A 45,835-nucleotide genomic window follows, 5' to 3' on the forward strand; every position below is an offset into this window, starting at 1 on the left:
CCGGCGATCCAGCGGACCGCCACGACAGGCAAACCTCGGGCCCACGCAAGCGGCGCCCTCGCCCAACCGCGGTCACACGTCCAGGGCATAATCGCCGGCTTGTCATTCCCAACGCCCGGCCCGCCCATGTCCAAGCTGCGTTCCGCTTCCGTCCTCCTGGTTCCCGCACTGTTGACCGCCTGCGCCGCGGCGGCGCCGGTCAGCCGCGCCGATGCGCCGGCGGCCGGGGTCGTCGTCGATGTCCCGCAGATCAAGCACCCGCAGGGCGAAACCCCGGCGTGGTGGTATCGCGACGGCGCCGCCCAGGCCGCGCAACGCGGCGCGTCCTCGGCCAAGGCCAAGAACGTGATCCTGTTCGTCGGCGACGGCATGAGCCTGACCACGGTGGCCGCCGCGCGCATCCTGGCCGGCCAGCTCAAGGACGCGCCGGGCGAAGAAAACCGCCTGAGCTGGGAACGCTTCCCCGCCACCGCGCTCAGCAAGACCTACAACACCGATTCGCAGACCCCGGATTCGGCCGGCACCATGAGCGCGATGGCCACCGGGGTGAAGACCCGCGCCGGCGTGCTCAGCATCGGCCAGGCCGGCCTGCGCGGCGACTGCGCCGCGGCCTTGCAGGCGCCGATGCTGACCTTGTGGGAACTGGCCGCCAGCAACGGCCTGGCCACCGGCGTGGTCACCACCACCCGCGTCACCCACGCCACCCCGGGCGCGACCTTCAGCCATTCGGCCGATCGCAACTGGGAAAACGACATGGACCTGACCGACAAGGCCAAGGCCCAGGGCTGCCTCGACATCGCCCGGCAAATGATCGAATCGCCCTACGGCACCGGCCCGGATGTGCTGATGGGCGGCGGCCGCGGCAACTTCATGACCGTCGAACAGCGCGATCCCGAATACGACGACAAGGTCGGCCAGCGCCTGGACGGCCGCGACCTGATCGCGACCTGGAAGCAGCGCCACCCCGGCGGCGCCTACGTCTGGAACGCCAAGCAATTCGCCGCCGCGCCCAAGGACAAGCCGCTGTTCGCGCTGTTCGAACCCGACCACATGCAGTTCGAACACGACCGCCCGCAAGACGGCGCGGGCGAGCCGTCGCTGGCGGAAATGACGCTGGCTGCGATCGAGCGGCTGAAGAAGGTGAAGGGCGACAAGGGTTTCGTGTTGCTGGTCGAAGGCGGCCGCATCGATCACGCCCACCACATGGGCAACGCCTACCGCGCGCTGACCGACACCATCGCGCTGAGCGAAGCGGTCGACGCGGCGAACAAGGCGACTTCGGCCGAGGACACCTTGATCCTGGTCACCGCCGATCACTCGCACACCCTGAGCTTCGTCGGCTATCCGACCCGCGGCAACCCGATGCTGGGCAAGGTGCGCGGCACCAGCGGCGAGGACGGCGACGCCAACGACTACGCCCGCGACGCGCTCGGCAAGCCCTACACCACGCTCAACTACAGCAACGGCCCGGGTTATACCGGCGCGAGTTCGCAGCAGCCCGAAGGCCCGCACAAGTTCCCGCACACCGCCAGCGGCATGCAGGAAATCGAGAAGGGTCGGCCCGATCTGACCCACGTCGATACGCAAGCGCCGGATTACATGCAGGAAGCCTTGGTGCCGACCAGCAACGAAACCCACGGCGGCGACGACGTCGGCATCTGGGCGCGCGGCCCGGGCAGCAGCGCGGTGCGCGGCAGCGTGGAGCAGAACACGATCTATCACTTCCTGATGCAGTCGATGCCGACGCTGCGCGCGGCGTTGTGCGGGAAGGGGGATTGCGATGGCAATGGGGTGCCGGTGACGTTGCCTAAGGCGGATGAGTTCAAGGGGAAGTGAGGTTCGCTTGATTTGCGGAGCAAATCCCCCCTGCCCCCCTTTTTCAAAGGGGGGGAACGGCACGGGGTTAGGAGGATTCGGTACTCAGCTGGAAAACAAAAACGGCGACCTCGCGGTCGCCGTTTTTTGTTGCGTCAGGGGCGCGAACCTTCAAACCGCCCCGCAACCAGTCTCCCCCTTTGAAAAAGGGGGATTAAGGGGGATTCGCTGTTAGCCTCAAAACGGCTTAGCCAACACCAACCAAACGATCGCGATCAACGCCAGCAACGGCAGCTCATTGAACAACCGCAACGTCCGCGAAGACGGCAACGCCCGGCCCTTGTCGAGCCCCTTGAGCCAGCGTCCGGTAAAGATGAAATACACCAGCAACACCGCCACCAACGTCAGCTTGACGTGCAACCACCCGCCGACCGCGAACATCTGCGGCAACCCGTCGCCGAACACCCGATACCCCTGCCACATCAACAACCCGCACAAGAACGCGATACCGAACATGATGTGGCCGAAGCGATACAGCTTGCGCCCCATCAACACCAGCCGCGCGCGCACCGCCGGCTCATCGCCGGCCTCGGCGATGTTGACCAGGATCCGCGGCAGATAGAACACCGAGGCCATCCAGGCGATCACGAATACGAGATGGAAGGTCTTGGTCCACAAATAGGCGTTCATCGCGGGCTTCCTGGAGGCAGGCTGGCAGTGACGGGAAAAGATGGCGATGCGGCCCGGAGCCGCGCGTCGCGTTAGGATGCCACGCTCCACCGCGACCCACGGCCACGATGAGCAAACAGTACGACGCCGATTACTTCCAACGCTGGTACCGCGACCCGGCCCTGAAAGACCAGGCCATCGGCGGCGCCGCGCGGCTGGCGCGCAAGGTCGCGCTGGCCGTCGCCAGCGCCGAGTACCACCTGGAACGCCCGATCCGCAGCGTGCTCGACATCGGCTGCGGCGAAGGCCCGTGGCGCGCGCCGCTGCTGAAACTGCGTCCGCGCGTGCAGTATCTCGGATTCGACAGCAGCGAATATGCCACTGCGCGCTTCGGTCGCAGCCGCAACCTGCATCTGGCCCGGTTCGGCGATTTCGAATTCCTGCGCCCGTGCGCGCCGGCCGATCTGCTGATCTGCAGCGACGTGCTGCATTACCTGGACACGCGCGAACTCGACCGCGGCCTGCCCGGCCTGGCCGAGTTGTGCGGCGGGGTGGCGTTTCTGGAGACCTTCACCCGCGAGGACGGGATCGAAGGCGATACGGTCGGGTTCAAGCGTCGGCCGGCGAAGTTCTATCGCGAGCGCTTCGCGGCGCAGGGGTTTGAGGCATTGGGTTCGCATCTGTGGTTGAGCCCGGCCCTGAGCGGCGGCACCGCGGCCCTGGAGACGCAGGGCTAAGCCCCAGCGCCCTTGCTGTTCCCCCCTTTGAAAAAGGGGGGCTAGGGGGGATTTGCTCTTGCTCGAACCAATCCCCCGCGCGCCACCCCGTCCCCACTTCGTACCTCCCGGGCCGCTCGCCCCCTTTTTCAAAGGGGGCGCCTGTTGACGGGGCGCCTTCCGGCATCGCCATTCACGCGACCGCCATCCCAATCCGTTATGCTGCGCCGCAGCAAACGCCCGCGCCGGAACCCGCTACGCTCCGGCGCCAGTACGTCCGCCACTGAGAGTCCGACCCGATGCTGCTTTACCAAATGCACGAACTCGGCCGCGCCTGGATGGCCCCGATGACCTACTGGGCCGACGCCGGCGCGAAGATGTTCGCCGCGCCCGGCAGCTGGTTGTCCTCGGTGCCCGGCGCCTCGCGCCTGGCCGCCGGCTACGAGTTGCTCTACCGCATCGGCAAGGACTACGAGAAGCCCGAGTTCGGCATCCACTCGGTCCAGATCGACGGCAACGCCTATCCGGTGATCGAACGCGAGATGCAGCGCAAGCCGTTCTGCCGGCTGCTGCGCTTCAAGCGTTACGCCGACGACGCCGACAACATCGCCGAGCTCAAGGACGATCCGCCGGTGCTGGTGGTCGCGCCGCTGTCGGGCCACCACAGCACCCTGCTGCGCGATACGGTCAAGACGCTGCTGCGCGACCACAAGGTCTACATCACCGACTGGGTCGATGCGCGCATGGTCCCGAGCGAGGACGGCGCCTTCACCCTGGACGATTACGTCGGCTACATCCAGGACTTCATCCGCCTGATCGGCGCCGACAGCCTGCACGTGATCAGCGTCTGCCAGCCGACCGTGCCGGTGCTGGCGGCGGTGTCGCTGATGGCCGCGCGCGGCGAAACCACGCCGCGCTCGTTGGTGATGATGGGCGGGCCGATCGACACCCGCGAAAGCCCGACCAAGGTCAACGACCTGGCCGTGCACAAGCCGCTGTGGTGGTTCGAAAGCAATCTGATCCATCACGTCCCGGCCAATTTCCCCGGCCGCGGCCGCCGCGTGTATCCCGGCTTCCTGCAACACAGCGGCTTTATGGCGATGAACCCGGAGCGGCATTTCCAGTCGCACTGGGATTTCTATCAGGATCTGCTCAAGGGCGACCTGGAAGACGCCGAATCGCATCGCCGCTTCTACGACGAATACAACGCCGTGCTCGACATGCCGGCCGAGTATTACCTCGACACCATCCGCGTGGTGTTCCAGCAGCACCTGCTGCCGCGCGGCCTGTGGGACGTGGCCGGCGAGCGGGTCGACCCGGGCGCGATCAAGAACACCGCGCTGCTGACCATCGAAGGCGAACTCGACGATATCTCCGGCCAGGGCCAGACCCGCGCCGCGCACACGCTGTGCACCGGCGTGGCCAAGAAAGACCGCGAGCACATCACCGTCGACGGCGCCGGCCACTACGGCATCTTCAGCGGCCGCCGCTGGCGCGAGCAGGTCTACCCGCGGGTGCGCGACTTCATCGCCAAGAACGCGGCGAAGTAACCTCTCGGCTTCGCGCCGCAACCGCAATCGCGCCGGCCCGTCCGGCGCGATTGCGTTTGCGCGGCCGCAAAACGCCGCCTATGCCCGATCGTTCGCGCCGCCTACAGGAAGGTCTGCTGGAACGATTGATCCGCGCAAACGACGAAGCCGGCCTCGCGGCCGGCTTCGTCGTTGTTGCGCATGGGTGCGGCCTGATTCAATCGCGCTGCGCCCACTGCACCAGCAAGTGCTTGGCCAACTGCGCATGCGCATAACCGATCGCCCGCGCCACATGCAGCATCGCGAACAACAGCACGATGCCGATCAACGCGCACACCGGCATCGCCCACGGCTCCCAAGGGCCGAAGAAGGTAAGGCCGTCGACCCGCACCAGGCCGTCGATCAGGCCGAACAACTGCGCCAGCGGCAGCAGGATCAGCGACAACGACAGCGCCAGCCCGGTCACCGCGATGCTGAAGTACAGCGTGCCCAGCGGCATCATCAGCAGCATGTACAGCAAGGTGCCCCAGGTCAGCGGATCGGTGAACATGTCCTTGATCCGCTGCATCCACGGCCGTTCGCGGTTGCTGTAACGCGGCCGCCGCGGCATGCGTTCGCCGAGCATGACCTCGACCATGCGCCCTTCCACCAGCGCCAGCACCCGCACCGAGCCGATGAACAGAATCAGCAGCGGCACGCCGATGATCAGGATCAGCAGGCCCAGCGAGAGCGAAGCGCCGGTGGTGACCCAGGTGAAGTAGAACGTGCCGGTGGCCAGCGACAGCAGCATGTACAGCAGCGCGCCGTAAGTGCGCGGCTCCAGCGCGACGCCGAAGAACCGGCCGATCAGCGACTTGCGCGGCGCCGGCTTGGGCGCGCGCAGCGCGGTCTGCACCTTGACCTCGGTGTCGCGGTAGATCTCGGCGACCTCATCGGGCGCGCCGTAGCTGCCGGCGACCGCGGCGATCACCTGCGCCTCGCTCTGGCCCGGGTTTTCGGCCATTTCCGAACGCAGATATTCCTCGGCGTCGTACAGCGCGTCCTGGATCAGGGCCGGATCGGCGCCGCGCAAGGCCGCGCGCAGACGATCGAGGTATTCGGGAATCGAATGCGGCAACGAACCGCTCTCGACGCTGGCGCCCGCCTGCGCCGATGCGCTCTCGCTCGAGGGCGCGTCGGAGTTCGGGTAGTGGCCTGTGCCGGCTATGGCGTTCATGAGTTCAGCCCCTGGAGTACGGAATCGACGGAATCGCGGGTGGCGCGCCAGGCCTGCGTCCATTCGCGCAGCACGGCCTGGCCGGTTTCGGTGATGCGGTAATAGCGGCGCGGCGGCCCGGTCACCGACGGCTCGACATAGCTGTCCAGCAAACCCGCCGCGCCCAGATTGCGCAGCACCGGATACAGCGCGCTCTGCTTGCCGCTGAGCACGCCCTCGCCTTCGCGCTCCAGGCGTTTGGCGATCTGGTAGCCGTACATCGGCTCCTCGGCCGCGCCCAGCACCGCCAGCAAAGCCAGCGAAACGGTGCCGGCGCTCAGCTCTTTCTGGAACTTGCGCAATTGGCTGTCGAGCTCGGTCACGGCGGGCCTCGGGCGGCAGGACTATCTTGGAGCTGATGCTATTGCGAAGTTCGGTATAGCGAATGTGCCGGTAGTCATAAGGGCAGGAGTGAGCGGAGAGGAGTGAGGAGTGAGCAAAAGCCAGAGCCACCCTCCGGCTTCTACTCACTCCTCACTCCTCTCCGCTCACTCCTCGCTATACCCGTTACGCTTCGCCAACCCACCGCCACCACCGGAGTCGCCATGGAATTTCCGCGTCCCGATCCGATCCAGCTGGCCCTGCTGCACCGTTTCGCCGGCGACTGGTCCGGCCCCGAGCTGGCCTCGCCTTCGCCCTGGGGCCCGGGCGGCCCGGCGACCGGCCACGGCAGCTACCGCGTCGGGCTGGACGGCACCGCGCTGTTGCAGGACTACCGGCAGGAGAAAGACGGCCAGGTGGTGTTCCGCGGCCACGGCGTGTTTTTGATCGAACCCGACAGCGGCGACGTGCTGTGGTGGTGGTTCGACTCGATGGGCTTTCCGCCGCAACCCGCGCGCGGGCATTGGCAAGGCGACACCCTGCATTTCGAAAAAGTCACCCCGCGCGGCGAAGCGCGCTACCGCTACGACTTCGCCGGCGACCGCTACCGCTTCACGATCGAAAACCGCTTCCCCGGCCAAAGCGATTTCGCCGAATTCATCCGCGGCGACTACGCCCGCCAATCCTGATCTGGAGATCGCCCATGCACCGCAAGCGCACCACCGCCCTGCTCGCCCTGGCCCTGAGCGCGGCGCTCGCCGCCCCGCTGAGCGCGCAGCCCAACGCGTCCGCGCCGGCCAAGGCCCGCACCATGCAGCAGGTCCTCGACGCCAGCCAGCCCACCGATTGGCGCACGCTGGACCCGCGCAACACCCTGTATCTGGAATTGGCGCGCGGCCGGGTGGTGATCGAACTGGCGCCGCAGTTCGCGCCCGAGCACGTGGCCAACATCCGCGCGCTGGCGCATAACGGTTATTGGAACGGGCTCAGCATCAACCGCTCGCACGACAACTACGTGGTGCAGTGGGGCGATGCCGACAGCGAAGATCCGGCCAAGCGCAAGCCGTTCGGCGACAAGGTCAAAAGCAAACTGCCGGCCGAGTTTTCGCGCAAGAGCGCCGGGCTGACGATGACGGTGCTGCCCGATCCCGACGGCTGGGCGCCGCAGGCGGGCTTCATCGACGGTTTCCCCGCCGCGCGCAGTTCCGACAAGGGCGACAGTTGGCTGGCCCATTGCTACGGCACCGTCGGCGCCGGGCGCGATCTGGCCGCCGATTCCAGCAACGGCACCGAGTTGTATGTGGTCATCGGGCAATCGCCGCGCCATCTGGATCTCAACATCACCACGGTCGGCCGGGTGATCCAGGGCATGGAACTGCTGTCGGCGCTGCCGCGCGGCACCGGCCCGCTGGGGTTCTACGCGACCGCGGCCGAGCGTACCCCGATCCGCGCGATCCGTTTGGCGGCCGATGTGCCCGAGGCGGAGCGGGCGAAGATCGAGGTGTTGCGTACGGATACGCCGTTGTTCGCGGACTTGGTGGAATCGCGGCGCAATCGGCAGGACGATTTTTACAAGCGGCCGGCGGGGCACATCAATATTTGTAATGTGCCGTTGCCGGTGCGTGAGGCTGGAGCGGCGAAGCGGTGACTTGAGCCCCTCTCCCGCTTGCGGCGCCCGAAGGGTGTGCAAGGCTGAGAGGGGTTGGGGTGAGGGCAAGCCAACTCGCGTCGTTGCTCGATAGGTCGCGCGCCCTCATCCGCCCTGTCGGGCACCTTCTCCCGCGAGCGGGAGAAGGAAAAGCGGTGATTGAGCCCCTCTCCCGCTTGCGGGAGAGGGGTTGGGGTGAGGGCCACGAGACGACGATCGCTTTCGCGACCTGATCGCCCCTCATCCGCCCTTCGGGCACCTTCTCCCGCTAGCGGGAGAAGGGAAAGCGGTTAGCCCGCGTGCGTACCGACTCTTCCCAGCAACTGATGCTGGAACAAACACATCCGCACCACATCGTGATAACGCCCGTCGCTGAAGAACTCATCGACCAGCACGCCTTCGCGCTGAAACCCGGCGTCTTCGTAGATCTGAATCGCGCGGTGGTTATCGACGTCCACCAGCAAGTACAGCTTGTAAAGATTCAACACCCGAAACGCGTAGTTGATCGCCAACCGGGTCGCCGCGCGCGCATAGCCGCGACGCTGCTGCTCGGGCGAAATCATGATCAGAAACTCGGCGCGCCGATGCAGATGATCGATTTCCACCAACTCCACCAGCCCCACCCGCTCCTGACCGCCGTCCTGAACGATGAAACGGCGCTCGGACTGGTCGTGGATGTGCTTGCGGTACAACTCCTCCAGCTCCACGAACGACTCGTAAGGCTCTTCGAACCAATAACCCATCACGCTGCGGTTGTTGTTGAGCACGTGGACGAAATGCAGATCGCCGCGTTCCAGCGGGCGCAATGTGACGCCGTTGACGGGAGCCGGCGGCGAAACGGTTTCGGAGGTCGTATTCATGCCCACTAGCCTACTCGCACCCCATGCAGCCGGTGTGACGCTTTGTGACGCTTCACGCGCTCTTAGCCGGCGCCTGCCTAGCCTGCGGGCTCCCCTCGCTGTCAGGCCACCGCCATGCCCCTGCTTCGATTGCGCATCACCGGCAACGACGACGACGCCCGTGCGATCGGCAATCTGCTGTCCAGCCTGGACGGCATCGAGCACGTCGAGGAAGTCGCCGATCTGATGCCGCACATGGACGATTCCGATTCCAGTTCCGCCGGCTTGCCCGACGACGCCGGCCCCGGCGTGCACGAACTGGAAATCGACGCGCCCAATCCATCGACCGCCAACAAAGTCCGCGAAGCGGTCGAGGCGCTGGCCTTCGATCTGGACGTGCTGGTCGAGTTCGAGAGCGAAGAAGAACGCTGAGGCCGGGCGCGCCGCGCCCGGCCTCGACGAAAAGCCTTAGCCCGCCGCCGCCTTGCGCCGCTTGCGCGCGCGCCACAGCTTCAGCAGCAGCCACAAGCCGATGCCGCCGACGATGCTCACCGGCAGCAACACCGCGAAGGCGCGGATCAGGAACGCGATCACCGCCGCGACGATGCCGCCGAAGTCGCGCAAGGCCTCGCCGATCTCGCTGCGGCTTTCCTGGCTGCGGGTGGTCTGGAAATTCAAGGTGACCAGTTGGGTGGAGATGCGCCGCTGCTGTTGCGCGGCTTCCTGCTGCGCGCCCTGCAACTGCGATTCGATCTCGGCGATGCGGTTGGACAGGGTCAACACGTCGGCGATCTTCAGGTCCTTGCGGCCCTGGAATTCGAGCAGCCGCGCATGTTCCTTGCTCAGCCGGTCCTGCAGCATCGCGTTGTCGCGCACCGCGGTGGCCAGATCGTCGGCCTGGATGCTGCGCTCGGAGATTTCATCGCCCTTGCCGGCCACGCCGATCAGCGGCTCCACGCCGCTGGGCACGATCCGCACCTGCAGCATCGCCGAGGGATCGTCGCCGCCGCTCTGGGTCATGCCCAGCACCGCGCAGGCGCCGAACTTGCCGGAGCTGCAGGCGCTCTGCACCGCCGCAGCCTGAGCAGCGATGCGCTCGCCCGGCAGCCGGATCTGGACGCGGTGCTCGTAAGCCAGCAACACGCCCAGGTCGGGCTTGTCGGCGTCGCCGCCGCCGGACCCGGGCTTGGCCATGTTCGCCATCGGCACTGCCGGCGCGTATGCGGCGTCCTCGGCCTTCATCTCGCTGTGTTTCTGGCTGCAACCGGCCAGCATCGCCGCGCCCAGCAATGCGCCGCTCAGCAGCATCGCGCCGGTCCGTGCGGCGATCGATTTCGTATCCATCGTGCGTTCTCTCCCGCCATCAGTGGCAGACGGCACTATGCCATCACCGCGCGCCCGATCCAGCCCGGCCCGCGTCGCCCACCAGCGGATCAACGAACGCACGCGCGGTTCGGGGTCGATCCCGGAAACGAAACGGGCGACAGGCGAATCCGTCCGGATCCGCCCGCCGCCCGTTTCCAGGTCGTGCCTGCCGCGTTTAGAACTTGTGCTTGAAACCGACGGTCACGAACCGCCCCAGCGCGTCGTACTGGCTGATGTCGTACGGCAGCGCGCCGCCGGCCGGATCGAACGGCGGCGCCTTGTCGGCGAGGTTCTGCACCGACACATACAAGGTCGTATCGCGCAGGCCTTCATAGCCCAGGTACAGATCGAACTGATGGTAATCGTCGACCTTGGCGCTCAGGCCCGGATTGCTGCGCGCATCGACCACCTGCTGCTTGTAGCCGCCGATGTAGCGCCACGACAGCTGCGCGTTCCAGTCGCCGCGGGCGTACGCCAGCGAGCTGATGCCGCGCCACTTCGGCAACGCGCCGAAGCGGTTGCCGCCGGCGCCTTCCAGCGCGCTCTGCCCGGCGATCTGCGGCCGCTCGTAACTCAGCAGGCGGGTCCACGTGCCGTCCAGGGTCCACGAGGAATCGCCGGCATGCCACACCTTGCGGCCTTCGATATCGAAACCGGTGGTGGTCAGCGACCCCTGGTTGGTGTAACGGTTCTCGACCAGCTGCAAACGGCCCTGCGCGTCGCGGGTGATCCGGCCGGGGTTGCTTTGCGGGTTGGAGACGACGTACTGCACATCGTCCGACGCGATCAGGTCGTCCTGGCGGATGCGGTACAGATCGATGCCCACACTGGTGTCGGCGTCGGGCGCCCACAACACGCCCAGGTTGACGTTGCTGGAACGCTCGGCCTTCAGATCCGGATTGCCCGCGCGCAGGATGGTCACGCCGCGCGAAGCGCCCGGCTGGACCGGGTCGAACGGATCGATCACCGAGCCGTAGCTGATGGTGGTGCTCTGAGCGATTTCCGGCAGCGACGGCGCGCGGAAACCGCGCGAAGCGTTCAAGCGCAGCAGCCAATCGTCGCTGACCTGCCAGCGCACACCCAGCTTGGGCGAGAACGCGCTGCCGAAGTCGCTGTAGTGATCGCCGCGGCCGGCCAGCTGCACTTCCACCTGCTCCCACGGCTTGAGGCTGAATTCGGAGAACGCCGCGGCGACGCGGCGGTCGCCGTCGATCAGGTTGATCGCCGGGCGCAGTTCGGTGCCCGACAGCACTTGCGGGCTGGTGCGCGCGTCCTGGGCCTCATCGCGGAACTCGACGCCGGCGGCGACGCCGACATCGCCGGCGCGCCACTGCCAGGGGAAACCGGAAATCTTGCCGCTCAAGGTGCTCAAGCGGTACGTGCCCGGGCGACGGGTCGACAGACGCAGCGCGTCCAACACGCCCGGCGTGCGCGAGGGGTTGAGGAAATCGTAGCTGCCGTTGGCCAGTACTTGCTCGAACGCGTAGCGGTTGAGGAAGTTGCGCACGTACTCGTGCTGCTCGCTCTGCGAATGGCTGCCGGCGACTTCCCAATCCCACACCTCGCCCTTGCCGCGCACGCCGAACAGCACGCGCGAGAACTCGGACTTGTTGATCTTGTAGCGCGCGCCCAGGTCCAGGAACGAATACTCGAACGGGGTCGGCACCGCGTTGGGATTGTTGGGATGGCCGACCGGCAGCACCGCCGGAATATCGACCAGGCGCCCGGTGCTGCGGTCGTAAGCGCGCAGACCCGCGCCGACCGTCATCGGCGCGCTGAAATAAGTGCCGTTGTGGCTGGTGCTGTAGATGATTTCGCCGAAGCCCTGGACCTTGTCGTTGAACCACACATCGCCGGCGACCAAGGCCTGATAGCGCTCGACGTCGGGAATCAGGGTGCGGTAGGGCTGGGTGTTGAACGCGCAGGCGTTGCCCGGCAGCGGGCTGCCGAAATCGCTGTACGGACGCGACTGGGTGCCCGGCTGGCAAGCGAATGCCACCGGCGCGCGCGGATTGGTCAGGAACGCGCCGCCCTGGTTCGACCAACCGGCCAAGCGGCCGCCGGGCTGATCGCGGTAGTCGCCGTCGCGGGTGAGGTCGCGTTCGTCGGCGTTGAGCTGGCCGCGCTTGAACACGTCCAGGCTGAAACGCAGGCTGTAGCCGTCCGCGCTCGGATCGCCGTGGCCGGCGCGCAGGCCGATGCTGTGTTGATCGATGCCGCCTTCGGTCGCCGCACCGTACGCGGCGTCGAGTTCGATGCCTTCGATCTTGCGGCGCAGGATCAGATTGACCACACCGGCGATCGCATCGGAACCGTACAGCGCCGAGGCGCCGTCCTTGAGGATTTCCACCCGCTCGATCGCGCCCAGCGGCAGCGCGTTGAGATCGACGAAGTTGTCCTGGGTGTTGTGGGCGAAGCCGTACGACGCCACCCGATAGCCGTTGACCAGCACCAGGGTGTTCTTCTGGCTCAAACCGCGCAGCGACACGCCGGCCGAACCGTTGGCGAAGCTGCCGGTGTACTGCTCGTTGAAGCTGTTGCCGCTGTTGACGGTGAGGCTGCGCAGCAGGTCGGAGACGGTGACCTTGCCGCTCTTTTCGATCTGCGCGCGGTCGATCACCAACACCGGATTGACGCCGGCTTCGTCGCTGCGCTTGAGGTTGCTGCCGGTGACCTGGACCGCGTCCAGGGTCACGCCGGGTTCGGCGGCCGCATCGGCGGCTTGCGCCAGCGGCGCGGCCAGGGCCAAGGCCAGCGCCAACGACAAAGGTCGGTAACGCACTGCGGGATTGCGAACGGACTGGGACATCGGGATTCCTGCAAGACGTGGGAGAGGGAAACGGAAGAAAAAGCCGGCCCGCGACGGCGCGCGGCCGCCGCCGTTGCGCTCAGCGCAACGCGGTCGTTGGGAGGGGAGAGAGACGAATGCGGTCTTGACCGCAGGTCGCCCGCCGCGCGGGACGGTGGGAAAGGTTCGGCAGGTTTGGCCGGCGATCGCTCAGCGCGTCGGCGTCACCCGCCCGCTACACATGCACATCGCGCACATTCGCGCGAGCGATGGGCGGGTGCGCAAGCGCGAAACGGGCAATGCGGGCGATGCGGACGACATGAGCGGCAACCTGAAAACCGGGGAACGAATGCGAGGCGTGCGCGGAGCGCGGCAGTCTCAGCGCCGACACATCGTCATTCGACACCCGCCGACGACGCGGCGATTGGCGGATGAGATGCGGGTCGGACGGGGTGCGTTCACGGCGATGGTTTCGGTTGCGGAGGAAGGTCACGGCTCGGGCCGGCGACGGGCTTATGTTGCATCGCGATAAAGCGATGTCAATCAAGTCGCACAACCGGATTGGCTAAAAAATCGCCAGCCACGCCGTTCGAGCCGAGCCGCCACACACCGCCCTGTTCAGCCGCAACGCCCGCCACGCAAGGCGATCGAGGGTTTGGCCGGGGACGGCGCGAAGATCGGTCTGGGCGCCCGGCCGCATGAGGGCATGACGGATGGTTATGAAACCACCCCCGCCTAGCCCCTCGAAATAGGACCCCCGCCACAGCAAATGCGCAGCAATGGCGCCGCAGCCCCTGTAGGAGCGGCGCAAGCCGCGACCGCGCCAAGCAAACGCCGGCGCCCCCGGCAGTGGCCCCAAAGCGATCGCGTCGGTACGTACTGCGGTTCGAACCGGGATTGCGTTCAGACCTCGGGCTCACGCCGGCCATCCATTGCCGCGGTCGCGGCTTGCGCCGCTCCTACAGGGGCTGCGGCAGCGGCTTGGCCACGTGAGACGTGGCCCAGCGCGGCCAGCGAAACGTCGTAAATCGGCCCAGACCAATGACCCATGCGGCGGTCATGCGCATGCCCTATCCTGCGCGCCAAGCGGCCCCGGCCGTCCCCCGTCACCGAGAAATCCCATGCGTTCGCCGCATCGCACTTCGCCCGTCCTCGCCCTCCCCGCTGCCCTGCTCGCCCTGGCCATGACCGCCTGCACGCCGCAAGAAGCGCCCGCCCCAACCGCCGCCGCCGCGACCGCCCAGGCCGCCGCCACCGCCGCCGATCCGGCGGTCGACGCCGCCTTCGCCGCGCTGTCCAAGCGCTGGCTCGACGGGGTCATGGCGGTCAATCCGATCGCCGCGACCCAGATCGGCGATCACCGTTACGACGGCGAGATCGACGACCTCAGCGCGGCCGGCCGCCAGCGCCAGCTCGATTTCAACAACCAGATGCTGGCCGAACTGGACAAGATCGACGCCACCAAGCTCTCGCGCGAGAACCAGGTCGACGCGCTGATCCTGCGCAACCGCCTGCGCGCGGACGTGTGGTCGATCCAGACGTTGCAGAGTTGGGCCTGGGACCCGCTGGTCTACAGCGGCCTGGCCGGCGATGCGATCTACAACCTGATGGCGCGCGAGTTCGCGCCGATGCCGCAGCGCCTGCAGTCGGCGACCGCGCGCATGGAGAAGATCCCGCAGATCTTCGCCCAGGCCCGCGCCAACCTCGATCCGGCGCGGGTGCCGAAGATCCACGCCGAGACCGTGGCCAAGCAGAACGCCGGCGTGCTCAGCCTGATCGACACCTTCATCACTCCCAACGCCGGCCAGCTCAAGGGCGCCGAGCGCAAGCGCCTGGACGCGGCGGTCGCCGGCCTGCGCAAGGCGGTGGCCGAACAGCAGCAGTGGCTGGACGAGACCCTGGTGCCCAACGCCAAGGGCAACTTCCGCATCGGCCAGACCCTGTACGACGAAAAGCTGAAGTTCTCGCTGAACTCCTCGCTCTCGCGCGCCGAGATCCAGCAGCGCGCGCAGGCCGAACTGGCGCGCGTGCGCGGCGAGATGTACGCGATCGCCCAGCAGCAGCTCAAGGACAAGCCGGGCGCGCCCGCGCTGCCCGACAAGCCCACGCCGGAACAGCAGCAGGCGGCGATCGAAGCGGCGTTGGAGTTGGCCTACGCCGACAAGGCGCCGCCGGACAAGGTGGTCGAGTTCGCCAAGCAGACCCTGGCCGACGCGACCGCGTTCACCCGCGCCAAGAATCTGGTGACCGTGCCCGACGCGCCGGTCAAGGTGATCCTGATGCCGGAATTCCAGCGCGGCGTGGCGCTGGCCTACTGCGATTCGCCGGGCCCGCTCGACAAGGGCCTGGACACCTACTACGCGATCTCGCCGATCCCGAAAGAATGGGACAAAACCCAGGTCGACTCGTTCCTGCGCGAATACAACACGCGCATGATCCATCTGCTGTCGATCCACGAAGCCATGCCCGGCCACTACCTGGAAGGCGCGCATTCGGCCAAGGCGCCCTCGACCCTGCGCGCGGTGCTGCGCTCGGGCGTGTTCGCCGAAGGCTGGGCGGTCTATACCGAGGACATGATGGCCGACGCGGGTTATCTGGACAGCGACCCGTTGTTCCGTCTGGTCCAGCTCAAGTTCTATTTGCGCAGCCTGGGCAACGCCATCGTCGATCAGGGCGTGCAGGTGGACGACTGGACCCGCGAGCAGGCGATCGAGTTCATGACCAAGCAGACCTTCCAGCAGGAACGCGAAGCCGCCGGCAAGTGGGTGCGCGCGCAGCTGACCTCGGCGCAGTTGCCGACGTATTTCGTCGGCGCGCAGGAGCATTTCGATATGCGCAAGGCGGTCGAGGCGCGGCTGGGGCCGAAGTTCGACCTGAAGGCTTATCACGATCAGGTGTTGTCGTACGGGGCGCCGCCGGTGCGGTTTGTGCGTGAGTTGATGTTGGATGAGCCGATTCGCTGAGGGATGACCTTGCGCTGCCCTCATCCGCCCTTCGGGCACCTTCTCCCGTAAACGGGAGAAGGGAAGATCTGCTTGAGCCCCTCTCCCGCTTGCGGGAGAGGGGTTGGGGTGAGGGCTACCCCTACCTCAAGGCAACCGCACCCGCTGCCCATTGCCCGCGTTGCAATCCCAAATCTGCAACTGCGTCCCCGGCACCGCCGCGCCATTGGGCACGTCCAGGCAACGCCCCGACTGCGGATTGCGCAAGGTGCCGTCGGTGAAGTGCTGCCACTTCTGCGCTCCGGTGCCGTTGCAAGCCCACAACTGCACCTTGGAGCCGTTGGCGGTGCCGCTGGAGGAAATGTCCAGGCATTCCGCGCCGCCGGCGATCTTCAGCGAGAACGTCGAATCGGTGTTATTGGCCACGCTCCACTGCTGGTCGCTGGCGCCGTCCACACAGGCCTGGATCTCGGCCTGACGGCCGCTGCGGTTGCCGACGCAATAGCCGGCCAATCCCGCGAACGCGATCGGCCGCCCCGCCACCGGCGCGATCACCTGCGCCGCGCTGGCGTTGCAATCCCAGATCTGCAACTGGGTGCCGATCGCATTGGTTCCGTTGGGCACGTCCAGGCAACGTCCCGCCTGCGGATTGCGGTAGCTGCCGTTGCCCAGCGACTGCCACTTCTGCGCGCCGGTGTTGTTGCACGACCACAACTGCACTTTTGAACCGTTGGCGGTGCCGCTGGAAACGATGTCCAAGCATTGGCCGCCGATCTTGAGGTTCAAGGTCTGATCCCCGATGCGGGCGAAGGTCCATTGCTGGCCGCTGGCGTTTTCATCGCAGGCGCGCAACTCGACCCGGCCGGCGCGGCTGCCGACGCAGCGCCCGGCGATGCCCGGGAAGTTCAGGGCCACGCCCGCGACCGGCGCGCCGGTCATCTCGCGCCACAGCTGGTTCGGGGTCTTGCCGGTCAACGACACGAACGCGCCGTCGATGTCGTCGTCGATCTGCCCGCCCTCGTGCTTGGCGATGTTGAGCATGCGCACGAAATCGGGAAGGTTGTACTGCCGGGAAATCCAGGCGAGGAAGTACGAGCCTTCGCTGTAACCCGACAGATAGGTCTTGCCGACCGGCAACGCGATCGGATCGCGGTCGTGCAGGACGAATTCGCGCGCCCAGTCGGCCATGCCTTCGGTGATCCAGTCGCCGCGTTTGTGTTGCTGGGCGACGTGGGTCGATTCGTGCAGGAACATGCCCAGATCGTTGGGGTTCTTGCGCGCGTAGTCCGCGCTCACCACCATCGTGGTGCCGCTGACGTAGGCCACGCCGGTATAGGCCGGGTCGATCTTGATCGTGTACGCCGGCGGCGGTGCGTAGTCGGGGAAGGCGATTTGGTCGGAGATCTTGGGATACCAGCTCTTCACGAACGGCAGCACCGTGCCCTGCATCCACGCCTGCAGGTCGGTGGCCTGCGAGTAGTCCAGGGTGATGTTGGGAATCGGCGTGCCCGCGGTCGGATACGCAACCGCCAAGGCCGCGCTCAGCGGCGACGGCGCGCCGGCGCCGTCGACGGCCTGCACCTGATAGCTGTAGTTCTGGCCGGCGGCCACGTTGGCGTCGATGTAGCCGTTGCCGTTCTTCTCGGGAAAGTCCGCGTGAAAACCCGGCACGACCGTGCCGACTTTGACGCCGTTGCGGAAGATGTCGTAACGCGCGACCGGCCCGCCGCTGGCGCTGGGAATCCAGCGCAAGGCGGTGCTGCCGCCGCCGGTGTAGGCCTGCAAGCCGGTCGGCGCGGAAGGCGCGGCCAGTGCGAGCTGTGGAATCGACGCGGCGGCCAAGGCGATGGCCAGCGCGGCGGGCATCGCGCGCGAAGTCAGACGATCAGTCATGGAATGTGCTCGTTGAGGGAGGTGGCGAGGGAGCGCCGCGATCCCGCGCCGATCGCCGCTTGCGCGAACAGCGCGGAGCGCTTGGCGCGGCTATCGCGGCTTGGCTCCGTGGCGAACGCTAGCAGCGAGGCAACCGCGGACTCGCGCACTGAATGCACAGAACGCGGCCGAGGTGACAGCCATCATCCCGAATCGATCCGATGCGGCTGTTCGATGCATCTGCGTTCGCGAATGCGCTGCCGCGGTTGCGAACTGCGACGCAATCGACGCGTCGTCGCTGAGCGAACCAAATCGATTCGGCGTTAACGTGACATCCGCCACGCGGCGATGGCGCAGCCGCGCAAAGTTCGGCGGAACGCGTCGTCATGCGCGCGATGAAAAGTGCGCGTGCGGGAACGGCCGCTTCGGCGAGTGGCCCGGTATCCGCTCGCATCGGCTACATCGACGCGACATCCGCGGCGAAAGGCCGCCCTCTTACCCAAACACCCCGCGCGCGGAAGGAAACGCCTCGAACAAATCCTCCACCGCCCCACAGCGATCCGCGTCGTACCCCGGCAGCAAGCCCAGTTCCCGTTTGAACCGCTCGCTGCGCAGGATCGCCAACACCTCGCCCAAGCCCGGCGCCGCCAGCGTCTGCTCGCGCACCAGAAAGAAGTAGTGCTCCGAGGCGATCGGCAAAAACTCCTGGCCATAGCGCCGCGCCGGAGTCTCCAGGCCGAAGCCGACATCGGCCATCCCGCTGGCGACATACGCCGCAACCGCGGCATGGGTGAGTTCGTCGATACCGCAGCCGCGGATATCGCGGATCGAATGCCCCTGCTTGGCCAACATCCGCTCAAGCAATAGCCGTGCCCCGGAACCGGGCTGGCGATGGATGAAACGCACGTCCTCGCGCAGCAGATCGGACAGCGCGCGAATCCGCTTGGGATTGCCCGGCGCGACGATCAGACCGATCCGCCGGGTGGCCAGATGCAAGGCGCGGTCGCCGAGCGGATCGATCCGGTCGGCGTAGTGGCGCAGGATGTCGCTTTCGAATTCGCCGATCGGCAGGTGCACGCCGGCCAGGTCGCAATCGCCCGAACGCAGCGCCGCCAGCGCTTCGCCGGGGCTGCGGTACTTCAGATCCACCGCGATGCCGGCGTCGTCGAGAAACCGGCGCAGGGTTTCCACCGCGAACCCGTGCGCCGCGTGCAGCCGCGGCGGCGCGGCCTGGGCGCTGAGCACCCGGCCGAGTTCCACTTCGACCTCCGAGGCCAGACTGTCCAGGGTCGGCGCCAGCCGCGCGGCGATGCGCTGGTCGGCCCAGACCAATCGTTCGCCGAGTGCGGTGAGCTTGGCGCCGCGGCCGCGGGTGGTGCGCATCAGCGGCGCGCCGAACAGCGCGCGCGAGGACTGCAGCACGCCCCAGGCGTAGCGGTACGACAGGTCCAGCTCGCGGCAGGCCGCGGCCAGCGAACCGGTCGCGTGCACGCCCAGCAGCAACTCGATCAGCTTGGGCGGCAACGGCTGGCCGTCGGCGGCGCGCAGCGTCCACTTGGGTTGGATCAGCACTTTGAACATGACGACTCCTTAAGGCATCCGCACGGACGTTGCATGGCGGCGGCGGGCGATGCGAACGCCGATCGGATCGATGCGTTGCGCGATCGGCGATATCGACTTGAGACTTGTTGCCGTACAGCGCGCAGCGATCTTGGCAATGATGGCGGGCCGATCCGCTCGCCCGACCGGATCGCACGCGCGAGGATGCGCCGATGCCGCCGGCACGCGCCCGCGCGTTCGGCTATCGTCCTGGCGCGCCACCGCTTCGAACACGACAACAGCAAGGATGATCGGTCCATGGGCGTTTCTCTGCGTTTACTGTGCGCGCTCGCCGCGGCGACGATGCTGGCGTCCTGCGCCGGCGGCGCCGCGCGCGACTCGGCGCACGGCGACATCCGCATCGTCCGCATCGAGGCGGCGGCGATGGATCCGGACGCGCTGTCCGATCCCAACAACGTCCCGGTCGCCAACGAATGCAAAACCTGGAAGCTGCGCCCGGATCAGGCCGCGCGGTTCTTCCGCCTGGCTAAGCAATACCCGACCGCCGACGGGCAAGGCGTGGGCCACGATTTCTATTGGTTGCCGTGTTCGATCCGCGGCCAACTGACCGCCGCCGACGGCGCCTGGGATTTTTCGATCAACGGCGCCGCCACCGGCACCTGGCGCCGCGGCGAGACCGTGCGCCAATGGGGTTGCCGCGATCGCCGCTGCAAGCCGCTGGTGCTGTTGATGCCCGACGACGGCGAGCAATGAGGGCCGCGGCGATGACGGCAACGGTTCCGACACGCCCCGTCGGACCTCGCCCCAGCCGCCGCCGCGCCAGCAGCGAACCTGAAACACCCGCACAGATAATAGGCTGTCCATAGCCGATTATTAGACTACCCGGTGATATACGCCACACCCCAGCTGAGTTAGCCTCGCTGGCGCTTCTGGACCATCCCCCCCGTGCCGCAATCCGGCACGTATGTCCTGAAGTACATATTTAGGTACAACCCGCAAGCCGCACTATCGGAGGGGTCCAGGCATGTCCAGTGAGAGCGCAGTGGTCGCAGCACCGCAAACGGCGGCAGAGGGGTTGTTGGCGAAGGAACGGATCGTCGCCAAACCGGGTTTCAACCGCTGGCTGGTGCCTCCGGCCGCGTTGGCGATCCATTTGTGTATCGGCATGGCCTACGGCTTCAGCGTGTTCTGGCTGCCGTTGTCCAAGGCCATCGGCATCGATCAACCGCTGGAATGCGCCAAGGACATGGGCTTTCTCGCCCGTGTGTTCGCCACCGGCTGCGACTGGAAAGTCAGCGAGCTGGGCTGGATGTACACCTTGTTCTTCGTCCTGCTGGGTTGCTCGGCGGCGATCTGGGGCGGCTGGCTGGAACGCGCCGGTCCGCGCAAGGCCGGCGTGGTCTCTGCGCTGTGCTGGTGCGGCGGCCTGGTGATCTCGGCGATCGGGATCAAGACCCATCAGATCTGGATGCTGTGGCTGGGCTCGGGCGTGATCGGCGGCATCGGCCTGGGGCTGGGCTACATCTCGCCGGTGTCGACCTTGATCAAATGGTTTCCCGACCGCCGCGGCATGGCCACCGGCATGGCGATCATGGGCTTCGGCGGCGGCGCGCTGATCGGCAGCCCGCTGGCCGACACGCTGATGAAGCACTTCGCCACGCCGCACTCGGTGGGTGTGTACGAAACCTTCCTGACCATGGCCGCGCTGTATTTCGTGTTCATGATGGCCGGCGCGTTCGGCTACCGGATTCCGCCGACCGGCTGGAAGCCCGCCGGCTGGACGCCGCCGCCGGCCAGCACCAACGCGATGATCACCCACCAGCACGTGCACGTGAAAAAGGTCTGGGGCATTCCGCAGTTCTGGCTGCTGTGGGGCGCGCTGTGCCTCAACGTGTCCGCCGGCATCGGCGTGATCGGCATGGCCTCGCCGATGTTGCAGGAAGTCTTCGGCGGCAAGTTGATCGGCGTGGACGGCGGGATCAAGTCGCTGGATCCGACCCAACTGGGTCTGATCGCCAGCATCGCCGCCGGCTTCACCGGCCTGCTGAGCCTGTTCAACATCGGCGGGCGGTTCTTCTGGGCGTCGACCTCGGACTTCATCGGCCGCAAGATGACCTACGTGGTGTTCTTCGTGCTCGGCTTCGTCCTCTACGCCGCCGCGCCCAGCGCCGGCTCCGCCGGCAGCATCGCGGTGTTCGTGGGGATCTTCTGCGTGATCCTGTCGATGTACGGCGGCGGCTTCGCCACCATTCCGGCCTATCTGGCCGATCTGTTCGGCACCCAGATGGTCGGCGCGATCCACGGCCGCCTGCTCACCGCCTGGGCCACCGCCGGCATCCTCGGCCCGGTGGTGGTGACCTACATGCGCGACTACCAGCTCGGCCTGGGCATGCCGCCTTCGCAGGTCTACAACACCACCATGTATATCCTGGCCGGGATGCTGGTGCTGGGCCTGGCGTGCAATCTGATGGTGCGCCCGGTGGCGCAGAAGCACTTCATGACGCCGGAAGAACTGGCGCGCGAAAAAGCCCTCGCCCACGAGAAGACCGGCAGCAACGGCCAAGCGCTGTATTCGCCCGAGCAAATGGCCCTGGTCGGCCACGGCGGCAATCCGGCGTTGGTGCTCGCGGCCTGGGCCGCGGTCGGTATCCCGTTGGCCTGGGGCGTGTGGGTGACCCTGCAAAAGGCCTTCGTGCTGTTCCATTGAGGCCATCGGCCGCGGCGCGCCAGCGCGCTGCGGCCCCACCATCGACATGAGCATTCCGCGCACCCTGCCCGACACCGAACCCGACGCCGACCGCGCCGGCGCGGTGCAGCGCAAGGTGCGTCGGCATCGCGGCGCGCACACCCGCGAGGTGGTCGATGCGATCGCCGCAGAAGTGCCGGTCGCGCTGATCTATAACGGCGCGCCGTTCGCGGTGATGATGGCCACGCCCGAGGATCTGGCCGACTTCGCGCTCGGGTTTTCGCTCAGCGAGGGCATCGTTGCGGGCGCGGAAGAATTGCGGGTCGAGGACATCTCGACCTCGCTGGAAGGCATCACCGTCGCGCTGAGCGTCCCGGCCGAACGCGCCGCGGCGCTGGAGCACCGCCGGCGCAATCTGCAAGGCCGCAGCGGCTGCGGCGTGTGCGGCACCGAAAGCATCGAAGCGGTGTTGCGGCCGCCGCCGCGGGTGGCCGATAGCCAAGCGCTGCACGAGCGCGCCCTGCAACGCGCGCTGCGCGAGTTGCGCCTGCGGCAACCGCTCAACGCGCTCACCGGCGCCACCCACGCCGCCGGTTGGGCCGACGCCGACGGCCGCGTGCTGCTGGTGCGCGAAGACGTCGGCCGCCACAACGCGCTCGACAAACTGATCGGCGCGCTCAGCGCGGCCGGGCTCGATCCCGCGCAAGGCTTCGCCGTGGTCACCAGCCGCGCCAGTTACGAGATGGCGATGAAAGCCGCGCACGCCGGCATCCCGCTGCTGGCGGCGATCTCCGCGCCGACCGCGCTGGCGATCGCCCTGGCCCAGAGCGCCCATCTGACCCTGATCGGCTTCGCCCGCGACGACGGCTACGCCGTGTACACCCACTCTCAACGCTTGCTGGAAACCCAGGCCGGCGAACCCGACGCCGCGCGCGACGCGATGGAATCCAACTCATGAGCAAGAATCCCATTCGCCCCTACGACGGGCCCGCCGGCGGCTGGGGCGCGCTGCGCAGCGTGGCCAAGCATTTGCTGGAACAGGACGTGCCGGTGCACGGCGCGCGCACCCTGCTCTCGGCCAACCAGCCCGACGGCTTCGACTGCCCCGGCTGCGCCTGGCCCGACCGCGACCACACCTCCACCTTCGAGTTCTGCGAAAACGGCGCCAAGGCCGTCGCCGCCGAAGCCACCAAGCACCGCGCCACGCCGGAGTTGTTCGCCCAGTACACCGTCGCCGAACTGGCGCGCTACAGCGATCACTGGCTGGAAAACCAGGGCCGGCTGACCCATCCGATGCGCTGGGACCCGGCCAGCGACAAATACCTGCCGGTGAGCTGGGACGAAGCCTTCGCCCGCATCGGCGCGCATCTGAACGCCTTGGCCTCGCCCGATCAGGCCTTGTTCTACACCTCCGGCCGTTGCAGCAACGAGGCCGCGTTCCTGTACCAGTTGTTCGTGCGCGAGTACGGCACCAACAACTTCCCCGACTGCTCCAACATGTGCCACGAGCCTTCCGGCACCGCGATGAAGGCGCAGATCGGCATCGGCAAGGGCACGGTGCAACTGCGCGATTTCGAGCTGACCGAAGCGATCTTCATCTTCGGCCAGAACCCGGGCACCAACCACCCGCGCATGCTCGGCGAGTTGCGTCAGGCGGCCAAGCGCGGCTGCGCGATCGTCTCGTTCAATCCGCTGCGCGAACGCGGCCTGGAGAAATTCGCCGATCCGCAGGACAAGCTGGAGATGCTGCACAACGGCTCGACCCGGATTTCCTCGGATTATTTCCAGTTGCGCATCGGCGGCGATCTGGCCGCGGTCAAGGGCATGATCAAGCGCGTGCTGGAAACCGACGCGCAAGCCCGGCGCGAGGGCCGCGAACGCGTCATCGACACCGCCTTCATCGCCGAACACACCCGCGGCTTCGAACATTTCGCCGCCGAGATCGAGGCCGAGTCCTGGGACACCATCGTCGCCGAATCCGGCCTGTCGCGGGCCGAACTCGAACGCGCCGGCGATATCTACCTCAATGCCAACAGCGCGATCTGCTGCTGGGGCATGGGCATCACCCAGCACAAGCATTCGGTGGCGACGATCCAGATGATCGTCAATCTGATGCTGCTGCGCGGCAACATCGGCCGCCCCGGCGCCGGCCCGTGCCCGGTGCGCGGGCACAGCAACGTCCAGGGCGACCGCACCATGGGCATCTACGAGAAGCCCGCGCCGGCGTTTCTGGACCGGCTGCGCGACGTGTTCGGTTTCGAACCGCCGCGCGCGCACGGTCACGACACCGTCGGCGCGATCGAAGCCATGCTCGACGGCCGCTGCAAGACCTTCTTCGGCCTGGGCGGCAACTTCGCCACCGCCACCCCGGACACCGAAGCCACCCATCGCGCGCTGCGCCGCTGCGATCTCACCGTGCACGTCACCACCAAGCTCAACCGCAGCCATCTGGTGCACGGGCGCGACGCCTACATCCTGCCCTGCCTGGGCCGCACCGAGATCGACATCCAGGAAGCCGGCGCGCAAGGCGTCACGGTCGAGGATTCGATGAGCATGGTGCACCTGTCGGCCGGCATCAACGCGCCGGCCGATCCGATGCTGTTGTCGGAACCGGCGATCGTCGCGCGCCTGGCCCACGCCACCCTCGGCGCGCGCAGCAAGGTGCCGTGGCTGTGGCTGATCGGCGATTACGACCGGATCCGCGACAAGATCGCCGAAGTGTTCGACGACTTCTACGATTTCAACCAGCGCGTGCGCGTGCCCGGCGGCTTCCACCTGACCAATGCCGCCGGCGAACGGCGCTGGCTCAATCGCGAGGGCAAGGCCTTGTTCAAGGCCCATGCCGTGCCGACCGACCTGCCGGTGCACCGCGCCCGCGCCGCGCGCCAGCAGCCGGTGTTCACCCTGGCGACCACCCGTTCGCACGACCAATACAACACGACCATCTACGGCATGAACGACCGCTACCGCGGCGTGTTCGGCGAACGCCGGGTGTTGTTCATCAACGCCGAGGACATCGCCGCGCTGGAGATGAAGGCCGGCGACTGGGTCGATCTGGAAAGCCTGTGCGACGACGGCGTCAAGCGCGTCGCCAAGCGCTTCTTGCTGGTCGAATACAACATCCCGCGCGGCTGCCTGGCCGCGTACTACCCGGAAACCAATGCGCTGGTGCCGCTGTCGAGCTTCGCCGACGAAGCGCGCACGCCGACCTCCAAATCGATTCCGGTGATCGTGCACCCGCACGCGCCGCAGGCCGCGCAAGGCCTGCAATCGGCGCGGGACATCGGCCTTGTCCGAGTTGACTGAGCCGTTGCTGGCGATGCTCGCCGGCGAAGCCGGCGGCGTGTCGCTGCCGCGCCTGTGCAAGCGGCTGGGCGTGCGCATGAGCGTGCTGCTGCGCGAGTTGGCCTGGATCGGCGAGGAAACCATCGGCGAGCACCGCGGACCCGGCTGGGTGCGGGTGCAGGCGCACGGCGACAGCAGCGTGGCGGTGTTGACCGAAAGCGGTCGCGAGCGTCTGCGCACGGGCGAACGCTCCGACTGATCCGCGCTCCCGGGAACGGGAGCGACGGACGCTTATCGTCGCGGGCTCAGAACGCGCGCCCGTTCACCGGCACGATCTTGATCGAGGCCAGATCGATCCCTTCCAGGCAGCGGATATTGATCGCCGTCATCGCGGTGCCGTCCGGCATCGTGCCCTGACTGAAAGACGCGATGCCGCAGTGCTTGCAGAAGTGGTGATCGATCGAATGCTTGTTGAAGTGATAAGTGCCCAGGTCGGCCGGATCGGCCTTGAGCGCGAACGCGCTGCGCGGCACGAACCAGAGCAAGCCGCCGCGACGCTGGCACATCGAACAATTGCAATCGATCGCCTGATCGATCTCGCCTTCGACTTGGTAAGCGACCTTGCCGCAATGGCAGCCGCCGGTATACGTGGTCATGCGCATGCTCCCGTCCCGATGAAGACGCGAGAATAACGCCGCCGCGCTATCCTCGTCGTCTGACGAGTGTCACCGCTTGCCGAGATTCCCGCGCCGTCCGCCGTCTCAGGAGCCGTCTCATGGATCCCATCGCCGGAAGCACCATCATCCCGTCCCTGCGCTACCGCAACGCGCCCGCCGCGATCGAGTGGCTGTGCCGCGCCTTCGGTTTCGAAAAACACGCCGTGTATCAGGACGGCGATATCGTCCACCACGCCCAGCTGACCTACGGACCGGGCATGATCATGCTCGGCTCGGTCGATCCGAGCACCGAGGGCGAGTGGTCCAAGCGTATCGTCCAACCCGATGAGATCGGCGGGCGCGAAACTCAGGCCTGCTCGGTCGTGGTCAGCGACGCCGATGAGCACTACGCCCGCGCACGCGCGGCCGGCGCCGACATCGTGGTCGAGCTGGCCGACCAGGACTACGGCGGGCGCGCCTACACCTGTCGCGACATCGAAGGCCGGCTTTGGTGGTTCGGCACCTACAACCCCTGGAACCTATGAACCGCAAACGCAGCAACTCCAACGACGCATCCGCCTCCGGCGGCGATCTGTTCGCGGCCCCCGCCGCGGCCGCGCCGGCCGACCCGCTCGCCGGCAATCCCGGGGTCAAACCGGTCGACGGCATCCGCAGCGGCATCGGCGGTTGGACCTTCGTGCCGTGGCGCGACAACTTCTATCCCAAGGGTCTGGTGCAACGGCGCGAGCTGGAATACGCCAGCCGCCAGCTCAGCAGCATCGAGATCAACGGCACCTTCTACAGCGCGCAGAAGCCGGCCACCTACGCCAAGTGGGCGGCGGACACGCCGGAGCATTTCGTGTTCTCGCTCAAGGCGCCGCAGCGGGTGACCCAGTTCGGCGCGCTGGCCAAGGCCGGCGGCGGCGCCAAGGCCTTCATCGACGGCGGTCTGGCCGAATTCGGCGCGCGCCTGGGGCCGATCCTGTGGCAGCTGGCGCCGAGCCGTCCGTTCGATCGCGACGACCTCGCCCGCTTTCTCGACTCGCTTCCGCGCGAGCTAGACGGCCGCAAGCTCAAGCACGTGCTGGAAGTCCGCCACCCGAGCTTTCTCTCGCCGGACTATCTGGAACTGGCGCGCGCGCACCGGGTGCCGACGGTGTTCACCGACTCCGACGAATACCCGTCGCTGGCCGACATCACCGGCGATTTCGTCTACGCGCGGCTGATGCGCGCGCGCGCCGAGATCCCCACCGGTTATCCGCAAGAGGAACTGGACACCTGGGCGCGGCGGGTGCGGGCGTGGGCGCGCGGCGAGGACAATCCCGAGTTGCCGCATGCCGGCGAACCGCTGGCGCCGGCCGCGCCGCGCGACGTGTACGTCTACTTCATCAGCGCGGCCAAAGAGCGCAACCCGGCCGCGTCGATGCGGTTGTTGCAGATGTTGGGCGCGCGCTGAGGCCTGAGGCCATGCAAGCGCGCAGCCCGATCCGTCCGAACCGATCACCCGCAGCGAGCACGCTTATGGCCAGTCGTCGCGATTTCCTCAGTTCCGGCGCCATCGTCGCCGCCGGTTTCGCCCTGGCGCCGATCAGCGCCTGCAGCCGCGAAGCCGCGCCCGCCGCGGCGCCTGCGGCCGCCAGCGCCGATACGCCGTTTTCCGGTACGTTGCTGAAACGCAAGATTCCGGCCACCGGCGAATCGATTCCGGTCATCGGCCTGGGCACCTCCGGCAACTTCGAAATCGGCGACGATGCCGCCGCGCGCGCGCCGCTGCGCGAAGTGCTCAAACGCTTCGCCGACGCCGGCGCGAGCGTGATCGATACCGCGCCCACTTATTCCAGCGCCGAAGACGTGCTGGGCGAATTGGTCGCCGACGCCGGCTTGCGGCCGAAGGTGTTCCTGGCGACCAAGCTGTCGGGCGTCAGCGGTCGCGAACAAGGCCAGGCCCAGTTCGAACAATCGCTGCGGCGGCTGCGCACCGAGCGGATCGACCTGCTGCAGGTGCACAACCTGGGCGACACCCGCACTCAGTTCGCGCTCGCGCGCGAACTCCAGCAACAGGGCAAGGTGCGGCTGGTCGGCCTCACCCATTATCGCGAGCAGGCGCAGGAAGAACTGGCTCAATACCTGCGCTCGCTCAAGCCCGACTTCGTCCAGATCAACTACTCGGTGGTTTCGCGCGGTGCGGAGCGGACGATTTTTCCGCTGGCGCGTGAGTTGGGGATCGCGGTGATGATCAATCGCGCGTTCGAAGACGGGCGCTTGTTCGCGCAGGTCAAAGGCAAGGCTTTGCCGGCGTGGGCGGCTGAAGTCGGCGCCGGTTCTTGGGCGCAGTTGTTCTTGAAGTTCGCGTTGAGCGATCCGGCGGCCACTGTGGTGATTCCGGCGACGTCCAAGCCCAAGAATCAGACCGATAATTTGAAGGCGGGGGTTGGCGCGATGTTGGATGCGAAGCAGCGCGAGGCGTTGATCGCGGCGGTGGAGTGAGGGGTTGTTACTTGGCGGCGATTGATGCGCAGCGGCCGCCGCGTCGAAGATTCGGGATTGCGAATGCGAAACACGGCAACAGCGCTCCCACCTACCGTCATTCCCGCGAACGCGGGCTCCGCTTTACTTCGGCGGGGCCGAACATCCAGGGCCACGAACCTTTAGCGCGACCTCTCTAGAACGTCATTCCCGCGAACGCGGGAATGACGATCTGGAAGGATGACGCTGAAGTCTCTGGACTCCCGCCTACGCGGGAACGACGGCCTGGGAAGGTGGCTCTAAAGTCCTGAGTACAGCGGCTTCGCCTCTTCAGACGAAGCCGCTTACGGGCAACAACCCATCCGCTCCCGCATCAGTACGCCACAGTAAACCGAGCCCGCGAATGCGCCGGCTGCTCCAGCTCATCGATCAACGCCACCGCATAGTCCTGCACCGAAATCCGGCTGTCGCCGTTGTCGTCGACCAACAACTGCTCCCCGCCGATACGGAAACGGCCGGTGCGCTCGCCGGGCACCAAGTGCGCGGCCGGGGACAGGAAGCTCCAATCCAGCTCGCGCTCCTCGCGCAAGCCGCGCAACACCGTGCGCATGGCCTCGGCCGCGCCGCGGTATTCGTCGGGGAAACCGGGCTGATCGAGCAACTGCTGCCCCGGCGCGACCTCCAGGCTACCGGCACCACCGACCACCAACAGCCGCGGCGCGTCGGCCTGCTTCATGCCGGCGACGATCTGGGCGTACCCAGCCACCGTCTCGGCCTGCAGATTCGGGTTCTTCCAACCGCCGGCATTGAACGAGGCGATCACCGCCTCGTGGCCGCGCACCAGGTCGGCGATCTGACCGGGGTCGCGGCCGTCCAGCGCGGCGGCCTGGACGGTCAGACCCGCGTGCGCGGGCAGCGCGTCGGGGTTGCGGGCGATGGCGGTCACCCGGTGGCCGCGGTCGAGGGCTTCTTCGAGCACGGCGCGGCCGACGTAACCGGTGGCGCCGATCAGAACGATGTTCATGGAGAGGTTCCAGTGAGTGGGGTCGGGATATAGTCTCCTCACTTACAGACCCGACGATAATCCGGCCAGGAAAGCTAGCACCATGAAGCTGGACTTCACGATAGACCGACTCAAACGCATGGCCGTGTTCGCCCGGGTGGTCGAGCTGGGGTCGATGAGCGCGGCCGCGCGCGAACTGGATATGACGCCCTCGGCGGTCAGCCAGCAGCTGCGCCAGCTCGAAGCCGAGACCGGCGTGGTGCTGCTGCACCGCTCCACCCGCAAGCTCACCACCACCCAGATCGGCCAGGGCTACTACGAGGATTGCGCGTCGATGCTGCACGCCGCGCGCAACGCCGACGGGCGCCTGGGCGAGTTGCGCGAGCAGCCGCGCGGCGAGCTGCGGGTGGCCGTGCCGGTGGGATTCGCCGCGCATCTGGCCGGCGCGCTGGCGCCGCTGCTGCGCGAGTATCCGGACCTGTCGCTGCGGGTGTTCGCCGAAGACCGGCAGATCGATCTGATCGCCGAACGCATCGATCTGGCGATCCGCATCGGCCGTCTGGTCGATTCCAACCTGATCGCGCGGCGCATGGCGCAGTGGCCGTACTGGCTGCTGGCCTCGCCCGACTACGCGCGCGAACACGGGTTGCCGCGCACGCCCGAGGAGTTGGCGCAGCATCCGATGCTGATCCTCAGCGTGATCAATCAGCCCGAGTACGTGGACCTGTACCGCGACGGCGAACCCGCGCGGCGGGTGCGGGTGAGCGGACGCATCGTCAGCAACAACTCCAGCACATTGCGGCAAATGATGCTGCAGGGCCTGGGCATCGTGCGCCTGCCCGAACCCGACGCCGCGCCGCTGCTGGCCGACGGCCGCGCGGTGTTGGTGCTGCCGGAATGGACGATGCCGCCGCTGGGCGTGTTCGCGGTCACCGCGCAGCGCGATGCGCAGCCGGCGAAGGTGCGGATGGCGATTGCGGCGTTGCAGGCTTATTTGGGGTGAGGTGGGGGTTGGGTGTTCGATGCTGGACGTCGGGCATCGGACATCGGACGTGGGACGTCGAAAGTCGAAAACAGCGCCCTCACCTACCGTCATTCCCGCGAACGCGGGAATCCAGGGCCTTTCGTGCGAGAACGCTCGAAGTCTCTGGATTCCCGCGTTCGCGGGAATGACGGTCTGGAAAAGCGCGCTGAAGGCTCGTGGCTCTGGATTCCCGCCTTCGCGGGGAGAGCCAGCAAAAACATCAGCGGCTTCAGTCAGCCGCCTTCGAACCCCAGATCACAAACTCGCAAACGCCCGCACCGGAAACGTCCCCATCCCCTTGACCTTCGGCGGCACCGCGCTGAAGCGAAACCCCTCATCCGGCAGCGCAGCCAGATTGCGCAGATGCTCGACGATCAAGATCCCCGCGCCCAGCAAGGTGGAATGCACCGGCCGGCTCTTGCCGCGGGTGTCGTCGATGTTCACCGAATCGATGCCGACCAGCTTCACCCCGCAATCGCGCAACCATTGCGCCGCCGATTCGGTCAGGAACGGATGGTCCACGCTGTAAGCCGGAGTGGCGAAATGCCGGTCCCAGCCGGTGTGCACCAGCACCGCGCGGCCGCGCAGTTCCAGGTCGCGGAAATAGCTATCGTCGATCGCACGCACATCCGCCGCGACCCGCACCACGATCGCGTCCAGATCGGCGCAATCCTCCGGGCCGATCTGCGCCAAGTCCTTGCCGTCGGCATAACGGTGCGAAGGGCAGTCGATGTAGGTGCCGGTGTTGGCGACCATGTCGATGCGGCCGATGTGGAACTCGGTGCCTTCCTCGTAAATCTCGCGCGAACGCTCGCGGCTGAGGTAGTCGCAGATATGCGCCGGCGGCATGCCCGGGTAGGTGGTCAGGCCGTCTTCGATGGTGTGGCTCAGATCGATGTAGCGCACCTGCCCGCTTTCGATCTCGCCGACCTTGCGCTTGTGCGCCTCGACGATGATGCGCTTGTTGAGGATGCGCGCCGGGCCGACCATCAACAGGCGCAGGTCGCGCACGATGTAATCGATCAACTCGGCGTCGGCGATGTCGTCGCCGTCGATGTCCAGACGGAAGCCTTGGCCTTGCAGGCCGCCGCCGTTGCTGAACTCGATTTCGAAATCGAACTGGACGCGGTGCTGGATGGCGCTCAAGCGGGGGCTCCGGAGAGTGAGTTGGGCGTTGGATTACGTTGCCGTCCGCGGTCCAGCCCCCTCCTCACCGTCATTCCGGCGAAAGCCGGAACCCATCTTGATCTTGCTCTGGCTTGGATCCGGGCGAACGACAACAGCAACAACAACAGCAAAATGGGTTCCGGCTTTCGCCGGAATGACGGTGAAAGGAGCGTGTGGGCGTCGGGCCGCAGTGAATCGTCGCGGGTCGAAGGCGGTGCGACACCGCCTCCATCCGCAGCCTTACTTCGCCGCTTTCTGACTCAAAGCCACGCTACCCAAAATCATCGCCGCGGCGATCAGCATGCTCAGCGTCAACGGCTCGCCCAGCAGCATCCAGCCCCAGGCCACGCCGAACAGCGGCACCAGATAGGTCACCGCGACCGCGCGGCCGGCGCCGATGCGCTGGATCAGGCGGTAGTACATAACGAAGGCGATACCGGTGCAGACCACGCCGAGCATCGACGCGGAAAACCACGACTTGGCCGGGATCGCATGCGCCGGCCATTGCGCGATCGCGAACGGCGCGATCAACAACGCCGAAGTGCCCAAGGTCGCCGCGGCGACCGCGGCCGCCGGCAAACCGGTGAGCTGGCGGCGCACCAGGTTGGCGCCGACGCCGTACAGGAACGCGGCCGCGCAACCGGCCGCCACCGCCCAGCCGATGCTCGCGCCCGCGGTCTTGCCGCTGGCCAGCACCACCACGCCGGCGAAACCGGCCAGCAACGCGACCGCGCGCTGAGCGCCGATCTTTTCGCCGAAGAACAAGAACCCGACCAGCGCGGTGAACAGCACCGCCATCGAGTTGGTGATCGCACCGATGCCGGCCGGCGCGCGCTGCGCGGCCCAGGCGAACAGGATGAAGGGGATCGCCGAATTGATCAGCCCGATCAAGGCCAGCTTGGCCCAGATCGCACCCTTGAACGATTCGCGCGCCTTCCACAGGAACGGCAACAGGATCAGCGCGCCCAGGCCCAGGCGCATCTCCACCAGCGGCACCGCGCCGAAATCCTTCGCCGCCACGCGCATGAACAAGAACGAGGAACCCCAGATCGCGCCGAGGATGGTCAGTTCCAGCGGCGTGCGCCAGGCCTGGACGGTGGCCGCCTGCGCCGGCGGGGTGGACTGCGATTGCGACTGCTCGGACATGCGGAGCGTTTCCGACGTACTCATGTTGACCTCGCGAAGCGACGGTGGCGGAACCGGTGCGTGGGGGCGCCGGCTTGCGAATCTGGGTGCAGCATGCCGCGAGCGCCGCGGCGGAAATATCCGGATCGGGTGTCGTTCGGTATCCGCGCGACGGCGATCGCCAAGCGACTTCGCGACCGGCGTGTCGCGACCGCTCGCCCGGACCGATCGCCCCCGCCGACGGACCGCGCGATTCGTCCCTGGCCGCGATCGCGGCGGCTCGCGAAAGGTCCGCCCGGCGCTCCTGGCGACAATCTGGCTTTTCCCTGCCCGCTATTCTGACTGGCCGCCAAACCCAGACAAGCGCATACTTTCGAACCTAGCCACAAATTAAATTCAAGGCTCGACATGGCCCTCAGAGCAGACTGGTTACCGGCCCTGGCGGCATTCGAGGCCGCGGCCCGGCATCAGAATTTCGCCCATGCCGCCGAAGAGCTGCATCTGACCGCCAGCGCGATCAGCCACCACGTGCGCAAACTGGAAAACCGGCTCGGCCTGAGCCTGTTCCTGCGCCACGCGCGCGGGGTCGCGCTGACCGATGAGGGCCGCCAGCTCGCCGACGCCGCCGGCACCGCGCTGGCCGACATGGACGGCGTGCTGCGCAGCCTGAAGCTGGCGCGCGAGGAGCGCGACCGGGTCCGCATCACCACCCTGCACTCGCTGGCCTACACCTGGCTGTTGCCGCGCCTGGGCCAGTTCACCCGCGCCCATCCGAAGATCCAGCTCAGCGTCGACACCGAGATCGCGCTGACCCGTTTCGACGACAACGGCCCCGACATCGGCATCCGCCACGGCGCCGGGCATTGGCCGGGGCTGACCTCCCATCATCTGATGGACGACGCGCTGTTCCCGGTGGCCTCGCCGCACTTGCCCGGCGTGGACCAGGTGAAGACGCCGGCGCAGATCGCGGAAATGCCGCTGATCGCCGACCAGGCCCGGCAAGGTTGGCAGGACTGGTTCCGCGCCGCCGACGTGCATGGGCGCAAGCTGGAAGAGCGCTACATCTTCAGCAACACCACCGACGCGATGATGGCGGCCGCGCAAGGCATCGGCGTGGCGCTGGCGCGCGAGCAGATCGTGGTGCCGTATCTGGCTGCGGGGCAGTTGATCCGTTTGCCGGGGCCGGCGATGCCGGCACGGTGGGGGTATTACGCGATCTATCCCTCGCATCGGCGGCTGCGGCCGGCGGCCAAGGCGTTTTTGGATTGGTTGTTGGCGGTGGAGAAGCGTTGAGGGGGAGCAAGAGCAAATCCCCCCTAGCCCCCCCTTTTTCAAAGGGGGGAACTGCTATGGGGTGGCGTGGGTGGTTGCGAGGACCTCGGCTCCGGTGGGTGCAAGCGCGCGAACCGGCGCCCACTTTGAAAAAGGGGGCAAGCGCCCGACGCCAATCCGATATCCGCACGCACTAAAGCGCGGGGGATTCGCTTTTACTGCGATGGGGTACTGTTGGCGACTGCAGACGCTCCGGCTTCGCCAGCCACAAGCGCGCCAGTAGGCGCCCACTTTGAAAAAGGGGGCGAGCGCCCGACGCCAATCCGATGTCCGCACGCACTAAAGCGCGGGGGATTCGCTCTTACCCGCCCCGAAGCAAGCCCTCAACCGCGCGGCTTTTTCTTCCCAGGCGCTTTCTTAGCCACCCGCTTCTTCCCCGAAGCCGCCTTCTTACGCAACGCCGCCTCCAACGCCAACGCCAACCACGGCCGCATCTCCTGCGCCGAATCCATCGCCGCCTCCGGCACCGTCCAATAACTGGTTGGCACCGTCTCCCCGCGCCGCGCATACAGGAACGGCTCGCCGCCCGCGGCGCGGAAGCGCTCGCGGGTGTCCTCGACGGTCTTCAGATACAACACATCGCCGGTGATCAGCCCGATCATCACGCCATCGTGGTAGAGGCCGTAACCACCGAACATCCGGCGCGCATCGAGCGCGCCGAAGTCGGAAGCCAAGTCCTGAAGGTGGGCGATCAGATCCGCGCTCATGGGCGGATCTTATCGCCATCGCCGGCCGCCGCGCGTTGGCGCGGACCGATCAGAACTTATGCCACAAGCGCACGAAGTAAGCAGCGCCGTTCAAACCGAACTGGACGCTGTCGAAGACGTGGCCGTTGTCGGTTTCGTCCGGGTTCTGCCGGGTCGGCTTGACGTTGAACACGTTGGCGCCGCCGACGGTCAGCTTGGTGTTCTCGCTGAAGGCGTAGGTGACGCTGAGGTCGGCCGAGGTGCGGGCCTTGTAGCGCGCGTTCGGCACGCCGGCCGCGGTGCCGGAGAACGTGCCCAGGGTCTGCGGCCCGAAGTAGATCACCTTCAGGTTGCCTTCCCACGCGCCGCGTTCGAGATCGAAACCGAGCACGGCCTTGGACCGCGGCGCGCCCTGCTCGATGAACAGCCGCTCGCGTTCGGACAACAGCACGTCCTCGCGGCCGACCAGCGCCGGCGGTGCGTGGATGCCGTTGACCTTGGTGCGGTTGAGGTTCAACGCCAAGAAGGTGCCCAGCTTGAAGTCGTTGCCCAGCTCGCGCTGGTTGTTGAAGGTGAAGTCCAGGCCTTCGGTGCGGGTGTCGACCGAGTTGACGAAGAACTGCGCCTGGCCGACGCCGAGCGAATCCAGGATGCCGCCGATGGTCGGGTCGGTGGTGTCGAAGCGACCGCTGAGCACGATGCGGTCGTCGATGTCGATGCGATAGGCATCCAGGGTCAACGAGGTGTCGGCGGTCGGCGACCAGGTCAGGCCGAGGGTGAAGTTGCGCGACTTCTCCTTGGTCAGCAGCGGCAGGCCCGCGGCGTTGGCGATCGACCCGCCGTTGGGCGCGATCACCACGTCGACCGGTTCGCCGTTGACGAAGTCGGTGATGGTGGAAGAGAAGTATTTCTGCTGCAGCGACGGCGCGCGGAAACCGGTGCTGGCCGATGCGCGGAACATCAAGGTGTCGGTGGCGCGGAAGCCGGCGGCGAGCTTGCCGGTGGTGGTGTTGCCGAAATCGCTGTAGTCCTCGTAACGCAGCGCCACGCCGGCGGTGAAGCGGTCGGTGAAGTCCGCTTCCACGTCGACGTAACCGGCCCAGCTGTCGCGGCTGTGGCCGCCGGCGTCGGCCGGCTGGAAGCCCGGGAAGCCCTGGCTGCCGGCGTTGCCGCCCTCGCCCACGCCGTCGGCGTCGATGTAGGAGCCCGGCTCGCCGGCAAAGATCTTGTAGCGCTCATCGCGGCGTTCCAGGCCGAAGGCCACGTTGAGGCCGTTGAACACCTGATCGTAGAAACGGCTGACGTCGAAATTGACGGTCTTCTGTTCGAACGAGAAACCGCCGGCATCGAAGCTGCGCGCGCTCACGCCGCGGCCGCCGTTGAGCAAGTCGAGGTTGGCGATGGAGGCGTTGAGGGTGTTGTTGATCTGATAGCGCAGCTTGTTGTAGCCGTAGGTGTAGGACAGATCGGCGTTCCACTCGCCCAGCGCCCAGCGCAGGCCGAGGATGGCGAAGCGGTCGTCGATGTCGCCGTCGATGAAGGGCACGAAGCCGTCGGGATACATCGCCGCCGAGTTGCGCGAGGGAATGTCTTCCGAACCCAGACCGTCACGGGCGAACGCGGCCGAGGACGCGTCGCGCTTCTGCACGCCGAGGGTGAAATACAGGTCCAGGTTTTCGCCCAGCGGCTTGTCGCCGTTGAGGAACAAGGTCTCGTTGCGGATCTTGGAGTCGCCGATGATGCGCGGGCTGCCGGCCGGCTCGGAGCGGTCGGAACGGCCGCGGTCCTGCCATTCGCCGGTGATGCCGATGCTGCCGTCGCTGCCCAGGCCGAAGCCGCAGTACGCGGTGGCCAGCCAGTTTTCGCCGTCGCCCTTGGAGTACTGGCCGTAGCCGGCGACCGCTTCGCAGCCCTTGCGCTTCTTCAGCGAGATGTTCATCACCCCGGCGATGGCGTCCGAACCGTACTGCGCGGCGGCGCCGTCGCGGAGGATTTCGACGCTGTCGATCGCCATCAACGGAATGGTGTTGAGGTCGGTGCCGGTGTTGCCGCGGTTGCGCGCGCCGAACAGGTTGAGCAGCGCGGTGGTGTGGTGGCGCTTGCCGTTGACCAGCACCAGGGTCTGGTCCGAACCCAAACCGCGCAGCGCGGCCGAGTCGACCAGGTCGGCGCCGTCGGCGCCGCTTTGGCGGGTGGAGTTGAACGAGGGCGCGGTGTATTGCAGCGATTGGGCCAGATCGAACTGGCCGCCTTCCTCGGCCGCCTTGGCCATCGGCAGCACGTCGACCGGCGAGATCGAGGTGGTGTCGGAGGAACGCTGGCTGCGGCGCGACCCCAGCACCGACACCGTCTCCAACGTGCGCGCCTCGCTCGCCGGCGCGGACGGCGTCGCCTGCTGGGCGTCCTGGGCCAGGGCATTGCCGGCGAACGCGGTGCCGGCGAGCCACAGCGCGCAATGGACGGCGCGATACAGGTGGGCGCGACGGGGGGCGAGGCGGAGCTGGGTCATAACGGCTGGTCCTTGCGGGTCTGGCGGGGCGATCCCCTAGCCTAAAGCCAAGACAGCCGTTCGTGCACAGTGCGCGGACCGGAAATGTGAAAAGAACCGAGCAGGCGGCCGCGCTTTATGCGGGTCGCGGGCGCGCCGGCCCGAGCGCCGCTCGCTCGGACGGGCCGCCGCAGGCCAACGCGTATCGGTTACTTGGTCGAAGCCTCGGGCTTGGCCGCCGCTTCGGGCTTGGCCGGCGCCGGCTCGACCGATTCCACCCAGCGCGCGAAGAACCCGGACAGGTCGCGGCCGCTGGCCCGCTCCATCGCCTTGCGCAAATCCGCGGTCACCACCGAGTGTCCGTAATAGGCGCGGGTGTAGCCGCGGACGCCGCGCCAGAACGCGCGCTCGCCCAGTTCCTCGCGCAGCAGGTGCAGCACGTAGGCGCCCTTCTGATAGACCACGGCGCGATCGTCGGCGCTGGGCTTGTTCCAACTGGCGTAGACCAGCGCGTGGTCCTTGCCCGCCTCGCGCAGTTTGTCGACCCGCCGCTTCCACGCCTCCACCCGCTCGCGATACGCCGCATCGCCGAAGCGGTGCTGGACGTAGGCGGCGGCCATGAAGTTGGCGAAGCCTTCGTTGAGCCAGAAGTGGCCCCAGTCGCGGCAGGTGACCATGTTGCCCCACCACTGATGGGCCAACTCGTGGGCGATCAGCGACTCGTTCTCCGGTTTCTCCAATACCTCGCGGCCGTAGGCTTCCGACATCAGCGAGAAACCGTCCAGTTCCTGGCCGACGGTCTTGGCCACCAGCGCCTGGGTGTAGTCGCCGCGGAAACGGATGCCGGCGCGGCGGCCGAAGAACCGCATCATGTCGGCGCTGTCGGCGAACACCTTGCGTAGCTGCGCGCTCTGCAGATCGGCCGAGAGGAAACGCAGCGAGCCGTTCTCGCCGGTGGCGGAAGCCTCGTTGTAGCGCCCGGCGGCGAAGCCGTAGACGTAGCTGGGCATGGCCACGTCCTGGCGCCAGCGGAACGAATCGCGGCGGCCGCCCAATGCGGATTTGGAAACCAGACGGCCGTTGCCGACCGCCTTGAGGCCGCTGGGCACGGTCAAGGTCAGATCCAGGGTCGCCCGCTCCGACGGCGCATCGATGCACACCAGCCATTGGCTGGTGGAGAAGATCGTATACACCTCGCCGCGTTCGGGCTGGAATTCCAGGCCGTAGCGCGGCGCGCCGCGGTACGCGATGTCGATCTCGCGACGCTCGCCCGCGCGGCCTGGCGCGGGCAGGCGGATGCGCAAACGCTGCTCGATCTTTTCGAACGTCAGCGCCTTGCCGTTTTCGCTGACGCGTTCGATTTCCAGATCGCCTGCGTCGAATTCGATCTGCTGCGCGTTGTCGCCGCGCAGCGTCAGCCGGATCGATACCTGACCGCGCAGGGTCTTGGCGGCGATGTCCGGCTCGATCCGCGCGCTGTAATGCAGCACGTCGATATTGGCGCCGGCGCGCGCCGCCGCGCTCTGCGCCGATGCCGTCCACGGCGCCGCGCACAAGGCGAGCGCCCACAACGCGGCGGCACCGCGGTAGCGCGAAAAAAACCGCGCGGTCTGGCTCAATGCATGTCGCATCGGTGTTTCGTCCTGCCCCTCGCGCCGGCCGGCGCGTTCCTGTGTTCGATCGATCCGCGTCGAGCGCGGATCGGGGTGAATGCGCGCGCGGCGTTCGGGTATCCGCGGCGACCGCGGGATGATCGCCGATGTCGGCGCGCTATCGGAACCCACTGCCGTCCTCCAAGTTGGCCTGGGTTATGGAAACACGCGCGGAAAAAGCCGATGCGGCAAGGCCGCGCTCGTTCAGCTTGCGCATTCAGCGTTCGCGCGAGCCCACACGCGCCGCAATGCAGCATCGCGCGCGCTGTCCGATCTGCGCCGCCGATCACTGACAGCGCTGTCAATCATAGGACAAGGTGCGGACCGTGAGCGCGGGCGCGCGGGCTTCGGCCTCGCCGGCGCTCGCGCCCACCCACGCAAGCTCGCGCCTTCTGCAAGGCCCTGCCGCGGCATGATGCCGCCAGGCCCCCACCGGGCCTGAGCCCTGACCGAAAGCCATCGCTTGCCCAGCTCAGGAGCTTCAACGATGGTCACTCGCCGCAGTTTCCTCGGCGCCGGCGCGGCCGCGCTGGCCGCCGGCGTCGCCGGTCCGCTGGTGTCGCGCAGCGCCTTCGCCGCCACCCCGGCGCGGTTCAACCTGGCCCTGGTCAACGCCTCGGGCCAGAACACCGCCTACGCCTACGTGGTCGGTTTCTCCAACGACCGGCCGCTGTTCGTGCGCGCGGACGGCAGCAGTTATTACCCGCCCTCGCCTTCCGCGCCGGTGACGCCGCTGGGCGCGGACTGCGCGATTCCGCTCGGCGGCCAGGGCTCGACCACCCGCGTGTCGGTGCCGCGCATGTACGGCGCGCGCATCTACGTGGTCACCGGCAGCAAGCTCAACTTCTTCGTCAATCCCGGACCGGCCGTGGTCCATCCCAGCTTCCTCAACACCAGCGACACCAATTTCCAGAAGAACTGGACCTTCGCCGAATTCACCTTCAACGAGTACGAGCTGTTCTCCAACATCAGCTACGTCGATTTCGTCGCCGCGCCCGTGGGCCTGTCGCTGCGTTCGCTGTCGGGGCGGGTGGAAACGATTCCGGGCCTGCCGGCCGGTTCGCTGGACCCGATCTGCTACGCGCTGCAGCAACAGGCTTCGCAAGAAGGTTCTGCGTGGGATTCGCTGATCCAGCGCGGCAGCGACGGCCGCAACCTGCGGGCGATGAGCGCGCACTATCAAGCCAGCCGGTTCCAGAACTATCTGGCCGGCTACATCGATTCGGTCTGGAACAAATACGCATCCAACACCCTGACCGTCGACACCCAGTCGCAGTTCGGCGTGCTCACCGCGAGAGTCAGCGGCGGGCTGCTGCGCTTCAACAACGGCGAAACCTTCGCCAAGCCCAGCACCGCCGACGTGCTCAGCTGCGACAGCGGCCCCTTCAGCCTGGGCGGCGCCAGCGAGGTGCGCAAGGCGATCATCCCGCGCCTGGCCGCGGCGCTGAACCGCACCACCTTGCTCGACAACGCCAACCAGCCGCAGGGCGAAGTCGCCAGCCGCTTCTATCGCAATGCGCGCACCAATCATTACGCGCGGCTGGTTCACGAGCGTCTGCCCGACAACCGCGGCTACGCGTTCCCCTACGACGACGTCTCGCCGAGCGGCGGCCAGGACTTCAGCGGCGCGGCGCGTTCGGGCGATCCGGACACCTTGACGGTGACGCTGCGCGCGTTGCGCTGATGCGGCCGCGATGCGGCGGGCGCGCGAGCGCGTCCGTCGCGTCGTCGCGCAGCGGCGGTTTCACGCCGCCTCGGCGCGGCCGGACCTTATCCTGCCGGCCACGCCCATCGCCGCGGGAATCGCCATGAACACCGACAAGTACCAGGACTTGGGCAAGCTGCTGCTGCGTTTGACCCTGGGCGCGCTGATCCTGCTGCACGGCGTGTCCAAGCTGCGCGGCGGCACCGAAGGCATCGTCGGTCTGGTCGAGTCGCACGGCCTGCCCGGCTTTCTCGGTTACGGCGTGCTGCTCGGCGAAGTGCTGGCGCCGGTGCTGCTGATCCTGGGCTTCTACGCGCGGATCGGCGCGGTGTTGATCGCCGGCAATATGCTGGTGGCGATCGGGCTGGTGCATCTGGGCCAACTCGGCCAGCTCAACGAACAAGGCGGCTGGGCGATCGAGCTGCAGGCGATGTTCCTGGGCACCGCGCTGGCGGTGGCGTTGCTGGGGCCGGGGCGGTACGGACTCAACGGCAAGTAAGCCGCGACGCGCCCGCCCCGCCACCGCGCCTGCCCGAAGCCGTCATCCCCGCTAAGGCGGGGACCCAGGGCTTCACCGCAACGCCAGCCTCAAATCCGGTTGACCCGGAACTTGCGCCCCTTGATCTTGCCCTCGCGCAACCGCGCCAGCGCGGCCGCGGCCTGCCCACGCGCGACGGCGACGTAAGAACGCGTCGCGTACACGTTGATCTTGCCGACCGCATCGGCCTTCAAGCCCGCATCCCCGGTCAGCGCGCCGAGAATATCGCCCGGCCGCAGCTTGTCGGTCTTGCCCGCATCGATGCGCAGCGTGGTCATCGGCGCCGGCGGCGCGTTCTTGGCCTTGCCGCTGAGCGGTTCGGCGCGGCGCCATTGCAGCGGCGCGCCCTGCATCTGTTCGATCTGCTGGGCGCGGCCGGTTTCGCGCGGGCCGCACAGACTCAGCGCGACGCCGCCGCGCCCGGCGCGGCCGGTGCGGCCGATGCGGTGCACGTAGACGTCCGGGTCGGTCGGCAAGTCGTAATTGACCACCGCGCCCAGGTCTTCCACGTCCAGACCGCGCGCGGCCACGTCGCTGGCGACCAGCACGTTGCAGCTGCGGTTGGCGAAGCGCACCAGCACCTCGTCGCGATCGCGCTGCTCCATCTCGCCGTGCAGCGCCAACGCGGTGAAGCCGTAATGGCTGAGCGAGCCGACCACTTCCTCGGTGTCCTTGCGCATGTTGCAGAACACCACGCAGGAATCGGGGCGGTATTCCAGCAACAACGCGCCCAGCAGCGGGGTCTTTTTGTTCGGCTCGACCTCGTAGAAATATTGTTCGATCTGCGGCGCGGTGGCCTGGCCTTCGACCGTGACCTCGACCGGCTCGCGCAACGCGCCGCGGGCGAGGTCGCGGATCGCCTCGGGGAAGGTCGCCGAGAACAGCAGGCTCTGCCGCGTCTTCGGGGTCTTGGCGACGATCTCGCGGATCGGCTCCTCGAAGCCCATGTCGAGCATGCGGTCGGCCTCATCGAACACCAGCGTGCGCACGCCGTCGAGCTTGAGCGCCTTCTTGCGCAGCAGTTCCTGCAAGCGGCCGGGCGTGCCCACCACCACATGCGGCGCGTGTTCCAGCGAGGCCAGCTGCGGGCCCAGGGCCATGCCGCCGCACAGCACCGAAACCTTCAGGTTCGGGATCGCGAAGGCCAGCTTGCGCAACTGGGTGCCGACTTGATCGGCCAGTTCGCGGGTCGGGCACAGCACCAGGGCCTGGGTGCGGATCGCGGCGGGGTCGAGCCGCTGCAGCAGGCCCAGGCCGAACGCGGCGGTCTTGCCGCTTCCGGTGGGCGCCTGGGCGATCAGGTCGCGGCCGTCCAGGATCGCCGGCAGCGCGCGCGCCTGCACCGGGGTCATGGCGGTGTAGCCGAGCGCGGCCACGCCTTGCAGCAGCGCCGGGTTCAGGGCCAGGGAGTCGAAGCCGGCGGCTTCGGTGGGAGCGGTGGGCGAATTCATGCGCCATGATCGCAGCTTCGGGCCGAGCTTTCTCTCCACCCGGCCAGCGAAGCCGGCGGGCGCCGCGAAATCCGCGATTCCCACGCGTCCGCGCCGGCCCGCGCTTACGGCCAATTTGCGCAAACGTCGGCGCCGCACCGCTCACCCGTCGGCAACGATCGCTGACATACAGTGGTCCGATGCCCGATCAGAACGTACCGACATGAGCCGCGCTTTCGTCAAGGAAGGCGACGGCGACGAGAATCCCGGCGATCTGCCGGAGTTGCCGATCAGCGAGCACCCCAACTACGTGACGCCGCGCGGCATGGCGTTGTTGCGCTCGCGTCTGGACGATGCGGCGCGCCGGGTCGCCGCGCTCGATATGGACGCGGTCGGCGCCAAGCTCGACCGCGCCCACATCGAACGCGAGATGCGCTGGCTGCAGGCGCGGATTCTCGGCGCGATCACCATCGCTCCGGAACGTCAGCCGGCCGACCGGGTCGCGTTCGGCGCGCGGGTGGAACTGGTCGACGATCAGGGGCAGGAGTATCGCTATCGCATCGTCGGCGAGGACGAGGCCGATCCGGAGCACGGGTTGATCAGTTGGGTCTCGCCGCTGGCGCGCGCGCTGCATGGGGCGCGGGTGGATGAGGCGGTGACCTGGAAGCGGCCGGCGGGGGATTTGTTGGTGGAAGTGTTGGCTATCGAGTACGGGTAAGGGCAAGAGCAAGAGCAAATCCCCCCTGCCCCCCTTTTTCAAAGGGGGGAACAGCAAAAGCTTGCGCGCGCGGCTGTTGTCGCTGGCGACGGCGACGGCGACGGCGACCGTGACGGTGACGGCGCTGTGGTCGTTGTCGCTGTCGCTGTCGCTGTCGCTGTTGTCGCCGCCGTCGTTGCCCCCACCCCGCTTTGCGCTCTTGCCGTTCCCCCCTTTGAAAAAGGGGGGCAGGGGGGATTTGCTTTTGCTTTTGCTGCTACCCCAAATCCCCAAGCCCCACCTCCCCCAACCATTCGTCGGCCCACACTTGACGTCACCCCGCCCCACGCCGAATCATTTAGCAAATTAGTTAATTGCTGAATACATACAGACCACCGGTTCCACCAGGGAGAGGTCATGACCGCACTACCGGCAAGCCTGCAATCGCACCGCGTCCGCCAGCGGGCTGAAACCAGCGATTCGATCCGCAGCGTCAGCGAAGGCCGCGTGGTCTGGGAACCGATCCGCTCGCTGTGGCTGACCTCGATGGCCATCGGCGCAGTGGTCGGCGGCATCGCCTGTTTCTCATGGTCCGGCGTCGCCCTGTTCGTAACCAGCACCGCGCTGGTGCTGCTGCTCGGGCATTCGGTCGGCATGCACCGCAAGCTGATCCACGACAGCTTCGCCTGCCCCAAATGGCTGGAATACCTGCTGGTCTACTGCGGCGTGCAGGTCGGTCTGGCCGGACCGATCGGCCTGGTCCGCACCCACGACCTGCGCGACTACGCCCAGCGCCTGCCGCACTGCCACGACTACCTCGCCCATCGCCGCGGCTGGCTGGTCGATGCCTGGTGGCAACTGCACTGCGAACTGCGCCTGCGCGAGCCGCCGCGGATCGAGATCGAATCGCGCATCGGCGACGATGGCTTCTACCGCTTCCTGCAACGCACCTGGATGCTGCAACACCTGCCGTGGGCGCTGGCGTTCTTCGCCATCGGCGGCTGGAGTTGGGTGTTCTGGGGCCTATGCGCGCGCGTGACCGCCGGCGTGTTCGGGCATTGGCTGATCGGTTACTTCGCCCACAACCACGGCGGCATGCATCACGAAGTGCGCGGCGCCAACGTGCAGGGACGCAACGTGCGTTTCGTGTCGCTGCTGACCATGGGCGAGTGCTGGCACAACAACCATCACGCGTTTCCCGGCTCGTCCAAACTCGGGTTGTATCCGGGCGAGTGGGACCCGGGTTGGTGGTTCCTGCGCGGATGCGAGCGGCTTGGACTGGTGCACGATCTGCGCTTGCCGGAAGACCTGCCGGCACGTGAGGAATTGCATCGTCTAGATCCGCAGCCGTTCCCCGGACGCGTCCACATCCCCACTGCCCTGCTCACCCGGACCGCGCGATGACCGACGAAACCCGCCAACCCTCCGCATCGGCCACTCCGCCGCCGCTGCCACCGCACCTCAGCGCGCCGCAAGCCCCGCCGCCGCGTTCGGACCGCAGCCTGGAAGTGCTCGCCCATCTCTCGCCGGTGCTCGGCGGCGCGCTGATCGGCCTGCTGCTGCGCCTGGCGTTCAACGGCAAACCCGGCAGCGCTTTGGCGACCATGTTGTGGATCTTCATCCTGCTGGCGCCGTTCGCCATCGGCGCGGTCACCGTCTACCTGGCCGAACGCGTGCGGCCGCGCAGCAATACCTATCACATCTTCGCGCCGATGCTGAGCGTGGTGCTGTGCATGCTCGGCAGCATGTGGTTCGCGCTGGAAGGCATGATCTGCGTGATCATGGTCATGCCGATCTTCGCTGTGTTCGGCACCATGGGCGGGGTGACGATGGGCTTGATCTGCCGGCGCGCCGGCAAATCGAAAACGCCTACCGTCTACAGCGTGGTCGCGCTGCCGCTGGTGCTGGCCGCGCTCGGCGTCGGCCAAGAGCAGCCGCAGCGGTTCGAATACGTCGAACGCAGCGCGCTGATTCAAGCCTCGCCGCAAGCGGTGTGGGCGTTGTTGCTGGACGCCGACCGGATCCGTTCGGCCGAAGTCGACCGCGCCTGGATGTACCGCATCGGCGTACCCACGCCGCTGGCCGGGCTCACCCACCAAACCCCGACCGGGCTGGTGCGCGAGGTGCGCATGGGCAAGGGCATCCACTTCAAGCAGATGTCCAGCGACTGGAGCCCGCAACGCTACGTGCGCTGGCAATACAAGTTCGATGAGGACTCGGTGCCGGCCGGCGCGCTCGACGATCATGTGCGCATCGGCGGCGACTACTTCGACCTGCGCGACACCGTCTACACCCTGACCCCGCGCGGCGACGCCACCGAGCTGAAGATCCGCATGGAATACCGGGTCAGCACCGGCTTCAACTGGTACACCGTGCCGCTGGCGGGTTGGCTGATCGGCGATTTCAGCGACACCATCCTGGAGTTCTACCGCCACCGCGCCGAGGCCGCCGCCTCGGCCTGATCGCGCCCAGGCCCGCCGCCCCGCCCTCACGCCGTTCGTCGGCGCGGGTGTGATGATTCGCCTGTCGGCGCGAATCACGGGGCATACGAGGCAGGAACCGGCGGGCGATGGAAC

At 67.3% G+C, this 45,835-nt stretch carries 38 protein-coding genes; 22 read left to right on the forward strand and 16 right to left on the reverse strand.

All coding sequences use genetic code 11. The annotated features are described in order from the left end of the window. Positions 1–126 precede the first annotated feature (126 nt). Positions 127–1,836, forward strand: a complete 1,710-nt coding sequence (locus V7787_RS36815) for an alkaline phosphatase (protein WP_336092476.1) — start codon at positions 127–129, stop codon at positions 1,834–1,836. Positions 1,837–2,052: 216 nt separating this feature from the next. On the opposite strand, the gene V7787_RS36820 is transcribed toward V7787_RS36815, so the two are convergent. Beyond that, the gene (locus V7787_RS36820; RefSeq protein ID WP_336092479.1) at positions 2,053–2,505 is read right to left on the reverse strand and encodes a CopD family protein; all 453 of its coding nucleotides are present in this window, start codon (positions 2,503–2,505) and stop codon (positions 2,053–2,055) included. 107 nt (positions 2,506–2,612) lie between these two features. Here V7787_RS36820 and V7787_RS36825 point away from each other — a divergent pair, with 107 nt between their 5' ends. Next, on the forward strand, positions 2,613–3,221 hold the full coding sequence (locus tag V7787_RS36825) for a class I SAM-dependent DNA methyltransferase (protein ID WP_336092482.1): 609 nt from the start codon (positions 2,613–2,615) through the stop codon (positions 3,219–3,221). 278 nt (positions 3,222–3,499) lie between these two features. After that, on the forward strand, positions 3,500–4,750 hold the full coding sequence (locus V7787_RS36830; RefSeq protein WP_336092485.1) for a polyhydroxyalkanoate depolymerase: 1,251 nt from the start codon (positions 3,500–3,502) through the stop codon (positions 4,748–4,750). Positions 4,751–4,946: 196 nt separating this feature from the next. On the opposite strand, the gene V7787_RS36835 is transcribed toward V7787_RS36830, so the two are convergent. Continuing rightward, the gene (locus V7787_RS36835; RefSeq protein ID WP_336092488.1) at positions 4,947–5,945 is read right to left on the reverse strand and encodes a sensor domain-containing protein; all 999 of its coding nucleotides are present in this window, start codon (positions 5,943–5,945) and stop codon (positions 4,947–4,949) included. After that, complete coding sequence (locus V7787_RS36840) at positions 5,942–6,307, reverse strand: PadR family transcriptional regulator (RefSeq protein ID WP_336092490.1); 366 nt, start codon at positions 6,305–6,307, stop codon at positions 5,942–5,944. The genes V7787_RS36835 and V7787_RS36840 overlap by 4 nt, the downstream gene beginning before the upstream one ends. Before the next feature lie 222 nt (positions 6,308–6,529). Between V7787_RS36840 and V7787_RS36845 the strand changes: the two genes are divergently transcribed. Together V7787_RS36845 and V7787_RS36850 are read left to right on the forward strand one after the other, a co-directional pair. Beyond that, a complete protein-coding gene (locus V7787_RS36845) occupies positions 6,530–6,994 on the forward strand; it encodes a hypothetical protein (RefSeq protein ID WP_336092493.1) in 465 nt (154 codons plus the stop codon). A 14-nt stretch (positions 6,995–7,008) separates the two neighbouring features. After that, positions 7,009–7,953: a peptidylprolyl isomerase gene (locus tag V7787_RS36850; RefSeq protein ID WP_336092496.1), complete on the forward strand. Its 945-nt coding sequence runs from the start codon at positions 7,009–7,011 to the stop codon at positions 7,951–7,953. 290 nt (positions 7,954–8,243) lie between these two features. Here the strand turns inward: V7787_RS36850 and speG are convergent, their stop codons facing one another. Beyond that, entirely contained in the window at positions 8,244–8,813 is a 570-nt protein-coding gene (speG, locus tag V7787_RS36855; protein WP_336092499.1) for a spermidine N1-acetyltransferase, read from the reverse strand. 114 nt (positions 8,814–8,927) lie between these two features. On the opposite strand from speG, the gene V7787_RS36860 reads away from it, so the two are divergent. Continuing rightward, on the forward strand, positions 8,928–9,224 hold the full coding sequence (locus V7787_RS36860) for a hypothetical protein (protein WP_336092502.1): 297 nt from the start codon (positions 8,928–8,930) through the stop codon (positions 9,222–9,224). Positions 9,225–9,260: 36 nt separating this feature from the next. On the opposite strand, the gene V7787_RS36865 is transcribed toward V7787_RS36860, so the two are convergent. Next, a complete protein-coding gene (locus tag V7787_RS36865) occupies positions 9,261–10,136 on the reverse strand; it encodes a DUF4349 domain-containing protein (protein WP_336092504.1) in 876 nt (291 codons plus the stop codon). A 196-nt stretch (positions 10,137–10,332) separates the two neighbouring features. Further along, on the reverse strand, positions 10,333–12,966 hold the full coding sequence (locus V7787_RS36870; RefSeq protein WP_336092507.1) for a TonB-dependent receptor: 2,634 nt from the start codon (positions 12,964–12,966) through the stop codon (positions 10,333–10,335). Positions 12,967–14,066: 1,100 nt separating this feature from the next. Between V7787_RS36870 and V7787_RS36875 the strand changes: the two genes are divergently transcribed. Further along, a complete protein-coding gene (locus V7787_RS36875) occupies positions 14,067–15,908 on the forward strand; it encodes a DUF885 domain-containing protein (RefSeq protein WP_336092509.1) in 1,842 nt (613 codons plus the stop codon). Between the two features lie 126 nt (positions 15,909–16,034). Here V7787_RS36875 and V7787_RS36880 read toward each other — a convergent pair whose 3' ends face one another. Together V7787_RS36880 and V7787_RS36885 are read right to left on the reverse strand one after the other, a co-directional pair. After that, positions 16,035–17,780 (reverse strand): ricin-type beta-trefoil lectin domain protein, encoded by a 1,746-nt coding sequence (locus tag V7787_RS36880; protein ID WP_336092511.1) that lies wholly within the window; start codon positions 17,778–17,780, stop codon positions 16,035–16,037. Between the two features lie 474 nt (positions 17,781–18,254). Next, complete coding sequence (locus V7787_RS36885; RefSeq protein WP_336092514.1) at positions 18,255–19,340, reverse strand: substrate-binding domain-containing protein; 1,086 nt, start codon at positions 19,338–19,340, stop codon at positions 18,255–18,257. A gap of 33 nt (positions 19,341–19,373) precedes the next feature. Here V7787_RS36885 and V7787_RS36890 point away from each other — a divergent pair, with 33 nt between their 5' ends. From V7787_RS36890 to V7787_RS36910, 5 genes are all read left to right on the forward strand, one after another. Beyond that, positions 19,374–20,072, forward strand: a complete 699-nt coding sequence (locus V7787_RS36890; protein ID WP_336092516.1) for a hypothetical protein — start codon at positions 19,374–19,376, stop codon at positions 20,070–20,072. Positions 20,073–20,343: 271 nt separating this feature from the next. Beyond that, positions 20,344–22,026: an OFA family MFS transporter gene (locus V7787_RS36895; protein ID WP_336092519.1), complete on the forward strand. Its 1,683-nt coding sequence runs from the start codon at positions 20,344–20,346 to the stop codon at positions 22,024–22,026. 46 nt (positions 22,027–22,072) lie between these two features. Then, entirely contained in the window at positions 22,073–22,963 is an 891-nt protein-coding gene (gene fdhD, locus V7787_RS36900) for a formate dehydrogenase accessory sulfurtransferase FdhD (RefSeq protein WP_336092522.1), read from the forward strand. Further along, positions 22,960–25,311, forward strand: coding sequence for an FdhF/YdeP family oxidoreductase (locus tag V7787_RS36905; protein ID WP_336092524.1), 2,352 nt, complete (start codon positions 22,960–22,962; stop codon positions 25,309–25,311). Before fdhD ends, V7787_RS36905 begins: the two co-directional genes overlap by 4 nt. Beyond that, on the forward strand, positions 25,295–25,549 hold the full coding sequence (locus V7787_RS36910) for a hypothetical protein (protein ID WP_336092526.1): 255 nt from the start codon (positions 25,295–25,297) through the stop codon (positions 25,547–25,549). The genes V7787_RS36905 and V7787_RS36910 overlap by 17 nt, the downstream gene beginning before the upstream one ends. Positions 25,550–25,595: 46 nt before the next feature. Here the strand turns inward: V7787_RS36910 and V7787_RS36915 are convergent, their stop codons facing one another. Beyond that, the gene (locus V7787_RS36915) at positions 25,596–25,946 is read right to left on the reverse strand and encodes a GFA family protein (protein WP_336092529.1); all 351 of its coding nucleotides are present in this window, start codon (positions 25,944–25,946) and stop codon (positions 25,596–25,598) included. Positions 25,947–26,065: 119 nt separating this feature from the next. On the opposite strand from V7787_RS36915, the gene V7787_RS36920 reads away from it, so the two are divergent. The 3 genes from V7787_RS36920 to V7787_RS36930 all read left to right on the forward strand — a co-directional run bounded on the left by V7787_RS36920 (position 26,066) and on the right by V7787_RS36930 (position 28,433). Then, entirely contained in the window at positions 26,066–26,491 is a 426-nt protein-coding gene (locus V7787_RS36920) for a VOC family protein (protein WP_336092531.1), read from the forward strand. After that, a complete protein-coding gene (locus V7787_RS36925) occupies positions 26,488–27,402 on the forward strand; it encodes a DUF72 domain-containing protein (protein ID WP_336092534.1) in 915 nt (304 codons plus the stop codon). The genes V7787_RS36920 and V7787_RS36925 overlap by 4 nt, the downstream gene beginning before the upstream one ends. A gap of 65 nt (positions 27,403–27,467) precedes the next feature. Continuing rightward, positions 27,468–28,433 (forward strand): aldo/keto reductase, encoded by a 966-nt coding sequence (locus tag V7787_RS36930; protein ID WP_336092536.1) that lies wholly within the window; start codon positions 27,468–27,470, stop codon positions 28,431–28,433. Between the two features lie 352 nt (positions 28,434–28,785). Here the strand turns inward: V7787_RS36930 and V7787_RS36935 are convergent, their stop codons facing one another. Next, on the reverse strand, positions 28,786–29,436 hold the full coding sequence (locus V7787_RS36935; protein ID WP_336092538.1) for an NAD(P)-dependent oxidoreductase: 651 nt from the start codon (positions 29,434–29,436) through the stop codon (positions 28,786–28,788). 82 nt (positions 29,437–29,518) lie between these two features. On the opposite strand from V7787_RS36935, the gene V7787_RS36940 reads away from it, so the two are divergent. Continuing rightward, complete coding sequence (locus V7787_RS36940; protein ID WP_336092541.1) at positions 29,519–30,418, forward strand: LysR family transcriptional regulator; 900 nt, start codon at positions 29,519–29,521, stop codon at positions 30,416–30,418. Between the two features lie 276 nt (positions 30,419–30,694). Here the strand turns inward: V7787_RS36940 and V7787_RS36945 are convergent, their stop codons facing one another. Next, entirely contained in the window at positions 30,695–31,585 is an 891-nt protein-coding gene (locus tag V7787_RS36945; RefSeq protein WP_336092544.1) for a cyclase family protein, read from the reverse strand. A 261-nt stretch (positions 31,586–31,846) separates the two neighbouring features. After that, positions 31,847–32,776, reverse strand: coding sequence for a DMT family transporter (locus tag V7787_RS36950; RefSeq protein ID WP_336092546.1), 930 nt, complete (start codon positions 32,774–32,776; stop codon positions 31,847–31,849). 363 nt (positions 32,777–33,139) lie between these two features. Between V7787_RS36950 and V7787_RS36955 the strand changes: the two genes are divergently transcribed. Continuing rightward, the gene (locus V7787_RS36955; protein ID WP_336092549.1) at positions 33,140–34,024 is read left to right on the forward strand and encodes a LysR substrate-binding domain-containing protein; all 885 of its coding nucleotides are present in this window, start codon (positions 33,140–33,142) and stop codon (positions 34,022–34,024) included. Between the two features lie 362 nt (positions 34,025–34,386). Here V7787_RS36955 and V7787_RS36960 read toward each other — a convergent pair whose 3' ends face one another. The 3 genes from V7787_RS36960 to V7787_RS36970 all read right to left on the reverse strand — a co-directional run bounded on the left by V7787_RS36960 (position 34,387) and on the right by V7787_RS36970 (position 38,868). Further along, on the reverse strand, positions 34,387–34,770 hold the full coding sequence (locus V7787_RS36960) for a TfoX/Sxy family protein (protein WP_336092551.1): 384 nt from the start codon (positions 34,768–34,770) through the stop codon (positions 34,387–34,389). A 49-nt stretch (positions 34,771–34,819) separates the two neighbouring features. Further along, positions 34,820–37,258 carry a TonB-dependent receptor plug domain-containing protein gene (locus V7787_RS36965; RefSeq protein ID WP_336092553.1) on the reverse strand — a complete coding sequence of 813 codons (2,439 nt, stop codon included), beginning with the start codon at positions 37,256–37,258 and terminating at the stop codon, positions 34,820–34,822. A 188-nt stretch (positions 37,259–37,446) separates the two neighbouring features. Next, positions 37,447–38,868 (reverse strand): M1 family metallopeptidase, encoded by a 1,422-nt coding sequence (locus tag V7787_RS36970; RefSeq protein WP_336092556.1) that lies wholly within the window; start codon positions 38,866–38,868, stop codon positions 37,447–37,449. Between the two features lie 508 nt (positions 38,869–39,376). Here V7787_RS36970 and V7787_RS36975 point away from each other — a divergent pair. Then, complete coding sequence (locus tag V7787_RS36975; protein ID WP_336092559.1) at positions 39,377–40,573, forward strand: glycoside hydrolase family 64 protein; 1,197 nt, start codon at positions 39,377–39,379, stop codon at positions 40,571–40,573. Between the two features lie 124 nt (positions 40,574–40,697). After that, positions 40,698–41,093, forward strand: coding sequence for a DoxX family protein (locus V7787_RS36980; protein ID WP_336092562.1), 396 nt, complete (start codon positions 40,698–40,700; stop codon positions 41,091–41,093). Positions 41,094–41,182: 89 nt separating this feature from the next. Here V7787_RS36980 and dbpA read toward each other — a convergent pair whose 3' ends face one another. Next, positions 41,183–42,583, reverse strand: coding sequence for an ATP-dependent RNA helicase DbpA (gene dbpA, locus V7787_RS36985; RefSeq protein ID WP_336092565.1), 1,401 nt, complete (start codon positions 42,581–42,583; stop codon positions 41,183–41,185). A gap of 202 nt (positions 42,584–42,785) precedes the next feature. Between dbpA and V7787_RS36990 the strand changes: the two genes are divergently transcribed. From V7787_RS36990 to V7787_RS37000, 3 genes are all read left to right on the forward strand, one after another. After that, positions 42,786–43,280, forward strand: a complete 495-nt coding sequence (locus tag V7787_RS36990; RefSeq protein ID WP_336092568.1) for a GreA/GreB family elongation factor — start codon at positions 42,786–42,788, stop codon at positions 43,278–43,280. A gap of 396 nt (positions 43,281–43,676) precedes the next feature. After that, positions 43,677–44,663 carry an acyl-CoA desaturase gene (locus tag V7787_RS36995; protein WP_336092570.1) on the forward strand — a complete coding sequence of 329 codons (987 nt, stop codon included), beginning with the start codon at positions 43,677–43,679 and terminating at the stop codon, positions 44,661–44,663. Further along, the gene (locus V7787_RS37000) at positions 44,660–45,721 is read left to right on the forward strand and encodes a hypothetical protein (protein WP_336092571.1); all 1,062 of its coding nucleotides are present in this window, start codon (positions 44,660–44,662) and stop codon (positions 45,719–45,721) included. Before V7787_RS36995 ends, V7787_RS37000 begins: the two co-directional genes overlap by 4 nt. The last annotated feature ends 114 nt before the right edge of the window (positions 45,722–45,835 follow it).

It is taken from the genome of Pseudomonas sp. CGJS7 (assembly GCF_036961695.1).

Bases quoted from the DNA above. Each gene is read 5' to 3' on its own strand.
- V7787_RS36815 (WP_336092476.1), top strand. From the start codon at position 127: ATGTCCAAGCTGCGTTCCGCTTCCGTCCTCCTGGTTCCCGCACTGTTG.
- V7787_RS36820 (WP_336092479.1), bottom strand. From the start codon at position 2,505: ATGAACGCCTATTTGTGGACCAAGACCTTCCATCTCGTATTCGTGATC.
- V7787_RS36825 (WP_336092482.1), top strand. From the start codon at position 2,613: ATGAGCAAACAGTACGACGCCGATTACTTCCAACGCTGGTACCGCGAC.
- V7787_RS36830 (WP_336092485.1), top strand. From the start codon at position 3,500: ATGCTGCTTTACCAAATGCACGAACTCGGCCGCGCCTGGATGGCCCCG.
- V7787_RS36835 (WP_336092488.1), bottom strand. From the start codon at position 5,945: ATGAACGCCATAGCCGGCACAGGCCACTACCCGAACTCCGACGCGCCC.
- V7787_RS36845 (WP_336092493.1), top strand. From the start codon at position 6,530: ATGGAATTTCCGCGTCCCGATCCGATCCAGCTGGCCCTGCTGCACCGT.
- V7787_RS36850 (WP_336092496.1), top strand. From the start codon at position 7,009: ATGCACCGCAAGCGCACCACCGCCCTGCTCGCCCTGGCCCTGAGCGCG.
- speG (WP_336092499.1), bottom strand. From the start codon at position 8,813: ATGAATACGACCTCCGAAACCGTTTCGCCGCCGGCTCCCGTCAACGGC.
- V7787_RS36860 (WP_336092502.1), top strand. From the start codon at position 8,928: ATGCCCCTGCTTCGATTGCGCATCACCGGCAACGACGACGACGCCCGT.
- V7787_RS36865 (WP_336092504.1), bottom strand. From the start codon at position 10,136: ATGGATACGAAATCGATCGCCGCACGGACCGGCGCGATGCTGCTGAGC.
- V7787_RS36870 (WP_336092507.1), bottom strand. From the start codon at position 12,966: ATGTCCCAGTCCGTTCGCAATCCCGCAGTGCGTTACCGACCTTTGTCG.
- V7787_RS36875 (WP_336092509.1), top strand. From the start codon at position 14,067: ATGCGTTCGCCGCATCGCACTTCGCCCGTCCTCGCCCTCCCCGCTGCC.
- V7787_RS36880 (WP_336092511.1), bottom strand. From the start codon at position 17,780: ATGACTGATCGTCTGACTTCGCGCGCGATGCCCGCCGCGCTGGCCATC.
- V7787_RS36885 (WP_336092514.1), bottom strand. From the start codon at position 19,340: ATGTTCAAAGTGCTGATCCAACCCAAGTGGACGCTGCGCGCCGCCGAC.
- V7787_RS36890 (WP_336092516.1), top strand. From the start codon at position 19,374: ATGGCGGCGGCGGGCGATGCGAACGCCGATCGGATCGATGCGTTGCGC.
- V7787_RS36895 (WP_336092519.1), top strand. From the start codon at position 20,344: ATGTCCAGTGAGAGCGCAGTGGTCGCAGCACCGCAAACGGCGGCAGAG.
- fdhD (WP_336092522.1), top strand. From the start codon at position 22,073: ATGAGCATTCCGCGCACCCTGCCCGACACCGAACCCGACGCCGACCGC.
- V7787_RS36905 (WP_336092524.1), top strand. From the start codon at position 22,960: ATGAGCAAGAATCCCATTCGCCCCTACGACGGGCCCGCCGGCGGCTGG.
- V7787_RS36915 (WP_336092529.1), bottom strand. From the start codon at position 25,946: ATGACCACGTATACCGGCGGCTGCCATTGCGGCAAGGTCGCTTACCAA.
- V7787_RS36920 (WP_336092531.1), top strand. From the start codon at position 26,066: ATGGATCCCATCGCCGGAAGCACCATCATCCCGTCCCTGCGCTACCGC.
- V7787_RS36925 (WP_336092534.1), top strand. From the start codon at position 26,488: ATGAACCGCAAACGCAGCAACTCCAACGACGCATCCGCCTCCGGCGGC.
- V7787_RS36930 (WP_336092536.1), top strand. From the start codon at position 27,468: ATGGCCAGTCGTCGCGATTTCCTCAGTTCCGGCGCCATCGTCGCCGCC.
- V7787_RS36935 (WP_336092538.1), bottom strand. From the start codon at position 29,436: ATGAACATCGTTCTGATCGGCGCCACCGGTTACGTCGGCCGCGCCGTG.
- V7787_RS36940 (WP_336092541.1), top strand. From the start codon at position 29,519: ATGAAGCTGGACTTCACGATAGACCGACTCAAACGCATGGCCGTGTTC.
- V7787_RS36950 (WP_336092546.1), bottom strand. From the start codon at position 32,776: ATGAGTACGTCGGAAACGCTCCGCATGTCCGAGCAGTCGCAATCGCAG.
- V7787_RS36955 (WP_336092549.1), top strand. From the start codon at position 33,140: ATGGCCCTCAGAGCAGACTGGTTACCGGCCCTGGCGGCATTCGAGGCC.
- V7787_RS36960 (WP_336092551.1), bottom strand. From the start codon at position 34,770: ATGAGCGCGGATCTGATCGCCCACCTTCAGGACTTGGCTTCCGACTTC.
- V7787_RS36965 (WP_336092553.1), bottom strand. From the start codon at position 37,258: ATGACCCAGCTCCGCCTCGCCCCCCGTCGCGCCCACCTGTATCGCGCC.
- V7787_RS36970 (WP_336092556.1), bottom strand. From the start codon at position 38,868: ATGCGACATGCATTGAGCCAGACCGCGCGGTTTTTTTCGCGCTACCGC.
- V7787_RS36975 (WP_336092559.1), top strand. From the start codon at position 39,377: ATGGTCACTCGCCGCAGTTTCCTCGGCGCCGGCGCGGCCGCGCTGGCC.
- V7787_RS36980 (WP_336092562.1), top strand. From the start codon at position 40,698: ATGAACACCGACAAGTACCAGGACTTGGGCAAGCTGCTGCTGCGTTTG.
- dbpA (WP_336092565.1), bottom strand. From the start codon at position 42,583: ATGAATTCGCCCACCGCTCCCACCGAAGCCGCCGGCTTCGACTCCCTG.
- V7787_RS36990 (WP_336092568.1), top strand. From the start codon at position 42,786: ATGAGCCGCGCTTTCGTCAAGGAAGGCGACGGCGACGAGAATCCCGGC.
- V7787_RS36995 (WP_336092570.1), top strand. From the start codon at position 43,677: ATGACCGCACTACCGGCAAGCCTGCAATCGCACCGCGTCCGCCAGCGG.
- V7787_RS37000 (WP_336092571.1), top strand. From the start codon at position 44,660: ATGACCGACGAAACCCGCCAACCCTCCGCATCGGCCACTCCGCCGCCG.